The sequence below is a fragment of the Scopulibacillus darangshiensis genome (assembly GCF_004341035.1).
Classification (GTDB): domain Bacteria; phylum Bacillota; class Bacilli; order Bacillales; family Sporolactobacillaceae; genus Scopulibacillus; species Scopulibacillus darangshiensis.
The window spans coordinates 44488-100892 of sequence record NZ_SLXK01000002.1 but is presented as its reverse complement, the minus strand read 5'-3'; the positions used below and the strand labels follow the sequence as shown (position 1 = coordinate 100892).

The window sequence follows — 56405 nt, the reverse complement described above, 5'->3', positions numbered from 1 at the left end:
TTGGTCATTGACTTAAGCTCAAAACAATTACATGATGTCAACTCCGCTGTTAACCAATTAACTGATCATCGAATAACCATTCTCCAATCTGAAAAAGGAGAATCTCAAATAAAAGCCCTTCAACAACAAATAAAAGCCTTATTTGGCATTGCGAAAATGAGTCAAGTCAATGAACAGTCGTTGTGGACAGTAGGACTAATCGGCGGGGTCATTGTATTTACATTAATCTACGTCTCTTGGAGAAAATATAGAGGTCAGGGGAGGTACCGAGAAAGTAAAGTGTGACATCATTATGGCAAAAGGTGATATTCATTGACAATAAACGCCCTTTTGACTAAAATTGACCTTAATATAGTGATCAATGGAGGTTAGATGCCATGGGATTTGGCGTGTATATTATCTATTTCTTGATTCTAATGGCTGTTCCAATTTGGGCGCAAAGCCGTGTAAAAAAGGCGTATGCCAAATATTCAGAGGTCGCTAATTCCACTGGGTTAACCGGTGCTCAGGTGGCTAGAAGAATTCTTGATGAAAATGGCTTGTATAATATTGATATACAGGAAGTTGGAGGCACTTTATCCGATCATTATGATCCTAGGGGCAAGGTCGTCAGGCTGTCATCAGGCATTTATCATGGCGATTCGATTGCCGGCACCGCTGTTGCCGCTCACGAAGTGGGACATGCGATTCAGGATGCCAATGATTACTCGCCGCTTAGAATTCGCCACGCGATGGTTCCTGTTGCCAATATCGGCTCAAACTTTTCATACATTCTAATTCTTGCAGGCTTTTTCTTGCATATGGCGAACCTGACATTAATAGGTGTTATTTTCTTCGCAGCTGCCGTGCTCTTTCAGCTGGTTACACTGCCGGTTGAATTTAATGCCTCGAGCCGAGCGTTAGATCAAATTGTTAACCTTGGCATTGTGCAAAATAATGAAGAAAAAAGGGCGAGGAAAGTCCTGAATGCTGCCGCGTTAACTTATGTTGCAGCGGCGCTGGTAGCCGTCATGGAGCTACTGCGTTTTGTTCTCATGTTTGTCGGTATCAATAACGATGATTAAAATTCATATAAAAAAGTGCCATTCCTTAGGAAGGGCACTTTTTATTTTAATCATGAATGGGATTTTTGTTTTCATCAAGTGTAAATCCCTCGCCAAGAACTTCATGGACATCATTAACAGCCACAAAGGCATGAGGATCAATCGAACTTATAAGGCTTTTCAGGCGAAAAATCTGATTTTGTGCGACAACGCAATAGAGAACATCCACTTCGCCCCCAGAGTAGCCTCCTTTACCGGGAGTAAGTGTCGCACTCCGGTCAAGCACCTCTATTATCTTTTTTGCAATCTCTGGATTATCCTTAGAAATAATTGTTGCGGCCTTTGCGGCATAGGTTCCTTTTTGAATAAAATCAACAACCCTTGCTGCAACAAATACGGCTACAAGCGTGTACATTGCTTGTCGATAGTCTAAATAAATGAGGGAAGCAACGATAACAACAGCATCAATCGAAAACATAACCTTACCCATGCTTAGACCCAGGTATTTATGGCCAAGCCTGGCGATGATATCTGATCCCCCAGTGGTTCCGCCGTATTTAAAAATAATGCCAAGACCTGCTCCTACGAACACGCCTGCAAATAGCGCAGCCAGCGTCAAGTCATGTGCTAATGTAAAATTAAATGTAATGATATGCTGAAAGATCCATAGGAAGACTGACAAGGCTCCTGTCCCAATAAGCGTATAAATAAATCCGTTTTTTCCGAGCATACGCCAGCCAATGAGGAATAGCGGAACATTCAACACAAGGTTGCTGATGGCTGGATCGATATGGAACAGGTTATATAGGATCAGCGTTATCCCCGTAATGCCACCCTCTGCCAATTTATTTTTTATATTAAAGTTAACGAGTCCAAATGCAAAAATGGCAGAGCCTAATAAAATAAATAAAACATTTTTGGGTTTAATTGTGATTTTCAAAGAATATACCTCCTATCCGCTGGAACACTTGCATTCGAAAGACAACCTTACCTATTATATAGGATAGGCATTTTGGGTTCAATCAAAATATTCACGGCAAAGAGGCTTTCATGCCGCAGTGTTAATAATTTGTCAAACACTCTAGGTTTTCGCTATGATGATAATGAAACAATTGGTTACCAAAGTTGCATTATGGAGCTGATCAAATCATGACGGGTAAATCAATGAAAGACATGCAGGAAGAGGTACATACTTATATTAGCCAGTTTAAAGAAGGATATTTTTCCCCGCTGGCATTGACTGCGAGATTAACCGAAGAACTGGGTGAATTAGCCAGGGAAATTAACCATTATTATGGTGAAAAACCAAAGAAGCCCACGGAAGATGTTAAAACCGTCGATGAAGAACTCGGTGATTTATTATTCGTTATGATCACCCTTGCTAATTCATTGGATATAGACATGGAACAAGCGTTTCATACGGTTATGCATAAGTTCAACACACGTGATAAGGACCGCTGGACAAGAATTGATTCACTGGAGGACGATCGAGATGGAAAATAAAACAATCCGTATTACTGTCGCCGGACCAAGAGGAAAAATGGGTGCGGAAACATTGCAAATGATTTCAGAAACACCGCATTTCGAACTTGTTGCAGCAATTGACAACAAGAATGATGGGCTGGTTATTTCTGACATTAATGGCCTGCCTGATTTGAATGCACCCATCTATACAGACATAGAACAATGTTTTTCTAACGTGGGAACAGATGTTTTAATTGACTTTACCCATCCTGAAGCGGGAAAAGCACATTTTGAAGCGGCGTTAGCATACGGTGTCAGGCCGGTTATTGGCACTTCTGGTTTTACTAATGACGACGTTAAAGGCTTCCGCAGTCGGATTGAAGAAAAGGGATCCGGAGGGATTATTGCACCAAACTTTGCTATCGGAGCGGTGCTTTTGATGAAATTTAGTCAATTTGCCTCAAAATATTTACCAGATATAGAAATCATCGAACAGCATCATGACCAAAAGAAGGACGCCCCCTCGGGGACAGCTGTTAAGACAGCGGAGTTGATTCAGGAAGTCAGGCAGATGAAGCAGCAAGGTCACCCTGATGAGCAAGAAACCATCCAAGGGGCAAGGGGCGCAGAGATGAACGGCATCCGTATTCATAGTGTCAGATTGCCCGGCCTCGTAGCCCATCAGGAGGTTATCTTTGGCGGCGAAGGTGAGCTTCTTACTTTGCGCCATGATTCGATGAACAGGAAATCATTTATGACAGGCGTCAGATATGCTGTCGATACTGTGATGACTATTGATACGCTTGTATACGGCTTAGAAAATATATTAGATTAGAGGGATTCTATATGAAAATCGCACTTATCGCTCATGATAAAAAGAAGGATGATATTGTCCGATTTTCCTTGGCTTATGAACCCGTCCTAATTAAGCATGAATTGTATGCGACGGGGACGACCGGTGCCAAGATCATGGAGGCGACGAAACTTGCCATCCATCGTTTTCAATCGGGACCGTTCGGCGGTGATCAGCAAATCGGTGCTATGATCGCCGCGAACGACTTGGATGGCGTCATTTTCTTTCGCGATCCGCTGACCGCTCAGCCACATGAGCCTGATATCAGTGCCCTCATGCGGCTTAGTGATGTCTATCAAATTCCGCTTGCAACCAATATGGCGACAGCTGAACTGCTCATGCACGCATTAGAAAGAAAAGAATTAGAATGGCGGAATCTTGTCAGAGAAAAAAGGAAAACCAACATATGACAGATCAACCATTAGATTTACTCGCTTTTGGTGCACATCCGGATGATGTTGAAATTGGCATGGGGGGGACATTAGCCCTCCATCAATCCAAGGGCTACCTAACGGGTATTTGTGATTTAACGCTGGCGGAATTATCATCAAACGGAAATGTACAACAGCGGCAAAGAGAAGCATCACTTGCGACGGACATCCTTAATCTATCCATTAGAGATAACCTCTTAATGCCTGACAGGGGACTGTTAATTGATGATGAAAAAGTTGCTGTCATTGTTGACTTGATCCGAACATATCGCCCTAGGCTTATTTTTGCCCCTTATTTTGAGGACCGTCACCCTGACCACGGCCATTGCGGGAAACTGATTGAAGAGGCCTATTTTTCCGCAGGCATCAAAAAGTATGAGGGTTTGAAGGCATTGCCAGCTTTCCGTCCCGAAGAACTATATTTTTATTTCATTAACGGGTTTCATCAGCCTGACTTCGTGGTCGATATAAGTGATGTCCATGGGACAAAAATGGCGGCATTAAAATCATATAAGAGTCAATTCATCCAGTCAGACCAAGGCGTTGAAACACCCCTGACAAATGGATACCTAGAGACGGTTGAAAGCAGGGATCGGCTGTATGGAAAAGAAACCGGGACCCTATTTGCGGAGGGCTTCAAAGTTAAAAGACCGATAAAAAGAAATTTATTGTTAGGTGAATCATTATGACATTAAAAATTGGCATCACATGTTACCCAACAGTAGGCGGATCCGGGGTTATCGCGACAGAACTTGGCAAAATGCTGGCAAAAAAAGGGCATGAAGTTCATTTTATTACATCAAGTCTTCCGTTCCGCTTGGAAAAGACGTCTAGGAATATTTTTTTCCATGAGGTTGAAGTGAACCAATATGCTGTTTTTCGCTATCCCCCTTATGATTTATCATTAGCCAGTAAAATGGCGGACGTCGCTAGGCGGGAGAATCTTGATATCCTTCATGTGCATTATGCTGTCCCGCATGCTGTGTGTGCTTATCTTGCCAAGCAAATGGTCGGTGATCAGATTAAAATAGTGACCACTCTCCATGGCACGGATATTACTGTACTTGGCTACGATCCTTCCTTAAGCGACATGATTCGGTTTGGCATTGAAAGGTCTGATCTCGTTACGGCAGTTTCCAAAAGCCTAGCGCAACAGACACATGAGCTCATTCAGACAGATAAAGAAATAATACCGGTATATAACTTTGTTGATGAAGAAACATATAAAATACAGGAAGTCCCGGGACTTAAGGAAGAACTGGGAATTGGCGAAAATGAAAAGGTCATCATTCATATTTCAAATTTCAGGAATGTGAAACGCGTTCCCGATGTTGTTAAAACATTCGCGCAAGTCCGTGAAAAAATCCCTTCAAAGCTTCTGCTTATTGGTGAAGGGCCGGAATTTCCTGTTGTTATGGAACAAGTGAATGCATTGGGCATCAAAAAGGATGTTCTCTTTTTAGGAAAACAGGAAAACGTAGCAGACCTGTTATCCATCAGCGATCTCGCCCTTTTATTATCGTCCAAGGAAAGCTTCGGACTTATCCTGCTTGAAGCGGCGGCATGCGGTGTCCCAGCGGTCGGCACCAAAGTAGGCGGCATTCCAGAGGTCATTTGCGATGGAGAGACAGGTTATATAACCGAGGTAGGAGATACTAATGATGCTGCTGCAAAGGCCATTGGCATATTAACAAATCCAGAGCTTCAGCAGCAAATGGCAACAAGCGCTCTTAATCTTGTGAATGCCAAATTTCACTCCAAACACATTCTTGAACAATATGAATCATTGTACTATCGTGTTTTGGATAAATGATCGGATGTGCACATATGTCCCGTTCTTTTGAAGAAGCCAAAGAAGTGCTTAAGGTTTTTTTTATTCACCATTATGATGCTTATATCGTCGGCGGAGCGGTCAGAGACCATCTTTTGGGCAAACCCGTAAATGACATTGATATTGCCACTTCTGCCCGACCAGAGCAAGTGCAGGCCATGTTCAAAACGACCATCCCAGTCGGCATTAAGCATGGCACTGTCATCGTCCGCTACAATCATACTAATTATGAAGTGACGACCTTTCGTAAGGAATCGGGTTATGACGACTTCCGCCGCCCAGCTAAAGTTACCTTTGAAACGTCATTGCTTTCGGACCTCAAACGGAGAGATTTTACCATCAATGCGATGGCATTAACCATTGATAGTGACATTATTGACCCTTATAATGGCCGGTGTGACATTGAACAAGCGATCCTACAAACCGTGAATGATCCTTATGACAGGTTTCGTGAGGATCCATTAAGAATGATGCGAGGCATAAGGTTTATTAGCCAACTCGGGTTTAAAATGCCGCCAAAACAGCTTGATGCTATAAGGGATTTGGCTCATCTTTTAAAAAACATTTCTATAGAAAGGCTTCTTCAGGAGTTCAGCAAGCTGTTAGCTGGCAAGTCACTGGATCAGGCGATGCCTGTATTGGTCGAAACAAGCTGTCATCATTACTTGCCAGGCCTTGAAACAAAATCACACGATCTATTCACAGCCGGAAAATTCGACTTTAATCGCATTAAGGCGGATTGGGAAAGATGGTGTGCGCTTGTAATTATCCTTGATATACCTGACGACAAAGCCTTTTGCCGAAGCTGGAAAATGTCTAATAAACAAGCAAGCTTTGTCGTTACCCATTCTTATGGCTATCATCTTATGAAGGGGCAAAGATGGACGAGTGAACGGCTTTATGAATGGGGATTGGACAGTGTTTTAGCCATTAATCGATTAATTAGTGTCTTGTCCCCCGAGGCTTCAACTGAAACAAATCTGGAGATAGAAAAGATGTGGCGGAACTTGCCTATAAAAGACAAAAAGGATCTAAATGTAAATGGTCAGGACTTAATGGCGTGGACGAAGCAAAAACCCGGACCGTGGCTCGCCGGCGCGTTAAAATTAATCGAGGGCCTTATCTTAAATGGGCAGTTAAAAAATGAGAGGAAGGACATTAAAGAATGGGTGATGGCTTGTCTAAAACCAAAAATAGGATTTTAAAAATGCTTGTTGATCATCAAAATGAGTACCTTTCAGGTCAAAAAATTTGTGATTGCTTGGGCTGTTCCCGAACAGCGGTATGGAAGCATATAAAAGACCTGCAAAAGGAAGGTTTTAAAATAGATTCGGTGCAAAAGAAGGGTTACAGAATGACAGCGCCTTCTCACCATTTAAGTGAAGCCAATATTCTTTCATCTTTGAAAACAAAGAAACTTGGCCATAATTTAAAGTTTCACGAGACATTGCCATCGACGCAAAAAGAAGCACACCATCTTGCTGAGGATGGGGCAGCGGATGGTACATTGGTCGTAGCGGATGAACAATCCACTGGAAGAGGGAGACTTGGCCGGGAGTGGCATTCACCGATGGGCACCGGAATATGGATGAGTTTAATCATAAGACCCGATATCGCCTTGCACCAAACGCCTCAGCTGACATTATTAACCTCAGTCGCTGTCGTAAAGGCGATTCATGACATAACCGGTGTAGAATGCGGTATAAAGTGGCCAAATGATATTCTTTATAACGGAAAGAAAATTGTTGGCATTCTAACAGAATTGCAAGCGGAAGCCTCTCATGTTAAAGCCATTATTATTGGGATCGGCATGAATGTTAATGCAGATGCAGCTGATTTTCCAGACGAGCTAAAAAAACGGGCAGCATCAATCAAATCATTAACAGGACGCGAGCATGACAGGCCAGCGATCATTCAGGCGATTCTAAAGCACTTTGAGCTTCTTTACAACACCTATCTTGAAGAAGGTTTCGAAATAATAAAGCTATTGTGGGAGTCATATGCGCTAAGCTTAGGCAAGGAAATATATGCCCGAACGGTAAAGGGCGATACAATCAAAGGACTGGCAAAAGGCATTGATGATGAAGGGGTGTTGCTCTTGGAAACCCGCGATGGCACCGTCCATCATATCTATTCTGCAGATATCGAAATTATTTAAAAGACGTATACAAAAATAATGAGTATTTGTTATACTTTTAATGTAATGTGCTTTTTGGACGGCATCCTGTATGGAGCTGTACCTGATGTTATACTGTGACATTTTCACAATTGCCTGTACAAAGCCAAAATACAGGTGTCTGCCTTGATCCAATGTATAAAACAGGACTGGGACAGAGGGATGATTATGCTAAAATGTTTGAGTCCTTCTTGCACATTCTGTTGCAAAGAAGGACTTTTTTGACTTTTGGCTGTCATGCTCTCTTCCGGGTTAAAAGGAGGAGACTTATGAAATCAACAACATTGTTCAAAGAAATGAAAGAATTGAATGAGCCTATTGCAATGATGACCGCTTACGACTTCCCAGGAGCTAAATTGGCTGAAACATCAGGGATGGACCTGCTTCTTGTCGGTGATTCGGTCGGCATGGTTGCACTGGGTTATGATTCGACTGTACCGGTCACAATTGAGGATATGATCCTTCATACGAAGGCGGTTCGGCGAGGGGCTAGGGATACATTCATTGTAACAGACATGCCCTTTCTGACTTATCACGGCTCATTTTCTGAAACGCTCGCTGGTGCCAAACGCCTCATACAGGAAGGCGGCGCTCATGCACTGAAATTAGAGGGCGGCGGTTTCATTTTTGATAGTATAGAGCGTCTGACTCACTCAGGTGTCCCAGTTATGGCCCACCTTGGTCTAACCCCCCAATCTGTCGGCGTATTGGGCGGTTATAAGATCCAGGGAAAAAGTGTTGAAGAGGCAAAAAAACTCATGGACGACGCCAAAGCAGCCGAAAAAGCAGGAGCCTTTGCGCTCGTATTAGAATGTGTGCCGCAACAGTTGGCTAAACATATCACAGATGAACTATCAATCCCAACAATCGGGATTGGGGCAGGATCCCATACAGATGGCCAAGTGCTTGTGTACCATGATCTTATTGGTTACGGTGTTCATCGTGTTCCAAAATTCGTTAAGCAATATGTAAAGGTATCCGACATCATCGGAGAGGGTCTCCTAAGCTATGTGAACGATGTAAAGAACAGAACATTTCCTGGAGAGGCTCATGCCTTTAATATGAAAAACGACACGATGACAGAGCTTTACGGAGGATCTTAAAATATGGAAATCATTTCATCACCTATGGAAATGCAAAATACAATCAAAGACTTGAAAAGTGATGGCAGCGTCATAGGCTTTGTGCCGACTATGGGTTTTCTGCACGAAGGGCATGCCTCACTTATTCAAAAGGCTCGTGAAACAGCTGATATCGTCGTATTAAGTATTTTTGTCAATCCAACCCAGTTTGGTCCCAATGAGGATTATGATTCGTACCCTAGGAATTTCGAAAAAGATGTGCAATTGGCTAAGCAACTAAATGTCGATATGATTTTCCACCCCAAGTCCGAAGAGATGTACCCATTGGGTGAAGGAATGTCAATCACTGTAAATGAACGTGTTCAGGTCCTTTGCGGTAAAAGCAGGCCGGGACATTTTGCCGGTGTGGCGACAGTCCTTGCGAAATTATTTAATATTATTTGTCCTGATAAAATTTATTTTGGCTTAAAAGATGCACAGCAAGTTGCTATAGTCGATGGATTAATCAAGCATTTTCATTTTCCCATTGAACTCGTCCCATGTGATACCGTCAGGGAAGAGGATGGCTTGGCCAAAAGTTCGCGAAATGTCCGTTTATCAGATGACGAAAGGCGTGAGGCTCCAGGCATTTACAGGGGTCTCCAGGAGGGCTTGGTCGCCGTTAAAGCGGGACAGACAGACCCAAATAAAATCGAAAAACATGTCCTTGATTCTCTGAAGGAGGATATAAAATTGGGTTCGATTGATTATGTTGACGTTTTAGATTATCCAGATTTGAATAAAAGTAAGACCTTATCAGGCCGCTTTATTATTGCTTGTGCGGTCAAATATCAGGATGCCAGGCTGATTGATAACATTGTCGCCAATCTTAATGAACCGCACACGGGGGATTAAAATAAAATGTATCGTACAATCATGAAAAGCAAAATTCACAGAGCAAGAGTTACTGAATCCAATCTAAATTATGTTGGGAGCATTACCATTGATCAAGATCTTCTAGAAGCGGTAGATATTCTGCCTAACGAGAAAGTACAGATCGTTAATAACAATAATGGCGCGAGGCTTGAAACATATGTGATAGCCGGAGAAAGGGGAACTGGGACCATTTGTTTAAATGGTGCGGCAGCCCGTCTTGTTCAACCTGATGATATCATTATTATTATTTCTTACGCCTTAATGGCTTCTGAAGAATTAAAGGCTCATGAACCTGCCATTGCCGTCATGGATGAGAACAATCAAATAAAAGAGTTAATGAAAGGTGAGCCGCCTTTAACGAAAATTTATTGATTTTTAGCGGATAACTTCCCCTATTCGATATAAACTATCTTAAGATTGGGGGGAGTTTTTTTTATGAAGAAATTAATATTTTTAGCCATTACCATCATTTTTGTGGCTGCAGCTGGGCACGTTTATTCAAAAGGGGTTCCGCTCTTGAATAAACGCGTTAAATTTTTTCTTGAACATGATGAGATTGCCGTAACCTTTCTTGCTTTGCCGGATGGGGAGGCAACCCTTGCCCAAACAGCTTCAAATCAAAACATTTTAATCAACACAGGCAGCAAACCTTCCTATAATGTTCTAAGAGAAGAATTGAAAATATATGGTGTGACCCACATCAATGATGTGATCATTACGAAAAACACGGAACCTTATATGGGGAATATAATAAAACTTGTTAAAAATTACAATGTAAACACTGTCATAACAAGTAAAGAAAATATCCACGCCATGTGCTTGAAAAATTCAGCAATCGATTGTTCCATTTTTACAGTGCCAAATAAAAGTGATTTTAGAATCGGACAAAGATTAAATATTCACATCTTAAATGAATCGGCGGGTGGAGAATGGAATCTCCTTTTAACTTATGGCAAAAACCATATATATTATATGAGCAACCGGGGGACTGCTCTGCATCTCCAAAATCCGTATTCTGCCACCGTTTTAAAGGTCCCTGATTTCGGGAGAATTGAGGTTAACAATGAATTGGTGGAAAAGATCGATCCTGAGATTGCGATTGTGTTCCGGAAGGAAAAGTCTAAGGTGAACAGCTTATTATATGACGAGCTCGAAAAGGGATTAATGGATATTTACGAAATAGGGAAAATTGGTAATGTGACCATTAAAATGAACCCGTTCGTTTATGAAGTGATAACTGTTAACTGAAGGTATTGCAATTCCTTAGTAAAATGATTAGGATGGTAATGAAGGCCATTTTGCCTGTTACATTTCTAATTAACTAAAGAAAACGAAACCTTGGGCCAAGGTTTCGTTTAACAAAATGAGGTGTCGGTTAGGTGAAATTTTCCCTTATTGCAGGGTATTTATAGTTTGACCTGATACCCGGCAACTATGACTAGCAGATTTTACTTACGCCAGGGAAAAAAGTGGCTTGTCTTTTAATGTATAAAGGAGGATTAGAATTTGAATGGGAGAGAAAATTGAGGTATTATCAACTGTCTGCATCCAAAAGTCAGATGATTTATATAAAGTGGTTGACAGTCTAAATCGCACATTGAAACGGGAAGATCTTATGTTTGGGTTAAGTTTAGATGAGGAAAACCCGGAAAAAATGATATTTACGATTTATCGTACATAGGTGATGATTTTTGAAGAAATGGATTTTGGCGATACTTATAGGTGTTTTTGTTATAGGCATGTGGCAAATGTGGCTGATTTACCATGATGCGTCATCATATGAAGAAAATTTGGCTAATAAAGCGGTTGATAAAGCTAAAAATCATTATGATCTAAGTAAAGTAAAAGAAGTAACTTATTATCATGGCAATCACTCATACCATATTGTGGAGGGCCTTTTAAACTCAGGCAAGCATGTCTACATCTGGGTTCCTGATAGCGAAAAAGGGAAATATTTCAAAAGGGAAGTAAAAGATGGCATATCCAAGAAAAAAGCCATCGCCATTTTTAATAAAATGCATTACGACGCCGCGGAAATAACAACTGTCAGATTGGGTATTGATGATACAGAGCCGGTCTGGGAAGTGACGTTCCTTGATTCAAAAGGTCAATACAATTATGTATATTTATATTTTGACAACGGCAAAGAAGCTGAACATATTTTACATATTTGAAAAACATAGCATGGCTTATGCATAAGGAGCGATTCAAATGGAACTGGCAAGAAGAGTCACGACTATAACACCCTCAACGACACTTGCCATTACAGCAATGGCAAATGAACTGCTAGCGGAAGGCCACGATGTCATTGGGCTTGCAGCGGGAGAGCCAGATTTCAATACACCGGAGCATATCATTGAGGCGGCAATGACCGCGGTCAAAAACGGCGAAACAAAATATACCCCATCAGGCGGGCTGCCAGCCTTAAAACAAGCTATTATCGAAAAGCTGAAAAAGGATCAGCACTTGGATTACAGCTTATCCAACATCATCGTTACCACTGGAGCAAAACACGCTTTATACCTTTTATTCCAAGCCTGCTTAAATCCTGGTGATGAGGTGATCATACCTGCGCCATACTGGGTCAGCTATCCTGAGCAGGTTAAATTAGCTGGTGGAATGCCGGTCATCGTAGACACATGCCAGGAGAATCATTTTAAAGTCACGGTCGATCAATTGCAAAAAGCCCTTACGGACAAGACGAAAGCCATCATTATTAATTCACCGAGCAACCCAACCGGCATGATTTACACTAAAGAAGAGCTGCGTGATATCGGTGATTTTTGCCTTGAAAATGGCTTAGTGATCGTTTCCGATGAAATTTATGAAAAATTAGTGTACGAAGGCACGGAATATGCATCGATTGCTCAATGTTCCAAAGCAATTAAGAAACAAACTGTTATCATTAATGGTGTGTCGAAATCCCATTCAATGACTGGTTGGAGAATCGGCTATGCAGCGGGTGATGAGGGTCTAATTAAAGCGATGACGAATCTCGCGAGCCACAGCACGTCAAACCCGGCTTCAGCGTCTCAACACGCGGCGATTGCCGCTTATGAAGGAACTCAAAAGCCTGTAGAAGAGATGCGGCTGGCATTCCAGGATCGATTAAATTACGCCTATGAGCGGCTCATTAACATACCCGGGTTGACTTGTGTAAAACCACAAGGCGCTTTCTACCTATTTGCAAATGCAAAAAAAGCTGCCGATATGACCGGCTTTAATGATGTTTCTTCATGGTTAAGCGCACTCCTAAGCGAGGAAAAAGTGGCGCTCGTTCCAGGTAAAGGGTTTGGCGCCAAAGATTATATCCGTCTATCCTATGCGACATCCTTAGAGAATTTAAAAGAAGCTTTGGACCGGATCAATCAATTTATGGAAAAACATTTATCATAAGTGACGTTAGTGGAGGTTTAGTGAATGAAAACAACAATATCACAAGTTAGCAGGCATGTTGAACAAGAAATCACGATCGGTGTTTGGCTGGCAAACAAACGATCAAGCGGTAAAATTAAATTTTTGCAGCTTCGTGACGGGACAGGCTTTATTCAGGGGGTTGTCGTCAAGAGTGAGGTTTCTGAAGAGGCATGGGAAAAAGCTTCCGAACTGACCCAAGAAAGCTCCTTTTATGTTAAAGGGATTGTAAGAGAGGATCACCGCTCACCTTCTGGTTTTGAATTGACGGTAACAGATTTGACGGTGCTGCAGATTGCATCAGATTATCCGATCACACCCAAAGAGCATGGTACGGAATTTTTAATGGATAATCGCCACCTTTGGCTCAGATCAAGCCGGCAACATGCTATTTTGCGCATTCGTAATGAGATTATTCGCGCGACTTATCATTTCTTTAATGAACAAGGCTTTATTAAAGTTGATCCGCCGATATTAACCGGCAGTTCCGCGGAAGGCACGACGGATCTTTTCCATACCAAATACTTTGATCGGGATGCCTACTTGTCACAAAGCGGACAGTTATATATGGAAGCCGCTGCGATGGCGTTTGGCAAAGTATTTTCTTTTGGACCAACCTTCAGAGCGGAAAAGTCAAAGACGCGCCGCCACTTAATCGAATTTTGGATGATTGAACCTGAAATGGCTTTTATTGAACATGAAGAAAGTTTGGTCATTCAAGAACAATATGTCACATATGTTGTACAATCGGTCCTTGAAAATTGCAAACTGGAGCTCAAGGCGCTTGACCGTGATACCACGAAACTTGAAATGATCAAGGCACCGTTCCCAAGGATTACCTACGATAAAGCGGTTGAATTGCTTAAGGAAAAGGGCTTTGATGATATCGAATGGGGTGAGGATTTTGGCGCGCCGCATGAAACAGCGATTGCCGAAAGCTTCGATAAACCGGTCTTTATTACGCACTATCCAACAGCTATCAAGTCCTTCTACATGAAGCCTGATCCGGAGAGGGAAGATGTGGTCCTTTGTGCCGATTTGATTGCGCCTGAAGGCTATGGCGAAATTATTGGCGGCAGCCAAAGAATTGATGATCTGCAATTGCTTGAAGAACGATACAGCGAACATAAATTAACAGATCCGGCTTATGAATGGTATTTGGAATTAAGAAAATACGGCTCTGTCCCGCATTCAGGTTTTGGTTTGGGATTGGAAAGAACCGTTGCCTGGATTTCTGGAACGGAACATGTAAGGGAAACAATTCCTTTCCCAAGATTATTGAATCGTATTTATCCATAAAAGAAACAGGGCTCTTCGGAAATTTAAATCATTAGCAAAAGTGTCATTCCCGTATGGTGCAAACCTCGGATGGAATGGCACTTTTCATTTATAAAGTAAAATTTAGCCACGAAAATATCGCCAAAGAGATGCCTGCTTCATGATATAATAAAAATAGAGGTGTCGAATCATGGAGAAAAAATTATTAACGGATTTATTAGTAAACAGTAACGTTATGATCCCTTCATTACTACTCGATAATTACTATAGTCTGGGATTAAACGAAAGAGAATGCATGCTGCTTATTCATGTGCATGCCTTTATCAGTCACGGGAATTATTTTCCGACGCCTAATGAGCTTTCAGAGAGAATGTCCTGTACGCCGGCTGAGTGCGCGGAAACCCTAAGATATCTCATCCAAAAGGGTTATTTGGCTATGGACCAGTCAAAGGACAATAACATTTATTCCGAGGCCTATACGCTTCTGCCACTGTGGGAGAAGTTAGTTAGCCATCATTACCAAAACGAGGTCTCAAATGAATCTCATGAACAAGAAACAGCGCTCTATACGATATTTGAAAACGAATTCGGCCGGCCATTGTCTCCGATCGAATGTGAAACATTGACGATGTGGATTGATCAAGATCAGCATTCATCGGAATTAATTAAGGCGGCTTTGCGCGAGTCTGTTATTTCAGGAAAGCTTAATTTTCGATATATTGACCGGATTTTATTTGATTGGAAGAAAAACAGCGTGAAGACACTGGAACAGGCTAAGGCACATGGGGAAAAAATAAGACAGCGTTTTAATCAGAAGCCAAGCCAGCAGGAAAGGAAAAAGAAGCCAGCCATTACGTTCCCTATGTATAATTGGCTGGAAAAGTAAAAAGAGTGAGAAACGTGCGTTTTACCATTTCCTAAAACAAATGGTAAAACGCTATTTTTATGCCCAAAAAAGGAAACCACAAAGAGACAAAAAGGACTTTGGACCTACGAATACTTTAGAGCAAATTATCAAATTTATGAACGATAAAATGGGGGGGATCTTTAAAACAATGAAACTATTAAAGGGAGTGTCAATGACAATTGCTGCACTTGCAATGTTTGTTGGCATTGGCTTTGGCCAAAACATTGGACACGCACAAGAAATAGGTTCATATGAAAAGCAAGTTGTTCAATTAGTTAACAAGGAACGTACCTCACGTGGTCTCAAACCGTTAACGATGGGGAAAGAACTTTCACACGTCGCGGAAGTTAAAGCGCAAGATATGTCAAGCAATCATTATTTTTCACACACTTCACCAACATACGGTTCACCGTTTGACATGATGAAAAGCTTTGGTATTGGTTACAGTTACGCGGGAGAAAACATTGCTCAAGGACAACGGACGCCAGAAGAAGTGATGCAAGCTTGGATGAATTCAGAAGGACACCGTGCAAACATTCTAAAACCTCAATTTGATACAATCGGTGTTGGATATGTTAACGGTTATTGGGTACAGGAATTTACAAAAACAACGAGCCATGTCACACCAGTTGGAACAAGCACGTCACAAACAAACAATAACACAAGTACAAGCGATATTCCTTCTTGGCAGTTATATGCTGTTAAGTCTGGTGATACAGCTTGGAAAATTGCACATAGCCATTATATTACATTGCCGCAATTGAAAGTGTTGAACCCACAGGATAGCTCGATCGGCAGCCTTTATGTCGGTCAAAAAATCCGTATCAGCGGGAATGTCCACACTGTAAAGAATGGGGAAACAGCTTGGAAAATCGCAAACAATAATGGCATGACGATTTCTGACCTTAACATTTTAAACCCGCAAGACGGGTCATTAGGCAGTTTGTATGTTGGGGAAACATTATATGTAAGATAAGGGCAGGGGTTAAACCCTGCTTCTTTTTTTGTGATAAAATAGAGTGGGGTGAATGTATTCATGTTGAATAAACACGCGATACAAGAGATTCTGGATACCTTAGAAACCATGTTTCCAGACGCACATTGCGAACTAAATCATAGCAACGCTTTTGAACTGACTATAAGTGTGCTTCTTTCCGCACAATGCACTGATAAAAAGGTTAATGAAGTGACTAAGGACTTGTTTAAAAAATACCATAAACCGGAAGACTTTTTAAGTGTAGCGCCAGAAGAGCTAGAACAAGACATAAGGCGCATTGGACTATATAGAAGTAAAGCAAAGAATATACGGAAGCTTTGCCAGTCATTAATTGACGAACACGGCGGCACGGTTCCGAAGACCCACGAAGAATTAACGAAGCTTGCAGGGGTTGGACGTAAGACAGCAAATGTTGTTGTTTCAAATGCTTTTGGCGTTCCGGCAATCGCCGTTGATACTCATGTAGAAAGGGTATCAAAACGGCTTGGGATTTGCCGCTGGAAAGACAGTGTCCTAGAGGTAGAGAAGACACTTATGAGAAAGATTCCTAGGGAGATGTGGTCAGAAACACATCACAGGCTGATTTTTTTTGGACGCTATCACTGCAAAGCTCAAAGACCTCAATGTCCCGATTGTCCGTTATTAGACCTTTGCAGGGAAGGGCAAAAACGAATGAAGCAGGGTATGACATTGAGTGCGCGAAAATAAAATGACACAGGGACAAATGTTCCAGTCATAGGATACAGCATGATGCTAGAAGGAGGATTTCTATGCAAATTCATGTTGTATCTTCCGGCGATACATTATACAGTTTAGCTCAAGCGTACCGTATTTCCGCCCAGCAGCTAGCTGATTTAAATAATATTACTAATCCTAATCAATTAGTTGTTGGACAGACACTGTTAATGCCGACCTCGGATACTTATATTGTACAGTCAGGGGACTCCTTATGGACAATCGCCCAAAAGCTAAATATCCCTTATCAATCATTAGTAGCCGCTAACGAGAACCTGTCGGGCCAAACACTCCAACCAGGTATGACAGTGACATTGCCGCAGAAGAAAAAACAGCGGATTGTCGTTAACGGCTTTTTAGAGCCCAGCCAAAACGCTGTCTCCCATTTTCAAGAGGCGGAAGAGGCACTTACCTTTTTATCAATATTTAGTTATGAAGCTAAGGCGAACGGAAGCATCACACCCCCTGATAATGAGGCAGCGTTATTAGACGCCGTGAAAGAAAGCAGAACGCAGCCTTTAATGGTGCTGACGAATATTGCCAATGGAGAATTTGATCGTGATGTAGCTAAAGCTATTCTTTCGAGTACTTCCGTTCAAAACCAATTCATTCAAAATGTCATTAATGCCTTGAAAAATAAGGGTTATCGCGGTGTGAATATTGACTTTGAATTTCTTGGTAAAAATACAAGGAAGGCATATAATCGGTTTTTAAGAAGAATCACAGATCGCCTTCACAGGGAAAACTTTATTGTGTGCACATCCGTTGCCCCAAAGCTTAGCGGGCGGCAGACCGGAGCCTGGTATGAGGCACACGATTATGAGGCTCATGGTAAGATCGTTGATTATGTTATTCTTATGACTTATGAATGGGGATGGAGCGGCGGGCCGCCGATGCCAGTCAGCCCGATCACTCAAGTCCGCCGGGTTGTGAATTATGCAAGATCGGTCATTCCAAGGAAAAAAATTATTATGAGTATCCCGTTGTATGGTTATGATTGGACACTTCCATACGAAGAGGGAGGAGAGTTTGCCAAGGCAGTCAGCACTAACCAGGCCTATCAATTAGCAAGGCAGCATAATCGCAGCATTGATTATGACACAAAAGAAGAAGCACCTTTTTTCCATTACACAGCGCAAGACGGCAAAGAGCATATCGTATGGTTTGAGGACTTGCGAACCATGAGAGCGATGTTTCATATGGTAGACCAATACGATCTCGGCGGGATAAGCTTCTGGAATTTAGCCTTTCGCTATCCGCCGGTTTGGGCCTACCTTAATGATTATTTTGAGGTTAGAAAAGTTTGATAAGCAAACGAACCCCCCCAAGAATCTTGGGGGGGTTCATATTTAAAGGTTAATTTTCGGGCGTTTTGCCGGTATCATTTGTCCCGCCTTGGTTGTTGTTTGGATTGTTGGCTGTATCGCCGCCTTGATCATTTCCGGTTCCCGTGCCACCATTACCAGTGGTAGGTGGTGTCGGTGGTGTAGGCGGTGTAGGTGGTGTCGTCCCGTCATCCTTTGGCGGCGGGTATGTTGGACCGTCATTCCCGTTTGGCGGTGTGCCAGGCTGTTGATTATCGCCTGGGTTGTTATCATTTTTGCCCTTGTCCTTATTCTTGTTTTTATCCTTATTTTTATCTTTGTCTTTGTTTTTATTTTTATCTTTATTGTTCTGATCGTTCTTGTTGCCCGTATCTCCAGGTATTTTTATCTTAACCGTAGCCGGATTACTTGCGGTATATTTTGTATCACTGTCGCCGCTATTACCGGTCGGTGTGGCGGTGACAGAGAAGGTGTAATCCTGGCCGGGCTGCAGATTATTGATCTCTATACTTGTATCGCCAGTCGAACCAATAGAGTTAGTATTCTGGGCGATACCAAAGCTGACATTGTCCGTATTGCCGTAATTCCAGCTCAGCTTCAATTTTTGACCGCCTTGGTCATATTCAGCATGAAGGTTTGTAGGTTTCTTAAGCCTTTTGGACTTTTTTTCCTTCGGCTTGATATATGGCTTGTGGCCTTTCACATATAACTCGCTGCCAGGCAATGTACCGACTGAATTCGGCATTTTAAAGTCCGCTGTATCAGATGATGTCAAAGAGCTCATAATGGCGCTGAACGTTGATTGCGCGTAATGTGATTCCTGCTTCGATAAATAGGTGCCGTCGCTATCCTTTTTAGCCGGTGTGTATCCCGTCCAGACAGAGGTTGTCAGTTTTGGCGTATAACCAACGAACCAAGCGTCAAGCGCTCCGGTGTTTTCGGCGGAAGCAGAGATATTATGGTCTTTTGCATATTTATCCGTAATGTTAGTCGTTCCTGTTTTGCCGGCAAGAGGCACTCCAGAAATGTTCGCCCGTGTACCTGTGCCTGACGTGACGACATCCTTAAGCATGTCGGTTACCATGTAGGCAGTGTAGTCATGCATCGCCTTATGCTGCTTGTGATCAAGGTCAATTGTTTTGCCTTCAGGGAAAACAACTTTTTTCACCCCATAGGGTTCATTATAGACCCCGTCATTGCCGAAGGCGGCATAAGCCCCGGCCATTTGAAGTGGTGACGCACTAAATGAACCGATCGCGTAAGCTTCATAGACCGTCTTAAAGTTAAACCCTAATTTATCCGTAAAATCTTTCACATCATTCTCACCGGCTTTATCAATGACTTGCTGCAAGGTTTTAACTGCCGGTATGTTCCTGGATCTCGCCAGCGCTCTTCTTATTGTTTCTTCACCGTCGTATTGTCCATCCCAGTTGCCAAGCGGTGTCCCGTCTGAATAATGATGAGGTTCATCAACAATCTTATGTGCTGTAGACCATTTCAAATATTCAATGGCAGGACCGTAATCCATAATCGGCTTTGCTGTAGATCCAACACTATTATCAGAGTTAAGGGCCCAGTTAATGCCAGCTTTATAATGACGGCCGCCGCCAATGGCTCTTACTGCTCCCGTCTTGGTGTCAACCACAGAGACCCCGGCTTCGAAATTGTCTTGAACACCAGGGAAATTGGCATCGTTGTTCAGGACATCTTCAACACGCTGTTGTGCTTTTGGATCTAATGTCGTATAAATTTTAAGGCCGCCGTTATAAAAGTCATCATCAGTGATTACCTTTTTGACATCAACTAACTCATGATGGATGTAATTAACAAAGGCATTGTACTTTGATTTAGGCCTGTCAAGTTTATGGTGTCCTTTCAGTTCCTCTTCCATTGTCACTTTTTTTGCTTTCTCGGCTTCTGCCTTAGTAATGGCCTTGTGCTTAACCATTAGATTAAGCACAAGATCCCTACGCTCCTTCGCCGCCTCAGGGTGCCGAAGCGGATCATATGTGGTAGGTGCTTTTGGCAGAGCGGCCAGTGTTGCAGCTTGGGCAAGGGAGACATCTTCAATGTTTTTGCCAAAATAAACCTGTGACGCGGTTGCGACGCCATATGTGCTGCCTTCACCGAGATAAATCTTATTCAAATACATCTCGAGAATTTGTTTCTTGGTGTATTTTTGCTCAAGTTTAATCGATAGATAAGCTTCTTGTATTTTTCTCGTTAATGTCTTCCTTGGTGAAAGATACGAATTTTTTACAACTTGTTGCGTGATGGTACTCGCACCCTCAGCCCCGAACCCGTGCGTAATATTTGCGATAATAGCGCCGCCAATGCGATAAGGATCAATGCCAAAGTGTTTGTAAAAGCGGGCATCTTCAGTCGAAATAAAAGCATCCTGCACCACATCAGGGATTTTTTCAATTGGTGCATTGATCCGCTTTTCCCGATCGAACACCGTGTCAATTTTGTCTTTATTTTTATCGTAAATAATCGTCGACATCGGGTCACGAAGCTTGCTCGGATCCAAAGATGGGGCATTTTTTATAATTGCAAAGACTGTGATCGTGCCCGCAAGAATAAAAAATAGAAAAAGCAATAAGCAAATAAGAACGATTCTTCTAAAAAGACCCTTCTTTTTGCCCTTATTTTTCCCCTTTGGGTCCGCTTGAGCCTGACGTCTTTCCGTTCTTGATTTATATTCTGCCATAATTCAAATCCTACCTTTCCAGACGACAAATCTAAATCAAATTATAACATTCGTACGACTTCATAACTTATGACCAAATCATAAGTATACATCATTTAAGACTTTTAAGTAATCTATTCTAGGCAAATAACCTGAAGGAATGGAATGACCGCGTCGAACGACCTCTGCTTTGGGTATGGATTTCCTTCCGCCTTGATGCTGCAAATCCCAGTATTCAACAAGGATTCCCGCATCTAAAAGAAAGATATCACCGTCTGACGAAAATTTTACAATGATAAAACAAATGCCGCTATGTTTTTGTACATTTTTCATATGCGCCACCTGATGGCCATGGAAATTTTTAAGCGGCAATGATGATCTGTGACGGGTTTCCTTCGCCTCAAAATCAATATATTTCCCCTTGTAAAGTCCATTATAGTCCGTAGTAGACGCCTTTTTAAAATAAGCTTCAGTAATTTTTGCCGCACTCCGCTTTGGATAATCGACATTGACAATTTGAACAGGTGTCGGTTTCTTATGAATAACAGCAATATCGTTCGTTAAGTAATACTGATTAGAGATATTGATGTCTTCCTCTAATGTCATGCCTCGGTTGCCGTAAGTTACCGATTTTTGCCGGTTTAAGCCAATGCCTTGTTTGGGTTTACCCTTTAAATAGGGTTTTCCATTAGGATAAAACATCGTCAAGTCAAAACTCCTTTTGATGCTTTTATTAGTCAGCCGCATTTCCTTTACTATTATAACGTAAATGAAACTGAATAACGTTCCAACAATTTTGTGTCCAAAACCTTGTTAAAGGGTTTGTCTCCAATGTTACTATACCAAAATTCAAAATCAGCGAATACCTCAAATGGACGGTTTTGTCGAAAATCTACTTATAAATAAGAAAAAAGACTTTCTTTGCGGAAGCACCTCTTGTTTTGTCAGCCTTGCAGGTATAGAGGGGCGAATCACGAAAGTAATCTCATAAACATTTTTCGGTGACGAAAGGATGGTTTGTCATGAAAAAAGCAGGTGAGGGAATGCAAACTTCGGGCGGTGTTTCCATGGATGCTTATGAGTACCGGATGGATGTCTTGGAAGTGAAAATGGAGCAAATCGAAAGGAAAATCGCGAATAAAGCCGATGAAATTGTGTCTTTGCAAGTTCTCCAGCATCGGCAGGAGCTTGAGGATATTTACCAAACAATGCGGCGGATTGATCATCAAATTAAAGCTATTGACCGGGAACTGAGGACATTTTCTATCGGCCACAGGCCATTAGAAATGCAAGCAGATCAAAAAAGATCTAAGGATTCATTAAGACTAGGCAAAGGCCTATTCGGGACTTAAGGTGCGCCACAGCCGTGCCAGATCTCCAAAGATTTGATAACATGGACTTTGGGGGTGAGAGCATGGAAGATAACATGAAGGATAGATTAAAACAATTGACGATACAGTTAAAAGACTATAATAATAAAGCACATAGTCAATTTGTTGGGAGGACAAGGCAGGAAGGTTATAATGTTGACTTTTTCGGTGAAGTTAAACCCTTTGCTGACGATGTCCTTCGGCTTGTGGATGAATGGAAGCCGCTTGCACTGGAATGGGTCAAGCGGGATCATCCAAAATACGTGTATCCCATTCAAATTAATGACACGTATGATAATTTGACAATTATATCGGTGACAGCATTTCAAAAGGACACGCGCCGGCGCAGGTTTCTTGAAACAATCAAATCGATAGACTATGTTCTCGAGTCCATAGAAAAACAACTCTCTTAATAGATCGACAGGAATTTGATGAACACATAGATAAAGTATGGGACACCAAATATTAGTATCGCCTTAAACATGACATTCGTCAGCATTTCCAAAAGGTCTTCTGCTTTTAAATGAGGAAGTTTAATTAAAAATACATTCACTTTATTGAATAGACTCCGGTTTGGCTTAGCTTTTTCCATCACTTTTTCGGCTAGCATAAGCGATCCTCCTCAGGTTTTACTAGGTTAGTATAGTATATGGTTGTCCAGCCGAATTATGACTCATTAATAGAATAGAAAACAGCGGCCAAAGGAAAGGCCGCTGTTTTCTTTATACTTTAAGAATGTTTAAGTTCGCTAAAGCGAAAAAGCGGAATAAAGTATAAGGGCAACTAAGGCTTTCGCCATTAAAGCTTGGCGATAAGCCAAGTTTTCTTTAGTTAATCAGAAAGTATAACTTTCTGACGCACATAAGTGCAACTACGCCTCTGTCTTCACCAAAGGCTCGCCAATCGGCGAGTTTTCTTTATTGGGCATTCTCGATGGTTTCGATAACCTTAGGAATGTCGGTCGGTTTTAAATGATTGAATTCGGGTTTTCCGCTTTCCTTTAAAGCAATGGTCCTGCCGCTGATGACTGGATACAATCCTTGCCATCCCCCATTTAGATAATAAAGATCTTGATGGGGAAACTTTTTTATAAAAACAAGGTACACACCTTCGGCAATAGGGCCCGGGTATAGGGTATTTAGCGGGTTTTCAGGTTTTGGAAGAGGAAGGACACCTGTTGTAAGAAGATCCACTGATGTCTGTTGAGAGCCTTTATACATGTCCTTTATTGAAATGGGCTGTATGAAATTATAAAGCTGTCCACCCGTGACAGCATGATCAGTTCTAACTTGATGTTTCACATGTTCAAAACGTCCGAGAAATATCAGATCGGATGTCTTAACAAGCTCCTTGCTGTCTTTAATGGGTTTGCTTTTTATCACCATATGATTAAGGTCGATGGCAGAGGCGCTATGACTATGCAATAAAAAAGTGAAAATAATAATGAGCGTTACAAATGACTTATTTCTGGTAAACAAATGGTTCACCACACCTTTTTTTGGTTAGTTTATCAATTGATTGCTTCAATTATACTTGATAAGCCAAGTTTTCTTTATGTACAGCAGCGCCTCCTTATATTATTTATGAAGGCGCTGGCAGGGGGACGTATATGTGTGCACCCGGTTTTGGTATTTGGGGAGCGGGGCCGGTAAAGCCGCCGGTATTATATAAATTGGAAATCGGTTTAATCATTCCGGCACTCCCAACTTGTAAGACAGACGAATTGCTTAAACCATTAATTTTTAATTGATGAATATTAATTTCTTGATTAATAAAAAAGTTCATTGAGCGCACGCTCCATAACACGATTTAGTTATTCGCAAAGTTACTGGCGTCATTCAAGTCCGAGTCCATGGTATTTGTGCTGCTTAGCCCGTTATTTGTCTGCAAAAGATCCCCAGTATTAAATGAACCCGATCCACCGTAAGATTTTGCCGTGGATTTAGGTGATATATTCAGTGTATCGCCGACGGTAAAGTTTCCGCCGGATCCTATGGCGTTTATTTTTATCGGTCCTGCGATCGATGGCATAATAAGTCACCCTTTAATCACGAGTTATTCATTATCATATGAGAAAGATCGGGTTCGTGTTAGGGTTTTGTCTATAATTCTTTTGGCGGATTAATGAATTGCCGGACATTCTTAGTCCGTGCTTCACAATAAATGTCGCCTGTTGACCCAATTTCAACAACAGAAGCATTCGACACGGCAATAATACGCAAATGATCAACCTTGATGCTGCTATTCGGCTCGTTAACTATCGTCGTCTGCACGGGCTCGTAAATGTTTGCTTTTAAGAGGGGGACAAAGAACAAGTGATTTTGTAAAACAGCCTTTCTGCTATCGTAAAAGGGATACTCCCGTTGTACGGCAAAAACCTTACTTGAGGGTGTCAGCCGTCTGCTGTCACCTATTTCCAATACCGAACTTAAAGTCACCGAATCAATGTGTATATCGTGAACAAGGGATGGTCTGACCAACATTACATCGTACCTACAGGTGCTAGCGGAACTAATGATTCCCCAACAATTAGTGATTCTGGAGGAGTATCAAATATAGAAGATGAGCCGATGGTTTCAGCATCACCGATTAGAACAACCGAAGCAGATGCCACACCGATAATTCTGATGTTCTGAACACAAAGCTCTTTGTTTACTACATTAAAATTCATGCTTTTCACGCCTTTTCTTTGGTAAATAATCAATAAACATCTCAAAAGCCTTTTTGATGTCATTCTGAACTTGCAGGGTAACAGCCTGAACAAGCTCATCCCTTTGATGATATTGATCCTTATATTTTTTGATATAATAATCAATTCTAGGCTGCAATTGTTTTTGAATGTCACTGATAATAAATTGTCTGTAAGCATCATCCAATGGATAATTTTTATTTTCTTCAATGGCCGTGAGATCCTGGTAGGCCCGACCTCCTAGATAAGGCTGAAGACTAGCGGAGATTTCTTGCATTAAATCCCCATAATCATCCGACTGTTGACTAGGGAGGGGAGATTGGATGGTTTGATCATTAATCGTAAAGTCATCAAGGTCATCCAGATCTTTATCCGGATTCAGGCCAATGTTCAATGTCCCCTCAAGAGTATCTACTTTTAATTGATCAAAAGAGTAATTGACTGTAACGGGCTGTTTGTCATTTTCCATTTTGCCGATCGTTTGATTCAAATCATCAAGGGTTGCCTCAAGATGGCTAATACGCCGCTCTTGATTGCCAAGCAGGCTTTGCAATTGATGCAAATACGCATATAGATTTTGATCTGGATGCACAAATCATCACCTCACATCATCATATTATGCACTATGGTGGGCGGGCGTTAGCCTATATCGAAATTAATGTTAGCATTACACATTAAAAGCATTGGCTTGATCACTAAGATCGCGGTCGTTGGTAGTTGTAATATTATAGTTATTATGGTTGCGAAGATGGTCACCAGTATTGAATGACCCCGCACCTGCAAATGTTTTGGACTCGGCTTGTGGCGAGATGTTATAGACATCACCGATATTAAATACCGCACTGCTGGAAATTGCGGTAAGTTTTACGATTCCGACGATCGCTGGCATAATAGTCAACTTCCTTTAAATAATGTCCTTACCATAGTCTATGATCATAATGCCTAGGTGTTCTGGAACGAAAAGCAAAGCAGGCTGGAATGCTAACCAGCCTGCCACTGACAAAGAAAGAATTATTGCTTTCTTTCATATTCGGCCCTTTTTATAAAGTTCCTTTCATCCTCAATCAATCCGCAAGCTCCGCATTGCACTTTTCTTTCTGGCCCTTTATAAGGCAAATGAAAGGGGTCAAGATCAGCCATGCTGAACTCTTCAGTCACCTCACCGGAATCCGGATCTTTTTTTACCGCATTTGGAACCTGTTCGATAATATTAAATCTTGTTTTGTTTGTCTTACAGTTCGGACAGAGATAAGGATCACTCATGTCTGACACCTCCTCTAAGTTATTTTTGCCCATTTATTCTTGCCATATTAATAAAGAAGCACCTAAGGGTATTCCCCTAGGTGCTTAACTAGCATTTCGACTATGAATGTAATTCTTTTTCCATGGCATGAAATTGTTCTTTAACAGACGCTGACGGTTCTTTTGATAAAAGGCTGACAACGTAAACGGCGAGAAGACTCAAGAAGAACCCGGGGATCATTTCATATATTTTATCAGCCAACCCTGGAATTTGGAGCCAGATGATGACAGTTAATCCGCCGACAACCATTCCAGCGAGTGCTCCCCATTTGGTCATCCGCTTCCAATAGAGACTTAACAGAATGGCTGGACCAAACGCAGAGCCGAATCCAGCCCATGCATGCCCTACCAGTTCAAGAATGGTATCGTTAGGCGTATATGAGAGCCAAAAGGCAATAAGCGCTACAGCTAGCACTGCGAGTCTGCCGATTAATACGAGTTCCTTATCTGATGCATTGCGGCGCAAGAATGTTTTGTAAAAATCCTCTGTGACTGCACTGGATGTAACAAGCAATTGGGAGGAAATTGTGCTCATAATCGCTGCCAGCATCGCAGCGAGCAAGAATCCAGCAATATACGGATTAAACAGAACATTTGAAAACTGGATAAAAACAGTTTCGGGATTATTCAATTTTCCGCCGTGTTGAACAAAATAGGAAATACCGATCAGGCCGGTAGCTGATGCGCCAATAAGGGTGATAATCATCCAGCCGATCCCGATCCGGCGTGCAGCCTTTAGTTCCTTAACCGATTTTATGGCCATAAATCGGACAATGATGTGCGGCTGGCCAAAATAACCGAGACCCCAGGCAAACAAAGATATAATGCCGAGAAAGGATGTCCCTTTAAATAGGTTTAGAAGGGAGGGATCAACACTGCGAATATCCTCAACCATTGGTTGAAAGCCACCGATATCCGTAAACGCAACGATCGGCACCAGAATTAAGGCCACAAACATAATGGTACCTTGGACAAAGTCGGTCATACTTACCGCCAGAAAGCCGCCAAACAGCGTATAAGCCACAACGACGACCGTTGTTAAAATGAGACCTACCCTATAATCAAATCCGAATGCGCTTTCAAATAATGTTCCGCCTGACACCATCCCTGAGGATGTATAGAAGATAAAAAATATGAGAATGACAATCCCTGAAACGAGCCGGAGGATATTCTTTTTGTCCTCGAATCTGTTCTCCATATAATCCGGAATCGTAATCGAGTCGTTGGCGACCTCGGTATAGGTTCTGAACCGTGGGGCGAGAACCAAATAGTTCACATAAGCCCCAAGTGTTAAACCGATTGGAAGCCATAAGCTTGACATACCCGATGCATACATCGCTCCAGGCAAGCCCATAACCATCCAGCCGCTCATGTCAGAAGCACCTGCAGACAGCGCGGTGACCGCGGGACCCAATCCCCGGCCGCCAAGCATGTAGTCTGAGAGTGTGGATGTTTTCCTGTACGACCAATACCCAATTAACAACATGCCTATCATATAAATGCCTAATGAAACAATAACGCCAGTTTCCATCTTTTCTCCCCTTTTTCATAATTTTGATTTTTCCTTAAGCTCTTATTATACCAGTTTTATAGGGAACTGGCTTATTCAGAAATTTTATACTTCCCGAATAACTAAAAAAAATGCCGCAGTCTGTCTGATACAAACTGCGGCACTGCTGTCTGGCATTAACCTGTCATCTTTTGTTTCATTTCTTCAAATTGATTTTGAATGGTTGTGCCCGGGTTTTTTGTCATCATACTTACGACAATGACCGCAATTAGACTAAGGAAAAAGCCTGGTATCATTTCATAAAGGATATCAGTTAAACCAGGCACTTGAAGCCAGACAATGACGGTCACTCCGCCGACAATCATCCCAGCGAGTGCACCCCATTTCGTCATCTTCTTCCAATACACACTTAATAGAATGACGGGACCGAAAGCTGAACCAAATCCAGCCCATGCATGTCCGACAAGGCCTAAGATTGTGTCGTTTGGTGTATAAGCCAAAAAGATAGCGACAATGGCGACAAGTAATACAGCCATTCGTCCAACAAAAACCAATTCTTTATCGGATGCTTGCCGTCTAAAGAATGTTTTGTAAAAATCCTCAGTCACGGCACTTGATGTGACGAGAAGCTGTGACGAGATGGTACTCATAATGGCGGCAAGAATTGCTGCTAATAAGAAACCTGAAATGTAGGGGTTAAACAGGATATTAGAAAAGACAATAAAAACCGTTTCCGGGTCAGCAAGGTCGCGGCCGTTCTGAGAAAAGAATGCTCTGCCGACTAACCCGGTAAACAGAGCACCAATGATTGAAATAACCATCCAGCCAATCCCAATGCGGCGTGCTGTTTTTAATTCCTTAACAGAATTGATGGCCATAAACCGGACAATGATGTGCGGCTGGCCGAAATAACCCAATCCCCATGCCAGGAATGATATGATGCCAAGAACAGATGTCCCTGTAAAAAAGTTAAGCAAGGATGGATCAATATTTTTCAGTTCAGTAAACATGGTTTGTGTTCCGCCGATATCTGTTATTGCTACGACCGGGACCATTACCAGTGCGATGAACATAATGCAGCCTTGCACAAAGTCAGTCATACTGACGGCAAGAAATCCTCCGAAAAGGGTATAAGCGACAACGACAGCGACTGTGACGAACAACCCGATTTTGTAATCCAAATCAAAAGCACTTTGGAATAACCGGCCTCCAGATACGAGGCCTGCGGAAGCATACAATGTGAAAAATACTAAAATGACTATCCCTGAGACGAGCCTTAGCATCTTAGATGAATCGTGAAAGCGATTTTCTAAAAAGTCTGGTATAGTGATGGAATCATTAGCAATCTCTGTATAAGTTCTCAGCCTTGGAGCAAGCAAAATGTAGTTCATATAAGCGCCAATGGTTAAGCCGATCGCGACCCATGCGCTAGATACGCCCGTTGCATACATGGCACCGGGCAAACCCATGACCATCCAGCCGCTCATATCAGAAGCACCAGCCGACAGGGCTGTCACAGCTGGACCTAAGCCACGGCCACCTAACATATAATCTGATAAATTTGAGGTCCTTCTGTAGGACCAATAACCAATTAATAGCATCCCGACCATATAAATGCCGAGTGAAATAAAAACACCTAATTCCACCAAATCTCTCCTTCTTATTTTTTTGGCACCTGAATTTCTGCCAGCTGCCTCCGAACAAAGCATCAACGGTTATACACGGTAACATCCAGACTATAAACATTCAAGCGATAACCCGTGGACAATGCCTTTACCAATCAGCGTTTATGACTAATAGCTTGCTTATGAAATCGCTTACATCGGATAACCCAAGTAAAAATGTTTTGAAAATTCAATCGTGGGGAGATCATAGAAATTAAAAATTAATTGTTGTCATATGATCGGGAATGTATTATGGTAAAGGAAATAACTATATCATTCGTTTGTCCACTAGGGGTGCCGTTTGGCTGAGATAAGGTGAATCCTTGATCCCTTGGAACCTGATCTGGATCATTCCAGCGTAGGAAAGTGGTGTTTTTCCGGCTTTGTCACGAAGCTGTCCATTTGGCATAAACCCGCCGCTTTCCATGTTATGGAAAGCGGCTTTCTCATTTTCCGGCCCCTAGGGTTCAAATGTGTGATAAAAACTGAGGAGGCTATTAACAATGAGTAAAAAATTGAAGTTGAGTGATATTCTGGTCACTATAGTGATTGCTTTGGTGTTTGGCATCATCTACAAACTTTGGGGTCCTGTTTCAACCGTATTGAAGCCGCTTGGCTTCCAAATTGATCAGCTTGTATACGGTATGTGGTTCATGGCCGGCCCGGTGGCTATATTAATCACAAGAAAGCCGGGAACAGCTTTGCTTGCCGAAACGGCGGCTGCAATGGGCGAAGTCCTATTTGCCGGACAGGGCGGCATCATTAGCTTTTATTACGGCTTAGCACAAGGTCTGTTTGTTGAATTGGCTTTTCTTTTCTTCCGTTATAAGCGGTATGACATGCTTGTGACGGTTCTGTCGGGATTTGGCGCGGCGCTCGCATCATTAATTCTTGACATTGGTTTTGGTTATATTTTTGAGCTTGCTGGTTGGAATCTGGCGTTGAACATCATTTTCCGTTTTATCGGAGCGGGTCTCATATCCGGTGTATTTGCAGTCGTTCTTGTCAAAGCTCTTGATGCAACTGGCGTCACGTCACTCGTCAGACCGGTATCAAAGGATGATTATGATGTCCTTGATCAATAAGGGTTTTGGCGTAGAAAATCTTAGATTAGCCTTTCCGAAGCAAAAGGAGATGCTGTTAAAAGATTTAACCTGTCATTATAAAAAGGGAGAAAAGATACTGCTGCTCGGTCCATCAGGATGCGGAAAATCAACTTTAATGAAAGTGCTGTGCGGGTTGATCCCGCAAAGTATTGAAGTGCCTATGAAAGCTGATAACATGTCGATTCCGGATAAATGGGGCTATGTCTTTCAAGACCCTGATTCGCAATTCTGTATGTCTTACGTTGATGAGGAAATTGCATTTGTATTGGAAAATCAGCAAATTCCTCAAAATGACATGCCGGCTTTAATAGACAAATATCTTAAGGCCGTCGGGCTGGATCTTGAGAATTCCCACATGTTGATTCAGGAGTTGTCAGGCGGCATGAAGCAGCGCCTGGCAACGGCTTCAGCTCTTGCACTTGATCCGGATGTTCTGTTTTTGGATGAACCGACTGCCATGCTTGATCCAGAAGGAACAAGGGATTTATGGGAAACAGTCAGGCAGATTACCCATGGTAAAACGGTTGTTGTCGTCGAACATAAAATCGATCATATATTGGATTTTATTGACCGGATTATTTTATTTAATGAGAACGGGGAAATCATTACCGATGGACCAGCGGATGATATCCTAACCAACTATCAGAAGCAGTTGAAGGAATACGGCATATGGTACCCGGGAGTCTGGGAGGGTCGTTATGGTGAGACTGATATGGCGATTGACCCCCTTGAGCAGGCGGAACAACGAGTCTATATGAAACTTGACCATTTTACAGTCTATCGCAAGAAGCGTCCTAAAGTGAGTATCCCCGAACTGAGTATTGGACGGGGCGAGTGGGTAACCATTATCGGGGAAAATGGTGCCGGAAAAAGCACATTGCTAGAAGGCATGATGGATTTGTTGAAATATAAAGGTGAAAAAAGATGGTTTGTGGAAAATGACGAAACCAAAGTATCGTTTGTTTTTCAAAATCCTGAATTTCAGTTTGTAACGGATCGTGTTTCAGAAGAACTAGGATTTAGTTTGAACGTCAAAAACATGGATCCGGATAAGATTGAGAAAAAGGTGAAGGCGGAATTAATCAGATTTTCATTAAATAAACAAAAAGATCAGCATCCTTATCAGCTTTCAACAGGGCAAAAGCGCCGTCTGAGTGTAGCTAGCACCCTTATAGAGGAACCTACGGTGATTTTATTGGATGAGCCAACTTTTGGACAAGATGCAAAAAATACGTTTGAGCTTCTTGAGCTTTTTGAAGGCTTTAGGAAAAAAGGTGCGGCAATTGTTATGGTCACGCATGAAATGGAGATTGTTCACCGTTTTGCGACGCGGGCGATAAGGCTTGCTAATGGCAATATAGACGAAGATAAATTGACAGCACGGGGACGGAGACAAGTGGATGGGGAGGATGGATATGGACAGAAATTGGATCATTCGCAGCACATGGTTTTATAATGTCAATCCGGCACTCAAGTTTGGGGTGATCGCCGCCCTGTTCATCGTTGGGCTTTTCATTCACAATCTTAACACGATGATCTGGCTGACTGGCTGCTTTTTTGTAAGCTATCTACTTTTTACAGGACTCGCGAAGATGATATCATTTTGGCTTTTATTTACAGCATTCATTCTAGCAATTTTAAGTTCGACAACAATGATTTTTTTCGGGAAAGGGGATCATGTTTTATTTCAATGGCATTTTCTCATTATTTCCGAAGAAAGCCTTGCACGGGGGCTGCATATCGGGCTAAGGACCTTTTTATACACAGTGATAGGGATGCTGTTTGCTACAACGACGAGACCTGTCCAGTTCTTCTATTCATTAATGCAGCAAATCAAATGCCCGCCAAAATATGCTTACGGTTTTCTAGCGGCGTTTCGCATGCTGCCGATCATGTATGAGGAATTTTATACGATTCGAGCGGCGATGAAGGTTAGAGGGATGGACAGGAAAAAGGGGATCAAAGCGCGTTACACAAAAATAAAAAGGTACGCGATTGCCTTGCTTTCCCAATCGATCCGCAGAGCACAGCGGACAGCCGTTGCAATGGAAGCGAAAAGATTCTCCGAAACCAGCGGGCGTACCTATTACTACATCATGACTTATAGCCGTTACGATCTGGTGTTCATCATCACAATCGCCGGTTTAGTCGCGGCAGCCTTTTGGCTGTCCGTCGCATTTCCGTTTACGCCATATACCAATGTATTGGAGTAGAGGAAGCTGCGAAGCTTTTAGGGGGATGCGCGCCTAATGGTTTTTTCACATGAATGCATACAAAAAGAGACAGCGGGTGCTGTCTCTTTTATAACAAATTCATATTTGACGGTGAATTAGGTATAATGTCTTTTTTTACAGTGAGATATTTTGCTGGTGAATCAGGTATAATGTCTTTCTTTTTGCTATAACGATTGTCAGTATGTAATAGTGTTAAAGTTAGGCTAAGTACAAAAGAAGAAATAATTATTAATAACACTATATTTTTGTATAGTTTTTTTGACATAGAGTATCCTCCCAATATTATCATTTGCCTCGTAAAGAAACCTTCTTTCTAGCTTGACTACTTAATCGATAATATTCTGACGCCTTTTTATAATCCTCTATCTCTTCATATAATTCAGCAAGGCTTATACCATAATTTTTAACATACTCCCACAATCCCTGGTCTACATAGTATAAAATAGCTTCTTCTAAAACTGTTTTTATGTCATTTGTATTTAGGTATTCTGCTTCTAAAATGGAAAACTCGTAATTATATATTTGATTATTTGTTTTGGCTACAATCTCTTTTCCTTTATCAAGCCAGAACATACCTTTTGAAATGTTTCCAACCTTAAAATATTCTTCTGCTAAGGAAAACAAGATAGGTAAACGATACTCTGTCACATTTTCAAGGCCTAATTCGTAAAAATGAATGGCCTTAACAGAGTCGCCCTTTTTTGCTAATAATCTACCAGTATTCACATTTACAATACGAATATGTTGGTGATCTTCAATTTTTTCATAACAAACTTTTGCGGATTCATAAAATTCAAGTCCCTGATCAAACATCTTTAGGTCCTTATAACATGCACCTAAGAGTACCTTACAATCAGCTACTCTTTTTTCAAATTCGTCGTATTGCTTAAATATTTTCATTGCTCGATTGGCGCACTGTATTCCTGTTGTAAGGTAATCTAAATGGAAATAAACAGAACCCATTTTATAATGAAATTCGGCAAGTTCGATTTCATCATTTAGTTCCATTAATTCATTCTCAGCCTTTAAATAGTTTTCCAGTGCTTCATCTAAATGGTCTTGATCGTACGCATATTGCCCCTTGAAGAAGTGATAATAATATGTAAGCTTGCCATTTATGTCAGGTTTAAAACTTTCAATCCGCTCAAGTAATACTTGTGCTTTGTCAAATTGCTCCAATAAGATATGGTACCGGAAGTCATAAAGCAAAAACTCTAGGAAATAGGGTTGATTTTCTTCTAATTCAACCTCATCCCCGATTTTCTTCTTGATAGCCCTGGCATTTTCTATATTTTGTGCCCTAAGGTTGTGATACCATGTTTTGAGCAAGGGTTCGGCATTGTTTTTTACAGTATTGGTTTGCACATCCAATCAATCACCCTCCTTTTCAAAAATGTTAGAATATTTACATCTACGTTATAATTTTAACATTATAATCCAACGTTGACTTTGGGAAAACTATTAAATTAACCCTCGTATTTCATAGGGAATACACGTTCTTTTTTCTAAAAATAATGAGAGACAATTCACAATTGAAGTTCAATAAAGAAAACTCGCCGATTGGCGAAGACAGAGGCGTAGTTGCGACGCACAGGACGTGCTAGTACTGGCGTTGTAACAGGATGTTACGCCTTTAGCCAATGCACTTATGTGCGTCAGAAAGTTATACTTTCTGATTAACAGAAAAAAATCACCAACCGGTGTTGGTGATCAATGAAGAGACTTCTTATTGATCTTTTTTACTCAGGACGACGACAACCAACATGCTAAAGTTAATCATCAGCAACAACGCTTCATAAACACTCATGAAAATCGCCTCCTTAATCCTATTTTCAACACATTCCAACTTGTCCTATACATGGAAAGTAAACTTTTTCTCATATCAAAGCTGGCGTTCTCCGAATCACCATGGCCACCTACCAATTCTCCGAACAGGAAAGCATATTTTGACGACATTTTGTCATAATCATGGCATGACAAAGCATAAAGATTGAAGTGTAGCACATATCATTAAATTCGTAACACAAAGGTTTCTAATTCGTTCAGAAATTAAATTTAAGGAGTGAGGCAACATGGGGCATCATCATGATTTTAGCTGGCATTATCAAGATTTTAATGAGGACCGGCCAATGCGGATCGGGATTGGGGGACCGGTTGGATCTGGGAAAACAGCTTTGGCCAAAGCACTTTCTACTGTTTTGCGTGATAAATATACAATCGGTGTTATTACGAACGATATTTATACAAAGGAAGATGCAGAAGACGTCCAAAGGAGCGGTGTTCTGCCAAGCGACCATGTCATTGGAGTAGAGACGGGAGGTTGCCCGCATACGGCAATTCGTGAAGACGTTTCGATGAATTTCGAAGCTGTAGAGCAATTAACAGAGCGAATCGAAAACTTAGACCTTATTTTTATCGAAAGCGGCGGAGACAACTTGGCCGCGGCATTCAGCCCTGAACTAGCAGACATCTTTATTTATATCATTGATGTCGCCCAAGGCCAAGACATTCCTAGAAAAGGGGGCCCGGGTCTCACACAATCGGACCTGTTAGTTGTAAATAAAATCGAACTTGCCCCTTACGTTGGTGTTGATCTTGATGAAATGAGAGGAGATTGCGAAATACACCGTAAAAATCTTCCCAGCATTTTCGCAAATGTAACAAAAGGTGTCGGCGTGCCGACCATCGCCGATTGGATTGAGAAAGAGTATAGTGGCAGAGGGGTAAAATAGCAAAGTAAGGTAAAAAGAGGGAGGAGAAAAACAATCGGCTTTAACGTATTATTAAAAAGACGATTGTGTTCTTTTCCCCCCTTTTAATCTATAAAGGAGGTTAGGAGAGGATGTTAAAGGAGTCTTTGAAAAAACATACGTGGGTACGGTATGGCGCCATTGTTGTCGTGTTACATGTCATAGGCATTTTATTTTTATTTATAGGGGCAAAAGATCACCCAATCCTTTTGGGAATGGGCTTTGTAGCCTATACCTTAGGTTTGCGCCATGCTTTTGATGCCGATCACATTGCGGCGATTGACAATACCGTTCGTAAATTACTGCAACAGGGTAAAGATCCAGTGGGAGTAGGCTTTTATTTCTCCCTTGGCCATTCCAGTGTTGTTTTTTTAATGGCGGTCATTCTCGGCATCTCTGTTCATTGGGCAAAAAAAGAATTGCCTCAAATGCAAGAAGTAGGCGGCATTATTGGCATCACCGTATCCGGTTGTTTTTTGCTTATTATCGGGTTAATGAACTTGGTGATTTTGATCGGGTTATTTAAGATCTTTATGAACATGCGTAAAGACAGTTATGATAAGGATGAGGTCGAAAAGCTATTGGTATCAAGAGGCTTTATGGTCCGTTTTGCCGGCCCGCTTTTTAAGTTTATTAATAAGAGCTGGCATGTTTATCCATTGGGCTTTTTATTCGGTCTCGGTTTTGATACGGCGAGTGAAGTGGCGCTATTGGCTTTATCTGCTGGAGCAGCCAAAAGCACCATCCCGTTTCTTGGCATTTTAGCCCTTCCGATTTTATTTGCCGCCGGAATGAGTGCGATGGACACAGCGGACGGAGTCTTTATGAAATCAGCGTACAATTGGGCCTTTTCCACACCGTTACGAAAAATGTATTATAATCTCACCGTAACAGTTGTGTCTGTAGCGGCGGCCTTATTAATTGGAATGATCGAATTAGCGCAAGTCCTGTCTGCTAAATTACATCTCCAAGGCGGACTTTGGCTTTGGGTTCAGCAATTAGATTTTGGCTGGCTCGGTTACGCATTAGTCAGCTTATTTATCTTATCTTGGCTCATTTCTTATGCGATTTGGAAACTGTTTCGAATCGAGGAACGCTGGGGATCTAAGGTTTCAGGGTAAAAATAGAAAAGCGTATTGCACTGGATTAAGAATTAAAGGGACAGCGTGATCACGCCGTCCCTTTAATTCTTTTTATTTCTTTTTAAAATTAGTGATACGGTATAATCTTATAAAAGTTCACTTCAATTATGACAACTTATTTTATAAGATATTAGTAGGGTTAAAACAATAGGAAATGGGAGGGGAATCATTTGACATACAGTAAATTAAAACGTTTCGGGATCTCCATGGACGAGAAGCTTTTGCTGGAATTTGATAAACTTATTAAAGATAAAGGCTATGAAAACCGGTCAGAAGCTGTACGGGATTTAGTCCGACGGAACCTTGTTGAGGAAGCGTGGGAAAATGAGGAGGAAATTGTCGCAGGAAGCATTCTCTTATTCTATGATCATCATCAGCGTGATCTTCTTCAAGAACTTACAAGTGTTCAACACGGCAAGCATGATCTCATCATGGCTACGACCCATTTTCATCTTGATGAAGCTTATTGCCTTGAACTGATTGTAGTTAAAGGCACGGCAAAAGATCTAAAAAAATTGAGTGATCAAATGATATGCCTCCGTGGCGTAAAATTCGGCAAACTAACGATTAGTCCTTTTACAGGTTAGGATGTTTTGAGAAATAATGTGTCCATAACCTAATACATAAGGGGAGAAGATTAATATGAAAAGAACAAAGTTATTCGTGATTTTTGGTCTTTTGTCATTAATGATTGCCGGTTGCAGCAATGCAAACGATAGTTCCTTAGGTGGTGATACCGCAGGAAAAAGCACATCTAACAAAGGAACAGAAATAACAGTTTCCGCTGCAGCAAGTTTGACAGACGCCTTGACTAAAGTGATTCATCAATACGAGAAACAGTCGAATACGACAGTTCATGTCAATTTTGCCTCATCGGGGAAGCTTGAAAAGCAGATTGAGCAAGGTGCTCCGACAGATGTGTTTCTTTCTGCTTCGAAAAGTAAAATGAAAGCCTTGTTAAAGCGGAATTTGATTGACAAAAATCATAAAGCAGACCTTCTCAAAAATAAACTGGTTTTAATTATCCCAAAAGGGTCAAATAAAGAGATTCAATCGTTCGCCGATTTAAAAAAACAGACCATACAAAAAGTAGCAGTTGGCATTCCCCAAACGGTTCCAGCGGGAAGATACGCAAAGGAAACATTGCAAACCTTGCACCTATGGCAACCGCTTCAGAAGAAGATCGTTCAAGCCAATGATGTCCGTCAAGTCCTGCGTTATGTGGAAGACGGCAATGTTGATGCCGGCATTGTTTACAAAAGTGATGCATTAATTTCCGACAAAGTGAAGATTATTAAGATAGCTGGGGAATCGACACATACCCCGATTACTTATCCTGTCGCCGTCATTGCCGGGACCAATCATCCGAAAGCAGCCATATCATTTTACAAGTATCTACAAACAAAAAGGGTATTAAAACTATTTGATCACTACGGTTTTTCTTCCATTCATTGATGAAAGGTCATGAATTTATGAGTATTTTTCAATCATCTGAATTTTGGTCACCGATTTGGACATCCTTACAGGTTGCCATTACAGCTGAAATCATTGTGCTATGTCTCGGCATTCTTGCAGCCAAATGGATGGCAAAAAGCCGATTCCGAGGGAAGGTTGTCATTGAAACATTTCTTATGTTGCCGATTGCTTTGCCGCCTTCCGTTGTCGGGTTCGGTCTGCTTGTTTTATTTGGCAATCAAAGTCTTATTGGTCAATTGATTAACTGGCTTTTTCACCAACCAATTATCTTTACAAAAGCAGCAGCGGTAGTAGCCGTTACGGTGATTGCTTTTCCGCTGATGTTCCAATCGGTGAAAAACGGATTTGAAGCGGTTGATGGTGATATTGAAGACGCTGCGAGAATTGATGGGGCGGGGGAAGGCAGGCTTTTCATTTCAATTATCCTCCCGAATGCTTATCCGGCGATTTTAACCGGCGTCATATTAAGCTTTGCAAGGGCCCTTGGTGAATTTGGGGCAACCCTAATGTTTGCCGGTAACATTCCGGGAAAAACACAAACGATTCCAACGGCGATCTATGTGGCAATTGATGGCCATCATATGACGCTGGCCTGGTTGTGGGTGATTTCGATTGTGATCGTTTCTTTCTTGCTCCTTTCCATTGTATATGGCCGCCCGAAAAAACTAAGTTGATGTGATCTTTTCTTTTAGTATAAGTGAACGCCCTAGACATATGTATAATAATGACTTTTTAAAAAGGCCAGTCAGGGAGGGTTTTGCAAGTGGATGCCATTGGACGAAAGCGTCACTAGAAAAGATGGCCGGATAGGGTTAATGGAACGGATAAATATGTGAATGATGATGTTTCAAGTGAAGAGAAAATTAACGAATGGCTGGACTCTAATCTTTGCCGCTGCACAAGTTATCAGGAAATTAAAGAAGCGCTATATGCTCTTCTTCCTGATGTTACTAAGGGGAAGGATAATTATGGACACCATCTATGACATTTTATCATCACTCGACCGGCATCAATCTAAAAAAGCGGTACTTGCAACAATTATTCATGTGTACGGCTCGTCTTATCGAAAAGAAGGGACATCCATGGTCATATTTGAGGATTCTACTTATACCGGAGTCTTAACAGCAGGTTGTTTGGAAGCGGATTTAATTGAACGTTCCAAGACATTATTGAAACAGAAGCAAGCCTTCCAGCTGTACACATATGATCTTCGGTCTGAGAATGATTTATCATGGGGAAGGGGAGCCGGCTGCAACGGCAGGATCCAAATCATTCTAGAACCCATTGATCAATTATTTCAAGAACAGCTTTTCACCCTGTATGACCACTTGCGGAATGGCAGGCCGGTGCTATCAATTAGAAAACTATCCCTTGATTATTCAAAAATAGAAAGGACATTTATACCTTACGAATACGAAGAACGGACCAAGCGATGGTTTGGCCAGCAAATAGACGGGGCCGACGATTTTTTATGTGCACCAAAACCGTATAAAAAATACAGCGGACTTAGAAAAAAGAATAAGGACGATCTTGAATTCCAGCAATTGTATTGGCCGCAGCCTAATTTATATATTATTGGGGCGGGTGTTGATGCGAAACCGCTTGCGGATACGGCTTCCAGAACCGGCTTTCAAGTTCATATCATTGATTGGCGTCCGGCACTATGCAATAAGGAATACTTCCCGTCGGTTTCTCATTTTCATATCAGATCATTTGACCAAGGTTTTCAAGATATAGGAATGACGCCATTGGACTCCGTTATGGTCATGACGCATCAATTTGAACAAGACAAAGAAGCTTTAAGAGATTTGCGCCATAGAGACCTTTTTTACCTGGGTGTATTGGGACCCAAGAAGCGGACAACACGTTTGCTAGAGGGGGAGCGTCCAGCGGGAAATTTGGATTCACCGGCGGGCTTAGACATCGCCGCCGAAGGCCCGAATGAAATTGCAATAAGTATCTTAGCAAAGGTGATCGGACGAATGAGAAAAGAGGGGGAACAGCCCCATGCATGATTATGGTGTCGCGGGTATCCTTTTAGCTGCCGGGAAAAGTACACGTATGGGAAAGAATAAGCTGGCATTGCCATTTAAGGAACTAACAATTGGTTCCCATTCTTTTCAATCTGCGGCTAGATCACGTCTGCAGCACCTATTTGTCGTTACCAAAAAGGCTGATTCCCTTAATTGGCTGATCCCTTGTCAACCGCGGGTGAATTCAGTCCCTTGGTCACAAAAGACATGTCCTGATGCCGTAAAAGGGCAATCTTATTCGATTAAATGCGGCATTAAGGCTGCGATGGATAGCAGGTCAGAAGCTGTGATTATCATGCTTGCTGATCAGCCCTGTGTAACGATTGCCCTTATTAATTCATTAATTCTTACATTCGAATGGGAAAAACAATTGGGGAACGATATCTTATATGTCGCAACTAAGCACAACGGAGTCATTCAGCCGCCTATCCTTTTTACAACACGAGCTTACCCCGAATTGTTAAAATTAGAGGGAGATAAAGGCGCACGTTATTTATTAAAACATAAAATGTTTGATAGGGGGGTCATCATGAACTGGGATGATCCCATGTGTTTTTTTGACGTTGATACGGAAGTTCAATACCGTATCCTAATATCACGTTAAGTTTCCTTGATGCGTTTTGCCGACTTTAAAGTTATTTACTAACTTACGGACGTCGTTGTCGATGCTCATACGGTATCTGCTGGCCTGATCCGTAACAGGAAGGGGAAGTGACCATTGCATCATTTTTTTCTTTTTGACATTCTGACTTTGTCCCCATTCATCAATATATCTCGATAATTGCGACATATAATCAGACCAGAAGACCCGTTCTTCTTGTGTCATGGTTCCGGAATTGGACCAATCTTTGAACGTCTGGCTGATATTACAAAGATAGAGCATGCCGTTTTCTAACATCTTGGTATTATGCATATAAGTTTTGAGTTCCTTATGTTGATCTTTCGCATAAATATTAAAAAATAAGTTTTTGCTTGATTGCCTAAGTTGTTTTGTTGTTTTCTGGAGATCATTAAATAATGTTTTTACACCTTGCCCGGTATCCTTGGTGTTTGTCGAAAATGTGTTAGTTTTAAGCCAAAAGCTAAGGTTTGCAGCATAATCCGATAACTGGGATGTGAAATGTTCAAAGGCTTTTACTGATTTATTAAAATCATTTTTTGGCAAAATAACGAGAAGGAAAAGCACTGCAATGGAGGCACCGATCACTGTATCTCTCATCCGGTCAATCCCATACTCGGGAGATTTATGTGTCAGAGCAAAAACAAGGACGATACTTAATGCGACTTCACGGATTGTCAGGTCATCGAGCTTTAACATTTTGGCAATCGCCAGACTAAAGAGCATGATCAAGGTAATTCCCCAATATTGGCCCCCGAGATAAGTAATGGCCAATACAATGATTAAAATCCCTAAAACAGTTCCTAAAACCCTTTTGAATGTGAAAGTCAGTGATCCTTTTGTTGTGGCTTGCAGGCATAAGATTAAAGTAATCGGAGCTAAAAAAGGGTGTTTTGTCCCAGCTAACTTGGCTAACTCCCATGATATGCCAGACCCTAATCCCGTTTTCCAAACAATACTTGTACGATGTAAAAATTCAAGAATTTTATGATACCAAGCTGTGTTCAATTTCAATCCTCCCCTGAAGGTGAATGTACTTTTCGACTTTTTTAGGATATGGTATTTAGCAAAGATTTATTAAACCAAAGAAAACTCGCCGATTGGCGAGCCTTTGGTGAAGACAGAGGCGTAGTTGCGACGCACAGTACGTGCTAGTACTGGCGTTGTAACAGGATGTTACGCCTTTAGCCAGTGCACTTATGTGCGTCAGAAAGGCTACTGCGTGAACATGCTTCTAAGCTGCCTTGCGACGGAGCGAAGAGGAGGAGCACACTTAGTGCTGATTAACTAAAGAAAACCGCAAGATTTCTTTATAGAAACCTTGCGGCCGGGATACGATCAATTATTAAAGGCATTATTTGCATCATTAATATCTGCATCATACGTATTCGTCACACTAAATAAGTTATTTTCAATATGGAAATCTCCCGTACTAAATCCACCCGCACCGGAAAATGTCTTTGAAACTGACTTAGGAGCCACGTTCAAAGTGTCTCCAAAGGTAAGGGTGCCGGCAACGGTATTTATCTTAACAGCTCCAACAATCGAAGGCAATGTTATCACACCTTTTATGAGGTGATATGGATATTGCCCTGTTTAACAAAAGGCTACCTATCCATTACAACGTTTGCGTCATTAACATCGGGATCGAACGTATTTGTTTCCGAGTAAATAGTATTTTGCACATGAAAATCACCGGTCCTTGACCCGCCCGATCCGGAAAGAAACTTAATTTCCCCCTTTGGTGCTAAATTGGCAGTATCTCCAAAGTTAACTGATCCGGAAACAAAATTGGCTTTAAAAGCTTTAACAATTGCAGGCATATTACCCCTCCTATTTTTGTTAATGATTCCCAACGTTGTTTGCATCATTAATATCGGCATCAAATGAATTCGTCATACTAATAACATTGGTTTCAAGATGGAAATCACCTGTACCAAAGCCTCCTGAACCGGTGTATGTTTTTGCGACTTCTTTGGGAGCCACATTTAATGTATCTCCGAAATTTACGGCACCGGAAACTGTATTGACCTTAACTGGTCCAACAATGGAAGGCAATGTCATCGCCCCTTTTTTAAAAATTTTATATTTTTACTGCTTATCCGTTATCGTGTTAAAGCCGGGACTTTCGTTATTAAACCTTTATAATAGCAATTATATGTTGAAAGTACAGGACATGATTGGTCTTCTATCCTCTTATAAGCACCCAAATAAAATGCTATAAAATCTCTACTCCCTTGGGCTCCGTCCGTTCCACAATTAAGTTATCCACCTGATGAAAACAGGCGAAGTTTTCCAGTGCAACACGCAGCGATTTCTTCAGCTTAGTTGTTAATTCGACACCCTGTTCTAACTGAAGGAGTCGAATAACTAGTCTATCATTTTTTCGATCCAGACTTGGATCCATCCGGCCAATTAATTGGTCGCCATACAAAATCGGCATCGCATAAGGGCCAAACGCGCGTTTCTCACTCGGGGTGTATATTTCCCATTTATAATCAAAATCAAATAAGTCAGTGACGCGCTCCCGTCGCCAAAGCAAGTTATCGAGCGGCGGCAAAAATCGCACCGGACCTTCCATATAAGCCCGATCTTTTTTTGTCTGTGATATGTCCCGGAGTAAGGATACATCTTCATGCATTATAAAATAGTCCCGTTTGACATTTTCTATTTTCATAGGGATGACCTTCCCTTCGCCTACAAGCTGATCAACCTCCGCACGGCGCTCCGCAGCGCTCATTTTTTGCCAACCAAACCTGGCGTCTCTTGGATCAAACAAACGATAGGCGCGTATGTATTTTTCTATCAGGGCTTTTTGGGATTCTCGTGTCCCGGTCTTTTCTGATTCATGTAATAATCTCTTGGGAACTGAGGTTTCGGTTAGGTCAAAGAACCGCTCATTCCCCGCTCGCCGCACAATTCTTATGATGCCGGCATCCAGCAATAGATTTAAAGCATGGGACGTTTCTTTTGTTTTTGGCATGTTGTTATCCCAATAACCATAAACACGTCTATCCGATTTAAAAGCGCGCGAAGGCAGGGGGCCTCTCCTTTTCAATTGTGCCAATACGGCTGTCACTGTTTGATCTACTTGCTTCAACGAGGAGCCCACCTGTTTCTGAAGCCTGTCACGTATAGGGTTAAATATCGGATAATCTTCAATTGGAATGACACATGCTGCATTCGCTATGTATTCAAAGACTTCCCCTTGTGAGAGGAGTTGATATAAATGCTCTGGGCGGTAGCCAGGGATCCTGGCGGCTAACACCAAATGTTGATTCCGTTCAACCACAGATACAGGATCAAGCTGAACACACTCCAATCGTCTGATCATTCTTAAGGCTGCTTCTGAATCTGAAGATTTTTTCGGACATGGCTCAAAAGGGTAAAGAAACTGAGTTGCAAGTAAAAATCGGCGAGCTTCTGCCTTGCTAACGGAAATGAAAGTTTTCATAGCCATCCACCTTTTTATTTGCCGTCTCCGTATGTCTCGGTCACACCGAATGTATCCGGGTTTTCATAGTCATTTACGGCTTTGTCCAGGTCGTGAAAGATACGATGCAGCAAACGGACCTTTTCGGGATCTTGTTTTGCGATAACATCCTGGGCAGTTTTCTTTGCTTTATCAAAATCCGCTCTTAATGTGCCGGTTACTTCAACAGTTTCTGTGATCCGTATAATATTATTCGCTTCCTGAATCTGGTCGTCCCAAATGAGGTGATTGATCGCACCCCAACCCGTGGTCTCGTTATAAAATGCATGGGTATCAGCGATAATGGTGCCAATATCTTCTTTCTTCATTTTTTTCGATTCAACCTTTTTTGTCATTTTATCAGCGATTTCTCCGGATACTTTGCCAATTTCCTTTTGTGAATGGCCAGATGTTTGTTGCTGAGACAGCCAATTCGTAACAAATCCACCTATTGTGAGTGCAATAATTAATGTACATAATATTGACCAAAACCAAAGTGATTTAAAAAATTTCACCCTGACAGATCCCCCTTATACAAAAAATAATTAAGACGCCTATCTCTGCAATAATATCCAATTGACCGCTTCATTGAGATCACGGGCTACAAAGTCAGGCTTGACTTCGCCCCACGTATACCTAAAATGCCGAATTGACCTTTTACCGTTGCCGGTTAAAACTAATATTTTCTTAGCGCGGACAGCATGGGCTGCAAGCATATCGGCATTTCCCGTATCACCTATAACAAAGCACTTTTTTAGATCCAAACGATAGTCTTTAGCTGCTTGGTGGAGGAGACCGGGCTTTGGTTTATGGCAATGACAATCTTCATTTGGAAGATGTGAACAATGGTAGAAATCGTCAAGCCTTGCGTTATAATTTTCGAGCTGACCCGTTATCTCCCCAAATGAGGGAATAAATTGTTCATGATTTGAAAATAAAAAGACTTTCATATTTGCTTCATTTAATTTTTTTAAAGCGCGGGGGACACCATGATACAGCCGGAAGGGGTTCGCTTCACCTAATGTCCCAAATAAGTCCATAAAAACGGCTTTCATTAAAAACCCGCCTCCTTTCATGGGAATAACTATTCGATAAAACCGTTGGAAAACCCTTTAATGTATCAGCTATGTTTTTATTGCCGAAGAATAAATATTATTTAAATGAGCGGGGCAAGTTAAAAAAATATTGAAAGGGGAGGGATGACAGGTCATGTTTAATAATATGAAAAAAAGAAAAAAGCAAAAGCAACAAACGCTCATCCTGTCACTTGTTGGCATGATTTTCAGTTTCCTTCAAACCATTTGGTTACATAAAGCGATTATGGACAAAAAAGGTGAAGATTGAAATATATAAGCACTTAAAAATGGAGGATAAATAAATGGATCCTCAAACCCAACCTAAGCCCAAAACTTTAAATCGAAGTCATTTCTTAAGAAATTCGTCATACCCAGACCACAAACCGAAAGCTAAAAGTATGATTGCTAAGAATAGCAGTATCCAGTCCTCGTAGGGCTTCATCTTTCCATCTCCTTAATAAATGGGGGACCACGGGGTGTTCATCCCTCATTTTTCTGACCTTTTGATCGTTGTGTTCATAATAGCCTGTACAGATAATGGTTATTTTATTACACAAACACACGGAACAGTTGTTCCGTGTGTTTGTGTTTCGCTTATTCAACATTATGTTTTGATTTTATTTTATCTACAACATCCTCAAGATCATCGGGTTTGTGAAATTCGATTGGCGAAAAACCTTTTTCGAAGGAGATGGCATCCGCTTCGACTAGGAGGACATAGCGGCCGTTTGATTTGGCTAAATGAACTGAATCACCAAAGTCAGATAACAGCCCCTTTAGCGTCATATGATCAAGTTTTAACTTCATTTCCAGGTCAGGCGTATGGTCAACAATTTGCCCGGCAGCTTCCACCACTTGTGTTGTACTCAGCCGTTCCTGAAGTTCACGTTTTGGCGCCTGCGCCCATGTTTCAATATCCGTTTCAAATTTTTCCCGCTCTTCACTTTCCGGTTCATAGGTTTCTTCAATATGACCTCGCATCATATCCATGACTTGGGTTTTGACAATCTCAGGCATTGATTTTTCAAATGAAACGAATTTAAGGAAATCCTCAAAATAGCGGGCGTGTGAAGCCTGATGAATTTTCAGCTCGCGTTCCTCAACCATGCCTTCTTCAGGCATGTAAGGATATTGAATGGATTTCATATTTTTGGTTGTAATCGCCATTTCAACATTACGGATAAGGGATGCTTCATCAGCAATCGAGGCCACTTTAGGTTCAAAGTCACATTTCATAATGAATGTGAATGGGTCGTCAAAATACTTGTTAAGTTTTGCTGAAGCAACAAGAAAGACACCGCCGCGCACCGCGCTCGTATCGACATAAGCTGAAACAAATTGTTCGCTTACTGTTTTAAAATCCTCTAGATCATCAGCAAAACGAGACCTAGAAAAAAGATTATAGTTTGGATTCGACCCGAGTTCGTGTCCATCCTCAATAATAAATTGACCAATTTTAGTCGGAACTTGATCAGATTTTGGGTGACGCTCAACTTTTCGTTTAACAATTTTCATTAATTCGCCATCTAAAAAATCCTTTAATGGACTATTTTCATAGCCAGCCGCATCTAAAGTTTGAAAGTGCTTATAGTGCTTGGCTGTTTCTTCACCTTGCCCGTCAACTTGAACAACATAAAAAGATAAATACTTTATAACAAAATCCACGAATGATCACCTTGTTTCATTATCATTAACCCTATCAAGTATAAGAAGGGCAGTGACATTCGTCAATATGAATGTGATAGGGACAAATCGTATCATGTCGTTGGATGTTTGCATACATATAAAACAAGGGTTTTAACCACAGTGTGACAGGAGGGTTAATTTTCATATGGAACGCTTGCCACTTCTTTATTTTGCCTGTGTTCTTGCCGGATTTGCACTGTTAAAAGTTCCGGTTGGAGGCACTTTTCTGGCAGGTCTTGATCAAGTGCTTGATATAATGGGGATTCTCGCCGTTACTATTTTTTCAATTGTCATTCTTTATCTTGGCGTAGTTGCTTTATTGAAAAAGAAATTTTGAATCGAAAGGTATATTGCAATCAAGCGGGTTATTCTTTAAATAGAATGACCCGCTTTCGCTTATATAAGTAAAAAGGAGAAAATGGTCTAAACCTGAATAGCATGTTCCCTGATAACATCAACAATCTGATCAAAATCATACTTATGATCCACAACATCGACAGTAAAATCTTGTTCCTCTTTAATATTCATTATCCATTTATAATGGTTAGTTTTCAAAAAGATGATCAAAGACGCTAATGCTGTTCGTTTGTTAGCGTTATGAAAGGCGTGGTTATTCGCTATAGATTCAAATAGGGCTGCAGCCTTCTCAAAAATAGAAGGATAAGCATCATTGCCAAAAGCAGATTGCTTTGGACGATTTAGGGCGGAATCCAAAAGATTTGGATCCTTAATACCAACCTGCTCATGGGGGGAATAAAGGCGAATTTGTACCATATTTATTGCAATGACTTGATTTGTTGTTAAGTAAACAATATCATCTTTGCTCATCGGTCAACTAGCCCTTTAAATGCTCGATCATGTTCTCTAATGACATCATTTAAAATATCCATAAATTCAGCATCTACGCCATCGGGAAGTTTGATGTGTTCTTTCTTTTTTAAAATAATTTTTCCGTCTTTTACTTCAATAGTGACGTCATCACCCTGTGCTAACCCAACTTCTCTTAATAAATCCGGTGGCAATGTTATCCCTATACTATTCCCTATTTTTGTAACCTTTCTTTCGATATACTCCATTTAGCCCACATCCTTAAGGGTTCTTATGTTATAACAATTATAACATTAAACGATAATAAATAAACCTTTCTTTCTACTTGATTATTGTGATTATGCTGTTTTAGGGAAGCTGCATTATTTTTTTAATTTTTTTGCTGATGTGTCGTTTTTGCCATTGGCCGTTCGTGGTTGTCTTAATAGAAAAGCAATACCAAAACATTTAGTTACAACAAAGGAGATAAAAAAATGGCGTTTGTCATTTCAAAAGACGGCACGAAGATCGCCTATGACAAAGTTGGTCAAGGGCCGGCACTCATACTAGTAACAGCTACCGGAAATTCCGGGGCAGGTGCGGCTGGCTAAACTATTATCAGGGCATTTTACGATTTACAATTACGACAGCCGCCTCAACCGAGGAAGTGACGGCTACTATTCAGCGGGTGGAAGCAAATGTTAACAAATTTGCAGAAAATGTTGAAAGTGTTTCAACGGCCATTCACGATCTCCAAATGAAAACAGATCAATTTAAGGTTTAATTTTGGGCAAATATGTGTGGAAACAATCAATACAACATCCAGTGAAAAGAAAAATTCACTGGATTTTTTGCTGTTGTACCTATGAAATAATTCCTTTTCGAAAAAGTTCACCAACCGCATGCGAACGGTTTTGTGCGCCGAGTTTTTTAATGGCTGTTTTCACATATTGTTTAACAGTTAACTCGCTTATTTCCATAGACACGGCCATTTCCTTTGAGCTCTCTCCCCATGCAATTCTTTTCATAACTTCTAGTTCCCTTTTGCTCAATTGTTTAGAATTTGCCGCACTGTTAGAGCTATGTATCATATTGCCAATTAGCTTTCCATAAAAGGTAAGTGATGAAAGCATTTTATCGTCGATGGCCTGTTCTTCAAACTCGGAACTGCATATATAGCCGATTACGGCCGAACCAAAGCAAATAGGTACAATAACTAGGGAATTAATAGAAGAGGACATAATGTATTTGCTGCTCGTTTGCTTAAGATATTCAAGACCAGAACAATATTTTGCCTTCCTTTCATGAATGGATGAGTAAATGATAGGAAACGAGCGAATATCATCCCGAATTTCCCCAATGTGTACTAAACCAGTTGAATTAATCGAGATAATGCCTTCCGCAAGATACCCTAGGGGAGAATATCTTACTAAGTAAGAATCGAGGACGGGGAAGATATCCATATAGACCTTAAGGATATTATACAATTGCTCCTCATGGCTTGTTGCGGTCTCGAACTTCCGAACACGTTCTTGGATGGTATAGTCAGAGATCATTTTATCATCTCCTTTTAAGGTATATAGTACATCGGAAATAGGGAATATTCAAACTTTGTGGAAAACTATATTCTTTAGATAGGGCATTTAAATCTAGAAAGGAAGATGATTTGTGGCTAATCTAGATCCGAAAGCAAAAGTGCATTTAGAAATGTTTAACCCGTTCCTGGCATCTATTCCAACAATGGATCCACAAACAGTTAGAGCAATGAATGCACAGGCTCCGCCTTTGGAAGTAAAGCTAGCACCGCTCGCAAAAGTTGAGGACCGGTTAATTCCTGTCGGTCAAGATGAAAAGATTAAAGTCAGGATTTACACACCGGAAGGACAAGGTCCTTTTCCACTCTTTGTATACTACCATGGCGGCGGCTGGGTTATAGGAGATATCGAACAAACCGATGCGAGCTGCAGGATGATCGCTAATCGGTTAGGCAGGGTCGTCGTTTCGGTGGATTATAGGCTTGCACCTGAATATAAGTTTCCTATTCCGGCAAATGACTGTTATGCAGCTTTAGAGTGGGTAAGTAAAAATGCCAAAACTATAAATGGAAGCGCTTCCGAAATCGTAGTTAGCGGTGATAGTTCAGGCGGAAATCTAGCGGCTGTGGTCTCAATAATGGCAAGGGATCAAAATGGTCCCCATATTTCAGCGCAAATTCTCATCTATCCAGTTACAGGTCTCGATTTCAATAGTGGTTCATATGAAGAATTCCAAAAAGGATTTGGTCTGGACAAAGACCTGATGATTTGGTTTGGCAATCACTATATTACGAGTGAAAAGGATAAGAAAGATAAATATGCAGCGCCTTTAAAAGCAGATGATTTAACTAATCTTCCCCCGGCTTTTATTATCACCGCGGAAAACGATGTGCTTCGGGATGAAGGATTAGCGTATGTAAAACGGTTAAAGGAAGCCGGGGTAAAAGTTGAATCGATTTGTGAAGAAGGATTAGTCCATGGTTATTTTTCAAACGTGTTCGTCTTCTCAGAAAGAATCAAAGCATCAATTTCTAAAATGGATCGGTTCTTGAAGGAAGGAATTAATGGTTAAGAATTCTTTAATCTACAACGAGGAAGGCAGGAATAAAAATGACATCTACAGGACATCAATTCCAGACTGATCATGTTAAGAGCTTCGATGCGGTTGTCGTTGGAGCGGGTTTTTCGGGATTGTATATGTTATACCGTCTGCGTGAGGCAGGTTTCTCCACTCGTGCTTACGAGGCAGGTGATGGTGTTGGCGGCGTATGGTATTGGAATCGCTATCCAGGTGCGCGCTGTGACTCAGAAAGCATTTATTATAACTACACATTTTCTAAGGAGCTTTATCAGGAATGGACATGGACTTCAAAATTCCCTGAGCAGCCGGAAATTTTGCGTTATCTTAATTTCGTTGCAGACAAGTTCGATTTGCGTCAAGACATCCAGTTCAAGACACGAATCATTGGCGCTCATTACGATGGGGCGACTAATAGGTGGCTGATTCACATGGACGATGGCACAGACGTATCAGCTAAGTATTTTATCACTGGGGTAGGCTGTCTCTCCGCTGCCAATGTACCAAACTTTAAGGGCTTAGATCAATTCGAAGGCGAGTGGTACCATACCGGACATTGGCCACAAAAAAAAGTAGACTTTAAGGGTAAGCGGGTCGGAATTATCGGTACCGGATCAAGCGGTGTTCAAGCGATCCCGGCCATTGCGAAAGAGGCTGACGATCTCATTGTTTTTCAGCGGACTCCTCAATATACTGTCCCGGCAAGAAATCACCCGTATGATCCAGGGTTCATCGATCGGACGAAAGGAAATTACAACGTGATCAAGCAGCAAATGCGGGAATCTTTAAGCGGTATACCAGAAGCGCTTCGTGATCGTTCAGCACTGGAGGATACCGCCGAGCAGCGTCAACAAGTATACGAGGCGGCATGGGGAAAAGGCGGATTCGCTTTTCCGTTAGCTTATAAGGACCTAACTTTTAATGAAGAAGCCAACAAATCAGCCGCCGATTTCATCCGTGCCAGGATTCGTGAGGTCATACATGATCCTGAAGTGGCAGAAAAGCTATTGCCAACATATTATTACGGCACCAAGCGCCCTATCTTTGACACCCATTATTATGAGACTTATAACCGTGAAAACGTTAGATTAGTAGATGTAAGGAAAGCATCTATTGAGGAGATTACAAACAAAGGGCTTCGAACAACGAAAGCCGAGTATAATCTGGACACTATCATTTTCGCCACCGGATATGACGGGATGACAGGACCTTTGTTTAAGATTGATATCCGTGGCAGGAATGGAGTGATACTTAAGGAGAAATGGGCAAATGGGGAACAGGTTAGGACATATCTTGGCATCACAACCGCAGATTTCCCGAACCTTTTCATGATTACTGGGCCAGAGAGCCCGTCTGTCTTGGTCAACATGCCTACAGCGATTGAGCAACATGTTGAATGGATCACGGATTGTATGACGTATCTTCGCAACCACGGATTGGAAACAATTGAGGCAAAGGTGGAAGCGGAAGAGGCTTGGAGTAAGCATTGTAAGGAGGTTGCCGACGCCACGCTTTATCCGAAAACAGACTCTTGGTATACAGGAGCGAATATCAGTGGTAAACCACGCGGATTTATGATTTATCTCGGTGGGTTTAATAGATACAGTCAAATATGCAACGAGGTCGCCGCTAAGGACTACGAAGGATTTTCATTGTTATCTACACAAAAGACAACTTTACGCTGATAAAGGAAAAATAAAATGGGAGGGTTGGCCATGTCCTTATCTAATCATATCGCTGTCATCACAGGAGCCGGAGGTGGTATAGGAAGGTCTGCCAGTTTGAGATTCATAGAAAAAGGATGCTGTGTCGTGCTTGTTGATTTCGATGAAAAGGAGGGAAAAGAAACACTTCGTCTTGTGAAGGAAAAAGGAGGGGAAGGGATTTTTGTACAAGGGGATGTTTCGATGAATGCGGATGTTGAAAAGTATGTTTTAAAAGCTAGGGAAACTTATGGAAGTATTGATGTATTCTTCAATAATGCGGGCATTCTAGGTGCACCGACCCTTTTAGCAGATTATAGTGAAGAAACGTTTGATCGTGTGATCGCTGTAAATTTAAAAGGCGTATTTCTGGGTCTTAAACACGTATTAAAAGTTATGGAAGAACAGCGTTCAGGGATAATCATTAATACAGCGTCCGCAGCTGGTATTCATAGTGAGCCGTATTTAGGCGGGTATTCCGCAAGCAAACATGGTGTTGTCGGCCTAACGAAAACAGCTGCAGTTGAATATGGTCCAAAAGGTATCCGGGTAAATGCTGTTTGTCCAGGCGGTGTCGTTACAAATATGACGAAAGATATGGATATGTCGAATCCAGAACAAAACGGTCCCCTTAGACGCCCAGCATCCCCAGACGAAATTGCCAATGTTGTATCTTTCATCGCTTCGGATGAAGCAAGTTATATGAACGGATCTATTGTCACAATTGATGGAGGTTTAACAACATAACTTTACATTAACATTCGGCATATGCCGAATGTTGTTTTGTATTCAAGGAGGGGACTGTCAGAAATTAAATTGTATCAATTAACACAGAATGTCGGCATTCGAATAAATTATTAAGAGAGGATTCGGACTTCAAAAGACAAATGGTTACTCGAAAAACAGAGGAGAGTTTCTATGCCATCAGTCATCAACATCAATGCCATTAACGTAAGCCAACTTAGTACGAATTCCATCATTGGTAATGGGGAAAATCTACAATTTGGATGGTCCAGCCACCAAAAACGAATGTACAGTGTTTACAACGTTGGCCAATTTTCACTAGTTCCATACAATTTAAATCTTATTTATGACACTGATCTTGTTGATGTACCTATTAATGATCAGGATTTAATGGGGGGAGGCGCGGTTTAATTTAGATTCCCACTAGTGATGTCTTTCTTTGTATTTCAAGTGGTAAATTGTGTTAAGCTCCCTTCCCTAGCAAACAACCCAAAACGGTCTTCAAGCCGGGGTGATTACGAATTAGACAAGCAGGATCTTCATTACGAAAACGTCTTTGGCCACAAAAGCCGACCTATTTGTTTAGAGCGGCATGAGTTGGAGCAATCTCAATAAAACAAACTTATCCACAAAACTTACAGGATGAAATTTATAAAGGTAACAAATATTAATTTTAGTGTTCAATTTACATTTGAAAATTCGTTTCTTTAAGGAGGAGACTATTTGAAAAGTCTAAAGGTTTAAAGAAAGAGGAATAACAATAAATTTTCTTTAAGCCCTGTTGAATTAGATGCCAAGAAAAGTTAAAGTAAGCACAAATCCATTTTAGAAAGGGGATGATGCCACCATGTCTAAAGAGAAGTTTACTAACAGATTGGTTAATGAAAAAAGTCCATACCTGTTACAACACTCTGAGAACCCTGTGAATTGGTATGCTTGGGGAGATGAAGCTTTTGCAAAAGCGAAGGCTGAAAACAAACCTGTATTCCTTTCTATAGGGTACTCCTGACAAGGTGTAACAATTCACTTGCCATTGGTGCCATGTTATGGCCCACGAATCATTTGAAGATGGTCAGATTGCGGAAATACTGAATAATAATTACGTTTCGATCAAAGTGGACAGGGAAGAGCGGCCGGATATTGATTCAATTTACATGACGGTGTGCCAAGCTTTGACAGGGCAGGGGGGCTGGCCGTTAAATGTCTTTTTAACCTCTGATCAAAAGCCGTTTTATGCCGGAACGTATTTTCCAAAAGAAAGCATGTACGGTCGGCCGGGATTTAAAGATGTGCTGCTGTCACTAAAAGAGCAGTATGATGCTGATCCGGAAAAAATCGCCGGCATCTGCTCTCAAATTGTCACTTCTTTATCGGAAAAATCCCAAAATCAGACGGCACTGCCGAAGGAGATATTAGAAAAATGCTTTCAGCAATTGACGCAAACCTTTGATCCGAAGTACGGCGGGTTTGGACAAGAGCCGAAGTTTCCGTCACCGCACCAGCTCCTATATCTTCTCCGCTACCACCGGATGACATCAGACGATGAAGCCTTGCAAATGGTAATCAAAACGCTTGACGGGATAGCTAATGGCGGCATCCATGATCATATCGGCGGCGGGTTTGCCAGATACTCCGTAGATGAGAAATGGCTCGTGCCCCATTTTGAAAAAATGCTTTATGATCAGGCGCTTCTGGCAATGGCCTACACGGAGGCTTATCAAGTTGTAGGAAACCCAAGATATAAAACTATCGTCAAGGACATTTATACATATGTCAGCCGGGAATTACAAGATGTCGATGGGGGATTCTATTGTGCCGAGGATGCCGATTCAGAAGGGGTAGAGGGTAAATATTATGTGTGGGAACCGGCCGAGGTAATGGGCATACTTGGAGATGACTTAGGCGAGCTATTTTGTGAAGCTTATGATATCACGGCTCACGGGAATTTTGAAGGATTTAATATCCCGAACTTAATTGACAGCTCTTTACTCGAATTGGCGAAGAAAAAGAAAATTAGTTTGGATAAACTTAAACTTCAACTTGAAGATGCGAGAAGCATTTTGTTAGGTGAAAGAAACCGCCGTATTCATCCTCATAAGGATGACAAAAGCTTGGCTTCCTGGAACGCCCTTATGATTGGTGCTCTCGCAAAGGCTGGGAAGGTTTTTAACAATGATGAGATGATTCACGCAGCCAAAAGAGCTTTGAATTTTATTGATGAAAAAATGACTGTGAAAGGCATGCTGAAGGCAAGATACCGTGAGGGAGAAGCTAAATTCGATGCGTATCTTGATGATTATGCTTTTCTTTCATGGGCTTGTGATGAACTATATGAAGCGACATATGAATCAAAGTATCTCAATAAAATGCAGCAGCTTATCGACATCATGCTTGCTGACTTTTGGGATGAAGATGGGCATGGCTTCTACCTATACAGTAAAAATGCAGCGGAGTTAATTTTAAAGCCTAAGGATGTTTTTGATGGGGCTATTCCTTCGGGTAATAGCGCTGCCGCTTATGTATTGCTTAAGCTGGCCAGGCGGATCGGCGAGTCTGATTATGAAGCAAAGGCAAATAAGCTCTTTACGGCATTCTCCAATAGTGTCAGTGGCTATCCAATGGGCTATAGCTTTTTGTTATCTGCTTATTTATTGACACAGTCGGGTTCAAAGGAGCTCATCATCTTGAAAGGGGACAATGTTGAACAATTTACTGAGAGCCTTTCAGCTCTTAAGGAACATTATCTTCCTGAAGTCGTTTCTTTAGCTGGTGAGCAAGGGGAAATGGACGAACTGGCACCAAACCTTGCCGGTTACAAAACCATTAATGATGAAACCACATATTATTTGTGCCGCAATTTCCAATGTGAACAGCCAACGATTTATTTTCAAGAGGTTATGGACAGACTATAGTTTGAAACAAAAAGCATCCTTTTTGACATTTTTGTTCAAAAGAGATGCTTTTTTTACTTAAATGTCTTTCATAAAGGCGATGAAAGACAAAACGCACGAAAAAATCAGGCCAAATGTCTTTCATAAAGGCGATGAAAGACAAAACGCACGAGAAAGCCAGGCTAAATGTCTTTCATAAAAGCGATGAAAGACAAAACGCACGAAAAAATCAGGCCAAATGTCTTTCATAAAGGCGATGAAAGACAAAACGCACGAGAAAATCAGGCTAAATGTCTTTCATAAAGGCGATGAAAGACAAAACGCACGAAAAAATCAGGCCAAATGTCTTTCATAAAGGCGATGAAAGACAAAACGCAC

The 56405-nt window shown here is 41.4% G+C and carries 67 protein-coding genes, 2 pseudogenes and 1 riboswitch (1 of these 70 running past the window's edge); of the genes and pseudogenes, 41 read left to right on the top strand and 28 right to left on the bottom strand.

Features of this window, described 5'->3' with window-relative positions:
• Both EV207_RS02230 and EV207_RS02225 read left to right on the top strand, forming a co-directional pair.
• On the top strand, nt 1–285 hold the final stretch of the coding sequence (locus EV207_RS02230; RefSeq protein ID WP_132743208.1) for a sporulation protein YpjB. Its footprint begins 501 nt before the window's first position; only the last 285 of its 786 coding nucleotides appear in the window; the start codon falls outside the window, past its left edge; its stop codon occupies nt 283–285.
• Between the two features lie 92 nt (nt 286–377).
• Nucleotides 378–1064 (top strand): zinc metallopeptidase, encoded by a 687-nt coding sequence (locus EV207_RS02225; RefSeq protein WP_132743206.1) that lies wholly within the window; start codon nt 378–380, stop codon nt 1062–1064.
• 46 nt (nt 1065–1110) lie between these two features.
• Here the strand turns inward: EV207_RS02225 and EV207_RS02220 are convergent, their stop codons facing one another.
• A complete protein-coding gene (locus tag EV207_RS02220; protein WP_132743204.1) occupies nt 1111–1983 on the bottom strand; it encodes a YitT family protein in 873 nt (290 codons plus the stop codon).
• A 209-nt stretch (nt 1984–2192) separates the two neighbouring features.
• Here EV207_RS02220 and EV207_RS02215 point away from each other — a divergent pair, with 209 nt between their 5' ends.
• The 19 genes and pseudogenes from EV207_RS02215 to EV207_RS02125 all read left to right on the top strand — a co-directional run bounded on the left by EV207_RS02215 (nt 2193) and on the right by EV207_RS02125 (nt 18433).
• A complete protein-coding gene (locus EV207_RS02215) occupies nt 2193–2546 on the top strand; it encodes a nucleotide pyrophosphohydrolase (protein ID WP_132743202.1) in 354 nt (117 codons plus the stop codon).
• On the top strand, nt 2536–3342 hold the full coding sequence (gene dapB, locus EV207_RS02210; protein ID WP_132743200.1) for a 4-hydroxy-tetrahydrodipicolinate reductase: 807 nt from the start codon (nt 2536–2538) through the stop codon (nt 3340–3342). The genes EV207_RS02215 and dapB overlap by 11 nt, the downstream gene beginning before the upstream one ends.
• A gap of 11 nt (nt 3343–3353) precedes the next feature.
• Entirely contained in the window at nt 3354–3770 is a 417-nt protein-coding gene (locus EV207_RS02205; protein ID WP_132743198.1) for a methylglyoxal synthase, read from the top strand.
• Entirely contained in the window at nt 3767–4480 is a 714-nt protein-coding gene (gene bshB1 / locus EV207_RS02200) for a bacillithiol biosynthesis deacetylase BshB1 (protein WP_207902904.1), read from the top strand. The genes EV207_RS02205 and bshB1 overlap by 4 nt, the downstream gene beginning before the upstream one ends.
• Nucleotides 4477–5604 carry an N-acetyl-alpha-D-glucosaminyl L-malate synthase BshA gene (bshA, locus tag EV207_RS02195; protein ID WP_132743194.1) on the top strand — a complete coding sequence of 376 codons (1128 nt, stop codon included), beginning with the start codon at nt 4477–4479 and terminating at the stop codon, nt 5602–5604. Before bshB1 ends, bshA begins: the two co-directional genes overlap by 4 nt.
• Before the next feature lie 14 nt (nt 5605–5618).
• Nucleotides 5619–6827: a CCA tRNA nucleotidyltransferase gene (locus EV207_RS02190; RefSeq protein ID WP_165886809.1), complete on the top strand. Its 1209-nt coding sequence runs from the start codon at nt 5619–5621 to the stop codon at nt 6825–6827.
• Nucleotides 6788–7780, top strand: a complete 993-nt coding sequence (locus EV207_RS02185; protein ID WP_132743190.1) for a biotin--[acetyl-CoA-carboxylase] ligase — start codon at nt 6788–6790, stop codon at nt 7778–7780. Before EV207_RS02190 ends, EV207_RS02185 begins: the two co-directional genes overlap by 40 nt.
• A gap of 287 nt (nt 7781–8067) precedes the next feature.
• Nucleotides 8068–8901, top strand: a complete 834-nt coding sequence (gene panB, locus EV207_RS02180; RefSeq protein ID WP_132743188.1) for a 3-methyl-2-oxobutanoate hydroxymethyltransferase — start codon at nt 8068–8070, stop codon at nt 8899–8901.
• A gap of 3 nt (nt 8902–8904) precedes the next feature.
• On the top strand, nt 8905–9774 hold the full coding sequence (gene panC, locus EV207_RS02175; protein WP_132743186.1) for a pantoate--beta-alanine ligase: 870 nt from the start codon (nt 8905–8907) through the stop codon (nt 9772–9774).
• A 6-nt stretch (nt 9775–9780) separates the two neighbouring features.
• Nucleotides 9781–10167, top strand: coding sequence for an aspartate 1-decarboxylase (gene panD, locus EV207_RS02170; RefSeq protein ID WP_132743184.1), 387 nt, complete (start codon nt 9781–9783; stop codon nt 10165–10167).
• 63 nt (nt 10168–10230) lie between these two features.
• Nucleotides 10231–11043 (top strand): ComEC/Rec2 family competence protein, encoded by an 813-nt coding sequence (locus EV207_RS02165; protein WP_132743182.1) that lies wholly within the window; start codon nt 10231–10233, stop codon nt 11041–11043.
• 262 nt (nt 11044–11305) lie between these two features.
• Complete coding sequence (locus tag EV207_RS02160; protein ID WP_132743180.1) at nt 11306–11476, top strand: YpmA family protein; 171 nt, start codon at nt 11306–11308, stop codon at nt 11474–11476.
• A gap of 10 nt (nt 11477–11486) precedes the next feature.
• Complete coding sequence (locus EV207_RS02155; RefSeq protein WP_132743178.1) at nt 11487–11969, top strand: cell wall elongation regulator TseB-like domain-containing protein; 483 nt, start codon at nt 11487–11489, stop codon at nt 11967–11969.
• 37 nt (nt 11970–12006) lie between these two features.
• Nucleotides 12007–13191: a pyridoxal phosphate-dependent aminotransferase gene (locus tag EV207_RS02150; RefSeq protein WP_132743176.1), complete on the top strand. Its 1185-nt coding sequence runs from the start codon at nt 12007–12009 to the stop codon at nt 13189–13191.
• A 24-nt stretch (nt 13192–13215) separates the two neighbouring features.
• The gene (asnS, locus tag EV207_RS02145) at nt 13216–14508 is read left to right on the top strand and encodes an asparagine--tRNA ligase (RefSeq protein WP_132743174.1); all 1293 of its coding nucleotides are present in this window, start codon (nt 13216–13218) and stop codon (nt 14506–14508) included.
• 169 nt (nt 14509–14677) lie between these two features.
• Nucleotides 14678–15373 (top strand): DnaD domain-containing protein, encoded by a 696-nt coding sequence (locus tag EV207_RS02140; RefSeq protein ID WP_132743172.1) that lies wholly within the window; start codon nt 14678–14680, stop codon nt 15371–15373.
• Between the two features lie 229 nt (nt 15374–15602).
• Nucleotides 15603–16001, top strand: a pseudogene (locus tag EV207_RS23350) (CAP domain-containing protein); the annotation flags it as partial.
• A 429-nt stretch (nt 16002–16430) separates the two neighbouring features.
• On the top strand, nt 16431–17099 hold the full coding sequence (gene nth, locus EV207_RS02130) for an endonuclease III (protein ID WP_207902903.1): 669 nt from the start codon (nt 16431–16433) through the stop codon (nt 17097–17099).
• A 62-nt stretch (nt 17100–17161) separates the two neighbouring features.
• Nucleotides 17162–18433: a glycoside hydrolase family 18 protein gene (locus tag EV207_RS02125; RefSeq protein WP_132743168.1), complete on the top strand. Its 1272-nt coding sequence runs from the start codon at nt 17162–17164 to the stop codon at nt 18431–18433.
• A 49-nt stretch (nt 18434–18482) separates the two neighbouring features.
• Here EV207_RS02125 and EV207_RS02120 read toward each other — a convergent pair whose 3' ends face one another.
• Together EV207_RS02120 and recU are read right to left on the bottom strand one after the other, a co-directional pair.
• Nucleotides 18483–21161 carry a PBP1A family penicillin-binding protein gene (locus EV207_RS02120; RefSeq protein WP_132743166.1) on the bottom strand — a complete coding sequence of 893 codons (2679 nt, stop codon included), beginning with the start codon at nt 21159–21161 and terminating at the stop codon, nt 18483–18485.
• Between the two features lie 78 nt (nt 21162–21239).
• Nucleotides 21240–21848: a Holliday junction resolvase RecU gene (gene recU, locus EV207_RS02115; protein ID WP_424511336.1), complete on the bottom strand. Its 609-nt coding sequence runs from the start codon at nt 21846–21848 to the stop codon at nt 21240–21242.
• Nucleotides 21849–22162: 314 nt separating this feature from the next.
• Here recU and EV207_RS02110 point away from each other — a divergent pair, with 314 nt between their 5' ends.
• Nucleotides 22163–22492, top strand: coding sequence for a hypothetical protein (locus EV207_RS02110; protein ID WP_132743164.1), 330 nt, complete (start codon nt 22163–22165; stop codon nt 22490–22492).
• A 62-nt stretch (nt 22493–22554) separates the two neighbouring features.
• Nucleotides 22555–22923 (top strand): YppE family protein, encoded by a 369-nt coding sequence (locus EV207_RS02105; protein WP_132743162.1) that lies wholly within the window; start codon nt 22555–22557, stop codon nt 22921–22923.
• Here EV207_RS02105 and EV207_RS02100 read toward each other — a convergent pair.
• The 11 genes from EV207_RS02100 to putP (EV207_RS02050) form a co-directional block, all read right to left on the bottom strand.
• Nucleotides 22920–23120: a hypothetical protein gene (locus EV207_RS02100; protein WP_132743160.1), complete on the bottom strand. Its 201-nt coding sequence runs from the start codon at nt 23118–23120 to the stop codon at nt 22920–22922. The genes EV207_RS02105 and EV207_RS02100 overlap by 4 nt on opposite strands.
• Before the next feature lie 307 nt (nt 23121–23427).
• Nucleotides 23428–23988, bottom strand: coding sequence for a hypothetical protein (locus EV207_RS02095; RefSeq protein WP_132743158.1), 561 nt, complete (start codon nt 23986–23988; stop codon nt 23428–23430).
• A 103-nt stretch (nt 23989–24091) separates the two neighbouring features.
• Entirely contained in the window at nt 24092–24295 is a 204-nt protein-coding gene (locus EV207_RS02090) for a spore germination protein GerPB (protein ID WP_132743156.1), read from the bottom strand.
• A gap of 24 nt (nt 24296–24319) precedes the next feature.
• A complete protein-coding gene (locus tag EV207_RS02085) occupies nt 24320–24541 on the bottom strand; it encodes a spore germination protein (protein WP_132743154.1) in 222 nt (73 codons plus the stop codon).
• 71 nt (nt 24542–24612) lie between these two features.
• Nucleotides 24613–24993, bottom strand: a complete 381-nt coding sequence (locus EV207_RS02080; protein WP_132743152.1) for a spore germination protein GerPE — start codon at nt 24991–24993, stop codon at nt 24613–24615.
• Nucleotides 24993–25181, bottom strand: a complete 189-nt coding sequence (locus EV207_RS02075; RefSeq protein ID WP_132743150.1) for a spore gernimation protein GerPD — start codon at nt 25179–25181, stop codon at nt 24993–24995. The genes EV207_RS02080 and EV207_RS02075 overlap by 1 nt, the downstream gene beginning before the upstream one ends.
• A complete protein-coding gene (gene gerPC / locus EV207_RS02070) occupies nt 25171–25791 on the bottom strand; it encodes a spore germination protein GerPC (protein WP_132743148.1) in 621 nt (206 codons plus the stop codon). Before gerPC ends, EV207_RS02075 begins: the two co-directional genes overlap by 11 nt.
• A 75-nt stretch (nt 25792–25866) precedes the next feature.
• Nucleotides 25867–26088 carry a spore germination protein gene (locus EV207_RS02065; RefSeq protein WP_132743146.1) on the bottom strand — a complete coding sequence of 74 codons (222 nt, stop codon included), beginning with the start codon at nt 26086–26088 and terminating at the stop codon, nt 25867–25869.
• A gap of 122 nt (nt 26089–26210) precedes the next feature.
• A complete protein-coding gene (locus tag EV207_RS02060; RefSeq protein ID WP_132743144.1) occupies nt 26211–26462 on the bottom strand; it encodes a DNA alkylation repair protein in 252 nt (83 codons plus the stop codon).
• Between the two features lie 100 nt (nt 26463–26562).
• Nucleotides 26563–28032, bottom strand: a complete 1470-nt coding sequence (gene putP, locus EV207_RS02055) for a sodium/proline symporter PutP (protein ID WP_132743142.1) — start codon at nt 28030–28032, stop codon at nt 26563–26565.
• Nucleotides 28033–28187: 155 nt separating this feature from the next.
• Nucleotides 28188–29657 carry a sodium/proline symporter PutP gene (gene putP, locus EV207_RS02050; RefSeq protein WP_132743140.1) on the bottom strand — a complete coding sequence of 490 codons (1470 nt, stop codon included), beginning with the start codon at nt 29655–29657 and terminating at the stop codon, nt 28188–28190.
• Nucleotides 29658–29955: 298 nt separating this feature from the next.
• A riboswitch (TPP riboswitch) is annotated at nt 29956–30057 on the top strand.
• A 121-nt stretch (nt 30058–30178) separates the two neighbouring features.
• On the opposite strand from putP (EV207_RS02050), the gene EV207_RS02045 reads away from it, so the two are divergent.
• Genes EV207_RS02045 through EV207_RS02035 form a run of 3 tightly spaced genes read left to right on the top strand, consistent with a single transcriptional unit; the run spans nt 30179 to nt 32994 of the window.
• A complete protein-coding gene (locus tag EV207_RS02045; protein ID WP_132743138.1) occupies nt 30179–30760 on the top strand; it encodes an ECF transporter S component in 582 nt (193 codons plus the stop codon).
• Nucleotides 30741–32237 (top strand): ABC transporter ATP-binding protein, encoded by a 1497-nt coding sequence (locus EV207_RS02040; RefSeq protein WP_132743136.1) that lies wholly within the window; start codon nt 30741–30743, stop codon nt 32235–32237. Before EV207_RS02045 ends, EV207_RS02040 begins: the two co-directional genes overlap by 20 nt.
• Nucleotides 32197–32994, top strand: coding sequence for an energy-coupling factor transporter transmembrane component T family protein (locus tag EV207_RS02035; protein ID WP_132743134.1), 798 nt, complete (start codon nt 32197–32199; stop codon nt 32992–32994). The genes EV207_RS02040 and EV207_RS02035 overlap by 41 nt, the downstream gene beginning before the upstream one ends.
• 88 nt (nt 32995–33082) lie before the next feature.
• Here the strand turns inward: EV207_RS02035 and EV207_RS02030 are convergent, their stop codons facing one another.
• The 3 genes from EV207_RS02030 to EV207_RS23835 form a co-directional block, all read right to left on the bottom strand.
• Nucleotides 33083–33280 carry a hypothetical protein gene (locus EV207_RS02030; RefSeq protein ID WP_132743132.1) on the bottom strand — a complete coding sequence of 66 codons (198 nt, stop codon included), beginning with the start codon at nt 33278–33280 and terminating at the stop codon, nt 33083–33085.
• A gap of 20 nt (nt 33281–33300) precedes the next feature.
• On the bottom strand, nt 33301–34380 hold the full coding sequence (locus EV207_RS02025) for a response regulator aspartate phosphatase (RefSeq protein ID WP_243646921.1): 1080 nt from the start codon (nt 34378–34380) through the stop codon (nt 33301–33303).
• A 361-nt stretch (nt 34381–34741) separates the two neighbouring features.
• On the bottom strand, nt 34742–34822 hold the full coding sequence (locus EV207_RS23835; protein ID WP_424511342.1) for a putative holin-like toxin: 81 nt from the start codon (nt 34820–34822) through the stop codon (nt 34742–34744).
• Nucleotides 34823–35087: 265 nt separating this feature from the next.
• On the opposite strand from EV207_RS23835, the gene ureG reads away from it, so the two are divergent.
• The 8 genes from ureG to EV207_RS01985 all read left to right on the top strand — a co-directional run bounded on the left by ureG (nt 35088) and on the right by EV207_RS01985 (nt 41020).
• Nucleotides 35088–35747, top strand: a complete 660-nt coding sequence (ureG, locus tag EV207_RS02020; RefSeq protein WP_132743128.1) for an urease accessory protein UreG — start codon at nt 35088–35090, stop codon at nt 35745–35747.
• Between the two features lie 110 nt (nt 35748–35857).
• Nucleotides 35858–36886 (top strand): HoxN/HupN/NixA family nickel/cobalt transporter, encoded by a 1029-nt coding sequence (locus tag EV207_RS02015; protein ID WP_132743126.1) that lies wholly within the window; start codon nt 35858–35860, stop codon nt 36884–36886.
• Nucleotides 36887–37077: 191 nt separating this feature from the next.
• Nucleotides 37078–37494 (top strand): nickel-responsive transcriptional regulator NikR, encoded by a 417-nt coding sequence (gene nikR, locus EV207_RS02010; RefSeq protein WP_132743124.1) that lies wholly within the window; start codon nt 37078–37080, stop codon nt 37492–37494.
• Between the two features lie 55 nt (nt 37495–37549).
• On the top strand, nt 37550–38362 hold the full coding sequence (gene modA / locus EV207_RS02005; RefSeq protein WP_132743122.1) for a molybdate ABC transporter substrate-binding protein: 813 nt from the start codon (nt 37550–37552) through the stop codon (nt 38360–38362).
• A 17-nt stretch (nt 38363–38379) separates the two neighbouring features.
• Nucleotides 38380–39057, top strand: a complete 678-nt coding sequence (gene modB / locus EV207_RS02000) for a molybdate ABC transporter permease subunit (protein ID WP_132743120.1) — start codon at nt 38380–38382, stop codon at nt 39055–39057.
• A gap of 158 nt (nt 39058–39215) precedes the next feature.
• Nucleotides 39216–39368, top strand: a complete 153-nt coding sequence (locus EV207_RS23830; RefSeq protein ID WP_132743118.1) for a 2Fe-2S iron-sulfur cluster-binding protein — start codon at nt 39216–39218, stop codon at nt 39366–39368.
• Nucleotides 39313–40398: an XdhC family protein gene (locus EV207_RS01990; protein ID WP_132743116.1), complete on the top strand. Its 1086-nt coding sequence runs from the start codon at nt 39313–39315 to the stop codon at nt 40396–40398. Before EV207_RS23830 ends, EV207_RS01990 begins: the two co-directional genes overlap by 56 nt.
• Nucleotides 40391–41020, top strand: a complete 630-nt coding sequence (locus tag EV207_RS01985; RefSeq protein WP_132743114.1) for a nucleotidyltransferase family protein — start codon at nt 40391–40393, stop codon at nt 41018–41020. The genes EV207_RS01990 and EV207_RS01985 overlap by 8 nt, the downstream gene beginning before the upstream one ends.
• On the opposite strand, the gene EV207_RS01980 is transcribed toward EV207_RS01985, so the two are convergent.
• The 7 genes from EV207_RS01980 to EV207_RS01950 form a co-directional block, all read right to left on the bottom strand.
• A complete protein-coding gene (locus EV207_RS01980; RefSeq protein ID WP_165886807.1) occupies nt 41012–42043 on the bottom strand; it encodes an FUSC family protein in 1032 nt (343 codons plus the stop codon). The genes EV207_RS01985 and EV207_RS01980 overlap by 9 nt on opposite strands.
• 330 nt (nt 42044–42373) lie before the next feature.
• Nucleotides 42374–42598 carry a spore germination protein gene (locus tag EV207_RS01975; RefSeq protein ID WP_424511335.1) on the bottom strand — a complete coding sequence of 75 codons (225 nt, stop codon included), beginning with the start codon at nt 42596–42598 and terminating at the stop codon, nt 42374–42376.
• 44 nt (nt 42599–42642) lie between these two features.
• Nucleotides 42643–42858 carry a spore germination protein gene (locus EV207_RS01970; protein WP_132743108.1) on the bottom strand — a complete coding sequence of 72 codons (216 nt, stop codon included), beginning with the start codon at nt 42856–42858 and terminating at the stop codon, nt 42643–42645.
• Nucleotides 42859–42877: 19 nt separating this feature from the next.
• Nucleotides 42878–43099 (bottom strand): spore germination protein, encoded by a 222-nt coding sequence (locus tag EV207_RS01965; RefSeq protein WP_424511334.1) that lies wholly within the window; start codon nt 43097–43099, stop codon nt 42878–42880.
• A 154-nt stretch (nt 43100–43253) separates the two neighbouring features.
• Nucleotides 43254–44489, bottom strand: a complete 1236-nt coding sequence (locus tag EV207_RS01960; RefSeq protein WP_132743104.1) for a winged helix-turn-helix domain-containing protein — start codon at nt 44487–44489, stop codon at nt 43254–43256.
• Between the two features lie 14 nt (nt 44490–44503).
• Nucleotides 44504–45022, bottom strand: coding sequence for a hypothetical protein (locus EV207_RS01955; RefSeq protein WP_132743102.1), 519 nt, complete (start codon nt 45020–45022; stop codon nt 44504–44506).
• Nucleotides 45023–45061: 39 nt separating this feature from the next.
• Nucleotides 45062–45562, bottom strand: a complete 501-nt coding sequence (locus EV207_RS01950) for a D-glycero-alpha-D-manno-heptose-1,7-bisphosphate 7-phosphatase (RefSeq protein WP_165886806.1) — start codon at nt 45560–45562, stop codon at nt 45062–45064.
• Nucleotides 45563–45716: 154 nt separating this feature from the next.
• Between EV207_RS01950 and EV207_RS23640 the strand changes: the two genes are divergently transcribed.
• Nucleotides 45717–45851 (top strand): hypothetical protein, encoded by a 135-nt coding sequence (locus EV207_RS23640; protein ID WP_279389155.1) that lies wholly within the window; start codon nt 45717–45719, stop codon nt 45849–45851.
• A gap of 326 nt (nt 45852–46177) precedes the next feature.
• Here the strand turns inward: EV207_RS23640 and EV207_RS01945 are convergent, their stop codons facing one another.
• Nucleotides 46178–47248: a DUF3900 domain-containing protein gene (locus EV207_RS01945; RefSeq protein WP_132743099.1), complete on the bottom strand. Its 1071-nt coding sequence runs from the start codon at nt 47246–47248 to the stop codon at nt 46178–46180.
• A 166-nt stretch (nt 47249–47414) separates the two neighbouring features.
• On the opposite strand from EV207_RS01945, the gene EV207_RS01940 reads away from it, so the two are divergent.
• A complete protein-coding gene (locus EV207_RS01940) occupies nt 47415–47606 on the top strand; it encodes a hypothetical protein (RefSeq protein WP_132743097.1) in 192 nt (63 codons plus the stop codon).
• 86 nt (nt 47607–47692) lie between these two features.
• Here EV207_RS01940 and EV207_RS01935 read toward each other — a convergent pair whose 3' ends face one another.
• From EV207_RS01935 to EV207_RS01920, 3 genes are all read right to left on the bottom strand, one after another.
• Nucleotides 47693–48097 (bottom strand): type II toxin-antitoxin system death-on-curing family toxin, encoded by a 405-nt coding sequence (locus EV207_RS01935; protein WP_132743095.1) that lies wholly within the window; start codon nt 48095–48097, stop codon nt 47693–47695.
• The gene (locus EV207_RS01930) at nt 48094–48345 is read right to left on the bottom strand and encodes an AbrB/MazE/SpoVT family DNA-binding domain-containing protein (protein ID WP_132743093.1); all 252 of its coding nucleotides are present in this window, start codon (nt 48343–48345) and stop codon (nt 48094–48096) included. The genes EV207_RS01935 and EV207_RS01930 overlap by 4 nt, the downstream gene beginning before the upstream one ends.
• Before the next feature lie 594 nt (nt 48346–48939).
• Nucleotides 48940–49632 carry a helix-turn-helix domain-containing protein gene (locus tag EV207_RS01920; RefSeq protein WP_132743091.1) on the bottom strand — a complete coding sequence of 231 codons (693 nt, stop codon included), beginning with the start codon at nt 49630–49632 and terminating at the stop codon, nt 48940–48942.
• A gap of 112 nt (nt 49633–49744) precedes the next feature.
• Between EV207_RS01920 and EV207_RS01915 the strand changes: the two genes are divergently transcribed.
• The 5 genes and pseudogenes from EV207_RS01915 to EV207_RS01890 all read left to right on the top strand — a co-directional run bounded on the left by EV207_RS01915 (nt 49745) and on the right by EV207_RS01890 (nt 56048).
• Entirely contained in the window at nt 49745–50683 is a 939-nt protein-coding gene (locus tag EV207_RS01915; protein WP_243646913.1) for an alpha/beta hydrolase, read from the top strand.
• Nucleotides 50684–50721: 38 nt separating this feature from the next.
• Nucleotides 50722–52374, top strand: a complete 1653-nt coding sequence (locus EV207_RS01910) for a flavin-containing monooxygenase (protein WP_132743089.1) — start codon at nt 50722–50724, stop codon at nt 52372–52374.
• Between the two features lie 30 nt (nt 52375–52404).
• Entirely contained in the window at nt 52405–53139 is a 735-nt protein-coding gene (locus EV207_RS01905; RefSeq protein ID WP_132743087.1) for an SDR family NAD(P)-dependent oxidoreductase, read from the top strand.
• A gap of 171 nt (nt 53140–53310) precedes the next feature.
• Nucleotides 53311–53547, top strand: a complete 237-nt coding sequence (locus tag EV207_RS01900; protein ID WP_132743085.1) for a hypothetical protein — start codon at nt 53311–53313, stop codon at nt 53545–53547.
• A gap of 436 nt (nt 53548–53983) precedes the next feature.
• Nucleotides 53984–56048: pseudogene (locus tag EV207_RS01890) on the top strand (thioredoxin domain-containing protein).
• The last annotated feature ends 357 nt before the right edge of the window (nt 56049–56405 follow it).

What these genes read in the sequence shown, in the direction of transcription:
- EV207_RS02160 (WP_132743180.1), top strand. Translation starts at nt 11,306, where the DNA reads ATGGGAGAGAAAATTGAGGTATTATCAACTGTCTGCATCCAAAAGTCA.
- ureG (WP_132743128.1), top strand. Translation starts at nt 35,088, where the DNA reads ATGGGGCATCATCATGATTTTAGCTGGCATTATCAAGATTTTAATGAG.
- EV207_RS02090 (WP_132743156.1), bottom strand. Translation starts at nt 24,295, where the DNA reads ATGAACTTTTTTATTAATCAAGAAATTAATATTCATCAATTAAAAATT.
- EV207_RS02100 (WP_132743160.1), bottom strand. Translation starts at nt 23,120, where the DNA reads ATGCTAGCCGAAAAAGTGATGGAAAAAGCTAAGCCAAACCGGAGTCTA.
- EV207_RS02150 (WP_132743176.1), top strand. Translation starts at nt 12,007, where the DNA reads ATGGAACTGGCAAGAAGAGTCACGACTATAACACCCTCAACGACACTT.
- EV207_RS23835 (WP_424511342.1), bottom strand. Translation starts at nt 34,822, where the DNA reads ATGAGTGTTTATGAAGCGTTGTTGCTGATGATTAACTTTAGCATGTTG.
- EV207_RS02120 (WP_132743166.1), bottom strand. Translation starts at nt 21,161, where the DNA reads ATGGCAGAATATAAATCAAGAACGGAAAGACGTCAGGCTCAAGCGGAC.
- modB (WP_132743120.1), top strand. Translation starts at nt 38,380, where the DNA reads ATGAGTATTTTTCAATCATCTGAATTTTGGTCACCGATTTGGACATCC.
- panD (WP_132743184.1), top strand. Translation starts at nt 9,781, where the DNA reads ATGTATCGTACAATCATGAAAAGCAAAATTCACAGAGCAAGAGTTACT.
- EV207_RS02215 (WP_132743202.1), top strand. Translation starts at nt 2,193, where the DNA reads ATGACGGGTAAATCAATGAAAGACATGCAGGAAGAGGTACATACTTAT.
- EV207_RS01960 (WP_132743104.1), bottom strand. Translation starts at nt 44,489, where the DNA reads ATGAAAACTTTCATTTCCGTTAGCAAGGCAGAAGCTCGCCGATTTTTA.
- EV207_RS02140 (WP_132743172.1), top strand. Translation starts at nt 14,678, where the DNA reads ATGGAGAAAAAATTATTAACGGATTTATTAGTAAACAGTAACGTTATG.
- EV207_RS02030 (WP_132743132.1), bottom strand. Translation starts at nt 33,280, where the DNA reads ATGTCAAAAAAACTATACAAAAATATAGTGTTATTAATAATTATTTCT.
- putP (WP_132743142.1), bottom strand. Translation starts at nt 28,032, where the DNA reads ATGGAAACTGGCGTTATTGTTTCATTAGGCATTTATATGATAGGCATG.
- EV207_RS02185 (WP_132743190.1), top strand. Translation starts at nt 6,788, where the DNA reads ATGGGTGATGGCTTGTCTAAAACCAAAAATAGGATTTTAAAAATGCTT.
- EV207_RS01910 (WP_132743089.1), top strand. Translation starts at nt 50,722, where the DNA reads ATGACATCTACAGGACATCAATTCCAGACTGATCATGTTAAGAGCTTC.
- EV207_RS23640 (WP_279389155.1), top strand. Translation starts at nt 45,717, where the DNA reads ATGTTTAATAATATGAAAAAAAGAAAAAAGCAAAAGCAACAAACGCTC.
- EV207_RS01985 (WP_132743114.1), top strand. Translation starts at nt 40,391, where the DNA reads ATGCATGATTATGGTGTCGCGGGTATCCTTTTAGCTGCCGGGAAAAGT.
- EV207_RS02105 (WP_132743162.1), top strand. Translation starts at nt 22,555, where the DNA reads ATGGAAGATAACATGAAGGATAGATTAAAACAATTGACGATACAGTTA.
- EV207_RS02165 (WP_132743182.1), top strand. Translation starts at nt 10,231, where the DNA reads ATGAAGAAATTAATATTTTTAGCCATTACCATCATTTTTGTGGCTGCA.
- EV207_RS02205 (WP_132743198.1), top strand. Translation starts at nt 3,354, where the DNA reads ATGAAAATCGCACTTATCGCTCATGATAAAAAGAAGGATGATATTGTC.
- EV207_RS02075 (WP_132743150.1), bottom strand. Translation starts at nt 25,181, where the DNA reads ATGAATTTTAATGTAGTAAACAAAGAGCTTTGTGTTCAGAACATCAGA.
- EV207_RS02015 (WP_132743126.1), top strand. Translation starts at nt 35,858, where the DNA reads ATGTTAAAGGAGTCTTTGAAAAAACATACGTGGGTACGGTATGGCGCC.
- EV207_RS02225 (WP_132743206.1), top strand. Translation starts at nt 378, where the DNA reads ATGGGATTTGGCGTGTATATTATCTATTTCTTGATTCTAATGGCTGTT.
- EV207_RS02190 (WP_165886809.1), top strand. Translation starts at nt 5,619, where the DNA reads ATGTCCCGTTCTTTTGAAGAAGCCAAAGAAGTGCTTAAGGTTTTTTTT.
- EV207_RS01950 (WP_165886806.1), bottom strand. Translation starts at nt 45,562, where the DNA reads ATGAAAGCCGTTTTTATGGACTTATTTGGGACATTAGGTGAAGCGAAC.
- EV207_RS01970 (WP_132743108.1), bottom strand. Translation starts at nt 42,858, where the DNA reads ATGCCTGCAATTGTTAAAGCTTTTAAAGCCAATTTTGTTTCCGGATCA.
- EV207_RS01920 (WP_132743091.1), bottom strand. Translation starts at nt 49,632, where the DNA reads ATGATCTCTGACTATACCATCCAAGAACGTGTTCGGAAGTTCGAGACC.
- EV207_RS02060 (WP_132743144.1), bottom strand. Translation starts at nt 26,462, where the DNA reads ATGAGTGATCCTTATCTCTGTCCGAACTGTAAGACAAACAAAACAAGA.
- EV207_RS02065 (WP_132743146.1), bottom strand. Translation starts at nt 26,088, where the DNA reads ATGCCAGCGATCGTCGGAATCGTAAAACTTACCGCAATTTCCAGCAGT.
- EV207_RS01930 (WP_132743093.1), bottom strand. Translation starts at nt 48,345, where the DNA reads ATGGAGTATATCGAAAGAAAGGTTACAAAAATAGGGAATAGTATAGGG.
- EV207_RS02035 (WP_132743134.1), top strand. Translation starts at nt 32,197, where the DNA reads ATGGACAGAAATTGGATCATTCGCAGCACATGGTTTTATAATGTCAAT.
- modA (WP_132743122.1), top strand. Translation starts at nt 37,550, where the DNA reads ATGAAAAGAACAAAGTTATTCGTGATTTTTGGTCTTTTGTCATTAATG.
- bshB1 (WP_207902904.1), top strand. Translation starts at nt 3,767, where the DNA reads ATGACAGATCAACCATTAGATTTACTCGCTTTTGGTGCACATCCGGAT.
- EV207_RS01940 (WP_132743097.1), top strand. Translation starts at nt 47,415, where the DNA reads ATGGAACGCTTGCCACTTCTTTATTTTGCCTGTGTTCTTGCCGGATTT.
- EV207_RS02045 (WP_132743138.1), top strand. Translation starts at nt 30,179, where the DNA reads ATGAGTAAAAAATTGAAGTTGAGTGATATTCTGGTCACTATAGTGATT.
- panC (WP_132743186.1), top strand. Translation starts at nt 8,905, where the DNA reads ATGGAAATCATTTCATCACCTATGGAAATGCAAAATACAATCAAAGAC.
- EV207_RS02110 (WP_132743164.1), top strand. Translation starts at nt 22,163, where the DNA reads ATGAAAAAAGCAGGTGAGGGAATGCAAACTTCGGGCGGTGTTTCCATG.
- nth (WP_207902903.1), top strand. Translation starts at nt 16,431, where the DNA reads ATGTTGAATAAACACGCGATACAAGAGATTCTGGATACCTTAGAAACC.
- EV207_RS02125 (WP_132743168.1), top strand. Translation starts at nt 17,162, where the DNA reads ATGCAAATTCATGTTGTATCTTCCGGCGATACATTATACAGTTTAGCT.
- panB (WP_132743188.1), top strand. Translation starts at nt 8,068, where the DNA reads ATGAAATCAACAACATTGTTCAAAGAAATGAAAGAATTGAATGAGCCT.
- EV207_RS01990 (WP_132743116.1), top strand. Translation starts at nt 39,313, where the DNA reads ATGCTCTTCTTCCTGATGTTACTAAGGGGAAGGATAATTATGGACACC.
- bshA (WP_132743194.1), top strand. Translation starts at nt 4,477, where the DNA reads ATGACATTAAAAATTGGCATCACATGTTACCCAACAGTAGGCGGATCC.
- dapB (WP_132743200.1), top strand. Translation starts at nt 2,536, where the DNA reads ATGGAAAATAAAACAATCCGTATTACTGTCGCCGGACCAAGAGGAAAA.
- EV207_RS02040 (WP_132743136.1), top strand. Translation starts at nt 30,741, where the DNA reads ATGATGTCCTTGATCAATAAGGGTTTTGGCGTAGAAAATCTTAGATTA.
- asnS (WP_132743174.1), top strand. Translation starts at nt 13,216, where the DNA reads ATGAAAACAACAATATCACAAGTTAGCAGGCATGTTGAACAAGAAATC.
- EV207_RS02080 (WP_132743152.1), bottom strand. Translation starts at nt 24,993, where the DNA reads ATGTTGGTCAGACCATCCCTTGTTCACGATATACACATTGATTCGGTG.
- EV207_RS01965 (WP_424511334.1), bottom strand. Translation starts at nt 43,099, where the DNA reads ATGACATTGCCTTCCATTGTTGGACCAGTTAAGGTCAATACAGTTTCC.
- EV207_RS01905 (WP_132743087.1), top strand. Translation starts at nt 52,405, where the DNA reads ATGTCCTTATCTAATCATATCGCTGTCATCACAGGAGCCGGAGGTGGT.
- EV207_RS01900 (WP_132743085.1), top strand. Translation starts at nt 53,311, where the DNA reads ATGCCATCAGTCATCAACATCAATGCCATTAACGTAAGCCAACTTAGT.
- EV207_RS02085 (WP_132743154.1), bottom strand. Translation starts at nt 24,541, where the DNA reads ATGCCATCGATCGCAGGACCGATAAAAATAAACGCCATAGGATCCGGC.
- EV207_RS01935 (WP_132743095.1), bottom strand. Translation starts at nt 48,097, where the DNA reads ATGAGCAAAGATGATATTGTTTACTTAACAACAAATCAAGTCATTGCA.